54 protein-coding genes (2 of these 54 cut by a window edge) are annotated in these 57,671 nt (G+C 41.1%); 25 read left to right on the top strand and 29 right to left on the bottom strand.

What is annotated here, in order from left to right:
- The 3 genes from QZ574_RS13335 to QZ574_RS13325 all read left to right on the top strand — a co-directional run.
- A protein-coding gene (locus tag QZ574_RS13335) for an MATE family efflux transporter (RefSeq protein ID WP_297090297.1) crosses the window boundary here: on the top strand, positions 1–773 show its 3' portion. It extends 598 nt beyond the left edge of the window; the window shows 773 of its 1,371 coding nt (coding positions 599–1,371); its start codon lies beyond the left edge, outside the window; its stop codon occupies positions 771–773.
- Positions 760–1,179, top strand: coding sequence for a hypothetical protein (locus QZ574_RS13330; protein ID WP_297090295.1), 420 nt, complete (start codon positions 760–762; stop codon positions 1,177–1,179). Before QZ574_RS13335 ends, QZ574_RS13330 begins: the two co-directional genes overlap by 14 nt.
- Before the next feature lie 101 nt (positions 1,180–1,280).
- Positions 1,281–1,727: an OsmC family protein gene (locus QZ574_RS13325; protein WP_297090293.1), complete on the top strand. Its 447-nt coding sequence runs from the start codon at positions 1,281–1,283 to the stop codon at positions 1,725–1,727.
- Positions 1,728–1,776: 49 nt separating this feature from the next.
- Here the strand turns inward: QZ574_RS13325 and uvrA are convergent, their stop codons facing one another.
- Positions 1,777–4,575, bottom strand: coding sequence for an excinuclease ABC subunit UvrA (uvrA, locus tag QZ574_RS13320; RefSeq protein WP_297090291.1), 2,799 nt, complete (start codon positions 4,573–4,575; stop codon positions 1,777–1,779).
- A 160-nt stretch (positions 4,576–4,735) separates the two neighbouring features.
- Between uvrA and QZ574_RS13315 the strand changes: the two genes are divergently transcribed.
- Both QZ574_RS13315 and QZ574_RS13310 read left to right on the top strand, forming a co-directional pair.
- Positions 4,736–5,329, top strand: a complete 594-nt coding sequence (locus QZ574_RS13315; protein WP_297090289.1) for a sigma-70 family RNA polymerase sigma factor — start codon at positions 4,736–4,738, stop codon at positions 5,327–5,329.
- A 55-nt stretch (positions 5,330–5,384) separates the two neighbouring features.
- Complete coding sequence (locus tag QZ574_RS13310; protein WP_297090286.1) at positions 5,385–5,573, top strand: hypothetical protein; 189 nt, start codon at positions 5,385–5,387, stop codon at positions 5,571–5,573.
- A gap of 33 nt (positions 5,574–5,606) precedes the next feature.
- On the opposite strand, the gene nhaA is transcribed toward QZ574_RS13310, so the two are convergent.
- Complete coding sequence (gene nhaA / locus QZ574_RS13305; protein ID WP_297090284.1) at positions 5,607–6,920, bottom strand: Na+/H+ antiporter NhaA; 1,314 nt, start codon at positions 6,918–6,920, stop codon at positions 5,607–5,609.
- 157 nt (positions 6,921–7,077) lie between these two features.
- Here nhaA and QZ574_RS13300 point away from each other — a divergent pair, with 157 nt between their 5' ends.
- The 5 genes from QZ574_RS13300 to QZ574_RS13280 all read left to right on the top strand — a co-directional run bounded on the left by QZ574_RS13300 (position 7,078) and on the right by QZ574_RS13280 (position 9,172).
- A complete protein-coding gene (locus tag QZ574_RS13300) occupies positions 7,078–7,923 on the top strand; it encodes an SPFH domain-containing protein (protein WP_297090282.1) in 846 nt (281 codons plus the stop codon).
- Positions 7,924–7,928: 5 nt separating this feature from the next.
- Positions 7,929–8,459 carry a hypothetical protein gene (locus tag QZ574_RS13295; RefSeq protein ID WP_297090279.1) on the top strand — a complete coding sequence of 177 codons (531 nt, stop codon included), beginning with the start codon at positions 7,929–7,931 and terminating at the stop codon, positions 8,457–8,459.
- A gap of 1 nt (position 8,460) precedes the next feature.
- Positions 8,461–8,628, top strand: a complete 168-nt coding sequence (locus QZ574_RS13290) for an Arc family DNA-binding protein (RefSeq protein ID WP_297090276.1) — start codon at positions 8,461–8,463, stop codon at positions 8,626–8,628.
- A complete protein-coding gene (locus QZ574_RS13285; protein ID WP_297090275.1) occupies positions 8,621–8,767 on the top strand; it encodes a hypothetical protein in 147 nt (48 codons plus the stop codon). Before QZ574_RS13290 ends, QZ574_RS13285 begins: the two co-directional genes overlap by 8 nt.
- A gap of 192 nt (positions 8,768–8,959) precedes the next feature.
- Positions 8,960–9,172 carry a zinc ribbon domain-containing protein gene (locus tag QZ574_RS13280; RefSeq protein WP_297090273.1) on the top strand — a complete coding sequence of 71 codons (213 nt, stop codon included), beginning with the start codon at positions 8,960–8,962 and terminating at the stop codon, positions 9,170–9,172.
- A gap of 63 nt (positions 9,173–9,235) precedes the next feature.
- On the opposite strand, the gene QZ574_RS13275 is transcribed toward QZ574_RS13280, so the two are convergent.
- From QZ574_RS13275 to ilvA, 3 genes are all read right to left on the bottom strand, one after another.
- Positions 9,236–10,447, bottom strand: a complete 1,212-nt coding sequence (locus QZ574_RS13275; RefSeq protein ID WP_297090270.1) for a dicarboxylate/amino acid:cation symporter — start codon at positions 10,445–10,447, stop codon at positions 9,236–9,238.
- A gap of 203 nt (positions 10,448–10,650) precedes the next feature.
- On the bottom strand, positions 10,651–12,228 hold the full coding sequence (locus QZ574_RS13270; protein ID WP_297090268.1) for an arylsulfatase: 1,578 nt from the start codon (positions 12,226–12,228) through the stop codon (positions 10,651–10,653).
- 185 nt (positions 12,229–12,413) lie between these two features.
- Positions 12,414–13,676 carry a threonine ammonia-lyase gene (gene ilvA, locus QZ574_RS13265; protein WP_297090266.1) on the bottom strand — a complete coding sequence of 421 codons (1,263 nt, stop codon included), beginning with the start codon at positions 13,674–13,676 and terminating at the stop codon, positions 12,414–12,416.
- Positions 13,677–13,800: 124 nt separating this feature from the next.
- Here ilvA and QZ574_RS13260 point away from each other — a divergent pair, with 124 nt between their 5' ends.
- On the top strand, positions 13,801–14,733 hold the full coding sequence (locus QZ574_RS13260) for a CPBP family intramembrane glutamic endopeptidase (RefSeq protein WP_297090264.1): 933 nt from the start codon (positions 13,801–13,803) through the stop codon (positions 14,731–14,733).
- Between the two features lies 1 nt (position 14,734).
- Here the strand turns inward: QZ574_RS13260 and QZ574_RS13255 are convergent, their stop codons facing one another.
- Positions 14,735–15,745, bottom strand: coding sequence for an AraC family transcriptional regulator (locus tag QZ574_RS13255; protein WP_297090262.1), 1,011 nt, complete (start codon positions 15,743–15,745; stop codon positions 14,735–14,737).
- A 109-nt stretch (positions 15,746–15,854) separates the two neighbouring features.
- Between QZ574_RS13255 and QZ574_RS13250 the strand changes: the two genes are divergently transcribed.
- The 3 genes from QZ574_RS13250 to QZ574_RS13240 all read left to right on the top strand — a co-directional run bounded on the left by QZ574_RS13250 (position 15,855) and on the right by QZ574_RS13240 (position 19,958).
- Positions 15,855–16,703 carry a sugar phosphate isomerase/epimerase family protein gene (locus QZ574_RS13250; RefSeq protein ID WP_297090260.1) on the top strand — a complete coding sequence of 283 codons (849 nt, stop codon included), beginning with the start codon at positions 15,855–15,857 and terminating at the stop codon, positions 16,701–16,703.
- A gap of 251 nt (positions 16,704–16,954) precedes the next feature.
- The gene (locus tag QZ574_RS13245) at positions 16,955–18,613 is read left to right on the top strand and encodes a DUF6807 family protein (RefSeq protein ID WP_297090258.1); all 1,659 of its coding nucleotides are present in this window, start codon (positions 16,955–16,957) and stop codon (positions 18,611–18,613) included.
- 4 nt (positions 18,614–18,617) lie between these two features.
- Positions 18,618–19,958, top strand: coding sequence for a Gfo/Idh/MocA family oxidoreductase (locus QZ574_RS13240; RefSeq protein WP_297090256.1), 1,341 nt, complete (start codon positions 18,618–18,620; stop codon positions 19,956–19,958).
- Positions 19,959–20,078: 120 nt separating this feature from the next.
- Here QZ574_RS13240 and leuB read toward each other — a convergent pair whose 3' ends face one another.
- The 12 genes from leuB to guaB all read right to left on the bottom strand — a co-directional run bounded on the left by leuB (position 20,079) and on the right by guaB (position 35,616).
- The gene (gene leuB, locus QZ574_RS13235; RefSeq protein ID WP_297090254.1) at positions 20,079–21,143 is read right to left on the bottom strand and encodes a 3-isopropylmalate dehydrogenase; all 1,065 of its coding nucleotides are present in this window, start codon (positions 21,141–21,143) and stop codon (positions 20,079–20,081) included.
- A 77-nt stretch (positions 21,144–21,220) separates the two neighbouring features.
- Positions 21,221–22,801 (bottom strand): alpha-isopropylmalate synthase regulatory domain-containing protein, encoded by a 1,581-nt coding sequence (locus QZ574_RS13230; RefSeq protein WP_297090252.1) that lies wholly within the window; start codon positions 22,799–22,801, stop codon positions 21,221–21,223.
- 117 nt (positions 22,802–22,918) lie between these two features.
- Positions 22,919–23,506: a 3-isopropylmalate dehydratase small subunit gene (leuD, locus tag QZ574_RS13225; RefSeq protein ID WP_297090250.1), complete on the bottom strand. Its 588-nt coding sequence runs from the start codon at positions 23,504–23,506 to the stop codon at positions 22,919–22,921.
- Between the two features lie 63 nt (positions 23,507–23,569).
- A complete protein-coding gene (locus QZ574_RS13220; protein ID WP_297090248.1) occupies positions 23,570–23,941 on the bottom strand; it encodes a four helix bundle protein in 372 nt (123 codons plus the stop codon).
- 51 nt (positions 23,942–23,992) lie between these two features.
- The gene (gene leuC, locus QZ574_RS13215) at positions 23,993–25,396 is read right to left on the bottom strand and encodes a 3-isopropylmalate dehydratase large subunit (RefSeq protein ID WP_297090246.1); all 1,404 of its coding nucleotides are present in this window, start codon (positions 25,394–25,396) and stop codon (positions 23,993–23,995) included.
- A gap of 111 nt (positions 25,397–25,507) precedes the next feature.
- Positions 25,508–27,013, bottom strand: coding sequence for a 2-isopropylmalate synthase (locus QZ574_RS13210; protein ID WP_297090244.1), 1,506 nt, complete (start codon positions 27,011–27,013; stop codon positions 25,508–25,510).
- A gap of 377 nt (positions 27,014–27,390) precedes the next feature.
- Positions 27,391–28,974 carry an OstA-like protein gene (locus QZ574_RS13205; RefSeq protein ID WP_297090243.1) on the bottom strand — a complete coding sequence of 528 codons (1,584 nt, stop codon included), beginning with the start codon at positions 28,972–28,974 and terminating at the stop codon, positions 27,391–27,393.
- The gene (locus tag QZ574_RS13200; RefSeq protein ID WP_297090241.1) at positions 28,974–29,936 is read right to left on the bottom strand and encodes a MoxR family ATPase; all 963 of its coding nucleotides are present in this window, start codon (positions 29,934–29,936) and stop codon (positions 28,974–28,976) included. The genes QZ574_RS13205 and QZ574_RS13200 overlap by 1 nt, the downstream gene beginning before the upstream one ends.
- 18 nt (positions 29,937–29,954) lie before the next feature.
- On the bottom strand, positions 29,955–31,298 hold the full coding sequence (locus QZ574_RS13195) for a peptidylprolyl isomerase (RefSeq protein WP_297090238.1): 1,344 nt from the start codon (positions 31,296–31,298) through the stop codon (positions 29,955–29,957).
- A 10-nt stretch (positions 31,299–31,308) separates the two neighbouring features.
- Entirely contained in the window at positions 31,309–32,169 is an 861-nt protein-coding gene (locus tag QZ574_RS13190; protein ID WP_297090236.1) for a hypothetical protein, read from the bottom strand.
- Positions 32,162–34,057 (bottom strand): peptidylprolyl isomerase, encoded by a 1,896-nt coding sequence (locus tag QZ574_RS13185; RefSeq protein ID WP_297090234.1) that lies wholly within the window; start codon positions 34,055–34,057, stop codon positions 32,162–32,164. The genes QZ574_RS13190 and QZ574_RS13185 overlap by 8 nt, the downstream gene beginning before the upstream one ends.
- A gap of 83 nt (positions 34,058–34,140) precedes the next feature.
- Positions 34,141–35,616, bottom strand: coding sequence for an IMP dehydrogenase (gene guaB, locus QZ574_RS13180; RefSeq protein WP_297090231.1), 1,476 nt, complete (start codon positions 35,614–35,616; stop codon positions 34,141–34,143).
- A 136-nt stretch (positions 35,617–35,752) separates the two neighbouring features.
- Here guaB and QZ574_RS13175 point away from each other — a divergent pair, with 136 nt between their 5' ends.
- From QZ574_RS13175 to QZ574_RS13155, 5 genes are all read left to right on the top strand, one after another.
- Entirely contained in the window at positions 35,753–37,654 is a 1,902-nt protein-coding gene (locus tag QZ574_RS13175) for an ATP-dependent DNA helicase RecQ (protein ID WP_297090229.1), read from the top strand.
- 197 nt (positions 37,655–37,851) lie between these two features.
- The gene (locus QZ574_RS13170) at positions 37,852–38,457 is read left to right on the top strand and encodes a DUF5063 domain-containing protein (RefSeq protein ID WP_297090227.1); all 606 of its coding nucleotides are present in this window, start codon (positions 37,852–37,854) and stop codon (positions 38,455–38,457) included.
- Positions 38,458–39,030 (top strand): 3'-5' exonuclease, encoded by a 573-nt coding sequence (locus tag QZ574_RS13165; RefSeq protein ID WP_297090226.1) that lies wholly within the window; start codon positions 38,458–38,460, stop codon positions 39,028–39,030.
- 2 nt (positions 39,031–39,032) lie between these two features.
- Complete coding sequence (locus tag QZ574_RS13160; protein ID WP_297090224.1) at positions 39,033–40,223, top strand: class I SAM-dependent rRNA methyltransferase; 1,191 nt, start codon at positions 39,033–39,035, stop codon at positions 40,221–40,223.
- Positions 40,224–40,302: 79 nt separating this feature from the next.
- Entirely contained in the window at positions 40,303–41,010 is a 708-nt protein-coding gene (locus tag QZ574_RS13155; protein ID WP_297090222.1) for a phosphoadenylyl-sulfate reductase, read from the top strand.
- Positions 41,011–41,088: 78 nt separating this feature from the next.
- On the opposite strand, the gene QZ574_RS13150 is transcribed toward QZ574_RS13155, so the two are convergent.
- The 3 genes from QZ574_RS13150 to QZ574_RS13140 form a co-directional block, all read right to left on the bottom strand.
- Entirely contained in the window at positions 41,089–42,933 is a 1,845-nt protein-coding gene (locus QZ574_RS13150) for a T9SS type A sorting domain-containing protein (protein WP_297090220.1), read from the bottom strand.
- Positions 42,934–43,122: 189 nt separating this feature from the next.
- Positions 43,123–43,686, bottom strand: coding sequence for an FMN-binding protein (locus tag QZ574_RS13145; RefSeq protein WP_297090218.1), 564 nt, complete (start codon positions 43,684–43,686; stop codon positions 43,123–43,125).
- 10 nt (positions 43,687–43,696) lie between these two features.
- On the bottom strand, positions 43,697–44,902 hold the full coding sequence (locus QZ574_RS13140) for a hypothetical protein (protein WP_297090216.1): 1,206 nt from the start codon (positions 44,900–44,902) through the stop codon (positions 43,697–43,699).
- Between the two features lie 237 nt (positions 44,903–45,139).
- On the opposite strand from QZ574_RS13140, the gene QZ574_RS13135 reads away from it, so the two are divergent.
- The 5 genes from QZ574_RS13135 to QZ574_RS13115 all read left to right on the top strand — a co-directional run bounded on the left by QZ574_RS13135 (position 45,140) and on the right by QZ574_RS13115 (position 48,988).
- The gene (locus tag QZ574_RS13135) at positions 45,140–45,808 is read left to right on the top strand and encodes a porin family protein (protein ID WP_297090213.1); all 669 of its coding nucleotides are present in this window, start codon (positions 45,140–45,142) and stop codon (positions 45,806–45,808) included.
- A 61-nt stretch (positions 45,809–45,869) separates the two neighbouring features.
- Positions 45,870–46,217, top strand: coding sequence for a hypothetical protein (locus QZ574_RS13130; protein ID WP_297090211.1), 348 nt, complete (start codon positions 45,870–45,872; stop codon positions 46,215–46,217).
- A gap of 38 nt (positions 46,218–46,255) precedes the next feature.
- Complete coding sequence (locus tag QZ574_RS13125) at positions 46,256–46,840, top strand: hypothetical protein (protein WP_297090209.1); 585 nt, start codon at positions 46,256–46,258, stop codon at positions 46,838–46,840.
- A 117-nt stretch (positions 46,841–46,957) separates the two neighbouring features.
- Positions 46,958–47,905 carry a DUF5694 domain-containing protein gene (locus QZ574_RS13120; RefSeq protein ID WP_297090207.1) on the top strand — a complete coding sequence of 316 codons (948 nt, stop codon included), beginning with the start codon at positions 46,958–46,960 and terminating at the stop codon, positions 47,903–47,905.
- Positions 47,906–48,139: 234 nt separating this feature from the next.
- Positions 48,140–48,988, top strand: coding sequence for an aldo/keto reductase (locus QZ574_RS13115; protein ID WP_297090205.1), 849 nt, complete (start codon positions 48,140–48,142; stop codon positions 48,986–48,988).
- Positions 48,989–49,025: 37 nt separating this feature from the next.
- Here the strand turns inward: QZ574_RS13115 and QZ574_RS13110 are convergent, their stop codons facing one another.
- The 6 genes from QZ574_RS13110 to QZ574_RS13085 all read right to left on the bottom strand — a co-directional run bounded on the left by QZ574_RS13110 (position 49,026) and on the right by QZ574_RS13085 (position 55,436).
- Complete coding sequence (locus QZ574_RS13110) at positions 49,026–50,366, bottom strand: DUF3570 domain-containing protein (protein ID WP_297090203.1); 1,341 nt, start codon at positions 50,364–50,366, stop codon at positions 49,026–49,028.
- A 14-nt stretch (positions 50,367–50,380) separates the two neighbouring features.
- On the bottom strand, positions 50,381–50,596 hold the full coding sequence (locus QZ574_RS13105) for a DUF4266 domain-containing protein (RefSeq protein WP_297090202.1): 216 nt from the start codon (positions 50,594–50,596) through the stop codon (positions 50,381–50,383).
- A 2-nt stretch (positions 50,597–50,598) separates the two neighbouring features.
- A complete protein-coding gene (locus QZ574_RS13100; protein ID WP_297090200.1) occupies positions 50,599–51,585 on the bottom strand; it encodes an FAD:protein FMN transferase in 987 nt (328 codons plus the stop codon).
- Positions 51,582–52,040, bottom strand: a complete 459-nt coding sequence (locus tag QZ574_RS13095; RefSeq protein WP_297090198.1) for a thioredoxin family protein — start codon at positions 52,038–52,040, stop codon at positions 51,582–51,584. Before QZ574_RS13095 ends, QZ574_RS13100 begins: the two co-directional genes overlap by 4 nt.
- A 207-nt stretch (positions 52,041–52,247) precedes the next feature.
- Positions 52,248–53,153 (bottom strand): mechanosensitive ion channel family protein, encoded by a 906-nt coding sequence (locus QZ574_RS13090; protein ID WP_297090195.1) that lies wholly within the window; start codon positions 53,151–53,153, stop codon positions 52,248–52,250.
- Positions 53,154–53,216: 63 nt separating this feature from the next.
- Positions 53,217–55,436 (bottom strand): amino acid permease, encoded by a 2,220-nt coding sequence (locus tag QZ574_RS13085; protein ID WP_297090193.1) that lies wholly within the window; start codon positions 55,434–55,436, stop codon positions 53,217–53,219.
- Positions 55,437–55,769: 333 nt separating this feature from the next.
- Between QZ574_RS13085 and QZ574_RS13080 the strand changes: the two genes are divergently transcribed.
- Complete coding sequence (locus QZ574_RS13080; RefSeq protein ID WP_297090191.1) at positions 55,770–56,708, top strand: type IX secretion system membrane protein PorP/SprF; 939 nt, start codon at positions 55,770–55,772, stop codon at positions 56,706–56,708.
- A 127-nt stretch (positions 56,709–56,835) separates the two neighbouring features.
- Here the strand turns inward: QZ574_RS13080 and QZ574_RS13075 are convergent, their stop codons facing one another.
- Both QZ574_RS13075 and QZ574_RS13070 read right to left on the bottom strand, forming a co-directional pair.
- Positions 56,836–57,534, bottom strand: a complete 699-nt coding sequence (locus tag QZ574_RS13075; RefSeq protein WP_297090189.1) for a hypothetical protein — start codon at positions 57,532–57,534, stop codon at positions 56,836–56,838.
- A 2-nt stretch (positions 57,535–57,536) separates the two neighbouring features.
- Positions 57,537–57,671 carry the 3' end of a hypothetical protein gene (locus tag QZ574_RS13070; protein ID WP_297090187.1) on the bottom strand. It continues 210 nt past the right edge of the window, so 135 of the gene's 345 nt are visible here — the last part of the coding sequence; the start codon falls outside the window, past its right edge — the gene reads right to left on this strand; it ends in the stop codon at positions 57,537–57,539.

Genomic DNA, 57,671 nt, shown 5'->3' with positions numbered 1-57,671 from the left:
TAATCTCCATGTTTGTGTTAATGCTGTGGGTGTTGTATCATTTTACAAAAAGCAAGCGTGCGGTTGTTAGGCTGCAATTAAAATACCTCAACATTAAGTGGGATATTGTACTTGAAATTCTGGCAATTGGCATGGCACCGTTTTCCATGCAAATTGCCGGTAGTTTTGTACAAGGCCTTCTCAATAAAAAACTAATTGATTTTGGTGGCGACCTGGCCGTTGGAGCGATGGGGATTATAAACTCTGTTCTAACCCTGGTTATAATGGCAATTGTGGCCTTAAACATGGCTTCGCAACCCATTATTGGTTTTAATTATGGAGCCAAATCGGTTAAACGTATAAAAGATACTTTGCGAATATCGCTTATTGCAGCAACGCTTATTGCCATTGTTTCTTATGCTCTTCTTGAAGCCTTTCCTGGTGCAATTATTAAGGTTTTTAATAACGATAGCCAGGTACTTTATGAAATAGCAGTAAGAGGTCTCAGGCTGGTTGTTTTGGCATTGCCCCTTGTTGGATTTCAGGTGGTGGCATCTAATTTTTTCCAGGCCATTGGGAAGGCGGGGTTATCGATGTTCGCTACAATTTTCAGACAAGTTATCGGATTAATTCCACTGTTGTACATTCTGCCGCAGTTTTGGGCGATTGATGGAATTTGGCTCAGCTATCCCCTGGCTGATACCATGTCGGCTATCGTTGTTGGGTTTTTATTGGTTCGCGAATGGAAAAAACTGCCGCTTTTAGTTCAAAATAATGTTGTTGAAGAAAATTAATATTATTCTGTTTCCGGTATTGGTAATTTTTACAGCCTACCTGCTGTTTATTAATACCGATTTATTGGCCAGGAGTATCATTCCTGACCGGGAGCTGCCTTTTGGTAATTTCATTATTTGGTTGTTACTTACTTTGTATGCATTGTTAATGCTCCAGCTATTTCCTCAAAAAGAAACTAATGCTGTCAAAACAGTTATGGTTAAAATTTTGCAGCTAAATATTTTATTGGCACTGTTTTGGGGCCTGATTGCATTTTTGCTTTCCGGAAATTGGACTTTTTCGTTCAAAAATGCTCCTCTGGAATTTAAAAGCTGGCTAATTCTTACTGCTCTAGTCTTGTTAACTCCGTTAGTGGTGTATGCGGTTTTATTCCTACGGAATTTGTGGAAACGACTAAAACCCTAATTTTAATTTATAATGAAATTATGTTCTTTATTTGACTAAAGTCATAAAAGATTGTGATAATTAAAATTACATTTGTTCATTATGAATCAATAGTATATGTTATGGCAACTTCAACTATAAAAGTAAGCGGAGAAATGGGCCGTACTTTTAGCACTCAAATTAACTGTTCGCACCCATTTGTAATCGACCAGCCTAAAATGGCCGGAGGAAATGACGAAGGTCCCAACCCGTTAGAAATTTTTCTGAGTTCTTTACCCGCCTGCATTTGTGCAATTGGGCGAATTATTGCGCAGCAAAGGCGCATACCTCTTAAGGGAATTCGAGTAATGGCAGAAGGTGATATTGACAAAGACTTTTTGCTTGGAAAAACGACTGAAGGCAGAGCTGGGTTTACCGAAATAAGAAGCTATGTGCATATTGATGCTGATCTTTCGACAAAAGAAAAGGAAGAGCTGCTAAAGGAAATTGCATTGCGCTGCCCAATAGCAGATAATATTGCAAAAACCAGTGTAATTAAACCGGTTGTAGTAGAAGATGCAACTGTTTAAATAGTGAGATTTTAATGGTTCAGAGCCGCCTGATGAGGCGGCTCTTTTTTTATAGTTTTTCTTTAAGTGCCAAGCCGGTATACGATTGTTCCTTTTTTATAATCTCCTCAGGTGTTCCTTCAAAAACCAGTGTTCCCCCTTTATCACCACCTTCTGGACCAAGGTCAATAATCCAGTCGGCCGATTTAATAATATCCATGTTGTGCTCGATTACTAAAATGGAATGGCCACGAGAGATAAGCGCGTTAAATGAATCCAGTAGTTTTCGGATATCATGAAAGTGCAATCCCGTGGTTGGCTCGTCAAAAATGAATAGGGTAGGCGAGTCCTTCTCTTTTGCCAAAAACGAAGCAAGTTTAACACGCTGGCTTTCACCACCCGACAAAGTACTCGACGATTGTCCAAGTTTAATATAGCCTAAGCCTACATCTTGAAGTGGCTTCAGTCGTTTTGTAATCTTTTTTTCGGTCGAACTTTTTCCTTGTGCGAACAATTCAATAGCTTCGTTAACCGTAAGGTTTAAAATGTCATCAACATTCATCTCCCGGTAGCGCACATCCAATATGTCTTCCTTAAATCTTTTCCCGCCACAACTTTCGCATAAGAGGTAAACATCGGCCAAAAACTGCATTTCAACTTTAATTGTTCCTTCGCCCTGGCATTCATCGCAGCGGCCACCATCAACATTAAACGAAAAATGAGAAGGCTTAAGTCCCTGTATTTTTGCGGCCTGCTGTTCCGAAAATAACTTCCGAATCTCATCGTAAGCTTTCAGGTAGGTAACCGGGTTCGATCGTGATGACTTTCCTATAGGATTCTGGTCGATAAATTCTACCGCATTTATCATTTTGTAGTCGCCTAAAATGGCATCGTGGTGCCCTGTTTTTTCGCCGTAGCCACCAAGAATTTTTGTTAAACCCGGACTAAGAATTTTTGAAATAAGCGATGATTTTCCCGATCCGCTAACACCGGTGATAACAGTGAGGGTGTTCAGCGGGAATTTTACCGTTACATTTTTAAGGTTGTTTTCGCGTGCGCCAACCACTTCAATTGCATTGGTCCACTTACGCCGTTGATGGGGTAGCGGTATTTCTTCGGTTCCAACCAAATATTTGGTGGTTAAACTGGTCGGGCTTTCTTCCAGTTCTTTATGTGTTCCCTGAAAAACAACCTCGCCTCCGTGTTGACCGGCAAGCGGGCCAATATCGATTACAAGGTCGGCAGCACGGATAATGTCTTCATCGTGCTCAACAACCAATACCGTATTGCCAACTTTTTGTAAGCGGCGCAATACTTTTATTAGTTTTTCAGTATCTCTGGAGTGAAGCCCAATGCTGGGTTCATCTAAAATATAAAGCGAGCCCACCAGGCTGCTACCTAAGGATGTTGCCAGGTTTATGCGTTGCGATTCGCCACCCGACAAGGTTGACGAAAGTCGGTTTAAAGTAAGGTAACCCAAGCCCACATCGCATAAAAACTCGAGACGATTAGTGATTTCGATGAGTATGCGTTTAGCAACTTTTTGTTCGTGTGGGCTAAGCTCAAGTGAAGCGAAAAAACCGCGAAGCTCTGAAACCGGCATTAAAACCAATTCTTGCAACGATTTTCCGGCGACCTTTACATAAGCGGCTTCTTTTTTTAAGCGGCTTCCTTTGCACTCCGGACAAATGGTTTTTCCGCGGTAGCGCGATAACATTACCCGGTATTGAATTTTATAGCTGCCCTCTTCGAGGTGCTTAAAAAATTGATTGAGTCCTTCAAAATAGCCGTTGCCTGTCCAAATCAAAAACTTTTGTTCGTCGCTGAGTTCGTAAAAGGGCTTGTGTATCGGAAAATTGAATTTATCTGCGGTGTAAATAAGTTGGTTTTTCCATTTACTCATTTTTTCACCTTTCCAGCAGGCAATGGCATCCTGGTAAATCGATAATGATTTGTTCGGAATTACCAGGTCTTCATCAATCCCAATTACTTTGCCGTAACCCTCGCAGGTAGGACACGCGCCAACCGGGTTGTTAAAGCTGAACATGTGAACTGTTGGTTCTTCAAACTCAATTCCATCGGCTTCAAATCGGTTCGAGAAAATTTTTGTTTCAACACCTTCTTTCAGGTAAATTTTTACGGTGCATTCGCCATGGCCTTCAAAAAATGCTGTTTGAACCGAATCGGCCAACCTGCTTTGTGTGTCTTCATCGTGCTTCACCGCAATGCGGTCGATAACCAGGTTACAGGTATCCGAACATAACTTATCAGAATTGTTCTGAACAAGCTCATCAATACGCAGAATTTCGTTGTCGGTTTCAATGCGCGAAAATCCCTGTTGCATCAGCAATTCGATTTCCTGAAGCATGGTTCTTCCATTTTTTGCCGCTAGCGGAGCTGCAATAATTAAACGAGTACCTTCCTTAAAACCGTTTACAAAATCTACCACGTCGGTAACACTGTTGCGCGAAACCACTTGCCCCGATACCGGAGAGATAGTTTGTCCAACCCTTGCATAAAGTAATTTCAGGTAATCGTACACTTCGGTTGAAGTACCTACTGTTGATCGCGGATTACGTGTATTCACTTTTTGTTCGATGGCAATGGCAGGCGGTATGCCGTTAATAAAATCAACCTCGGGTTTATTTATTCGGCCTAAAAACTGACGTGCGTATGACGAAAGGCTTTCAACGTAACGCCGTTGCCCTTCTGCAAACAAAGTGTCGAAGGCCAGCGATGATTTCCCCGACCCCGAAACGCCTGTTACAACAATGAATTTGTTTCGTGGAATTTTTAGGCTTATATTTTTGAGATTATGAACTCTTGCGTTCTGAATCTCAATGTATTTAGCATTTTTGCTATTGGACATAATTTTTTAAGAAATGCGATAAAATGTTAAAAAAACTTGCTTTTGTCGGTAAAATGTTTCATTTTTGAACGGTACAAAATTAGAATAATAGTTTTACTTCACTAAAAATTAAACGCCTATAGATAAACTTTACTTTTTGTTTACACATAAATAGAAGGTAATGTTCAGACTAAGTAAACTGAACGATAATGAACTCGTTCAACGTTTTATACAAGGCGATCAAGAATCACTTGAGACATTAATAGTTAGACACAAAAGCAGAGTGTTTTCGTATATTTTGCTTATTGTCAAAAATCAGGAACTGGCGGAAGATATCTTTCAGGATACTTTTATTAAGGTTATCCGTTCCCTAAAAAGAGGAAAGTATATTGAAAACGGTAAGTTTGTATCCTGGGTGCTTCGGATTGCCCACAACCTGATTATCGATCATTTCAGAAAAGAAAAGCTGCAGGGTACCATATCAAACGACAGTACAGATGTAGATATTTTTAACTCGCAAAAGTTTTCAGAACAAACTATTGAGGATCAGATGGTGTATGCGCAAATTTTAAAAGAAGTGAAACACCTGGTAAATGAACTTCCTGAGGATCAGCAACAAGTAATTCATATGCGACACTACATGGGGCTGAGCTTTAAGGAAATTGCTGAGCAAACCGATGTAAGTATAAATACGGCCCTGGGGCGTATGCGGTATGCTTTAATAAATCTTCGAAAATTAATGGAAGAAAAAAAGCTGAACCTCACAGCTATTTAACTATTGTTAACACAATATTGAGGAGAGTAAGGCGTTTTAAAAGAAAATAATTTTAATGCCTATGATGGATTACTCTACCTTGATTTATTTTGTAAACAATATTCAAAGCGAATTTGAAAGTGAAACAAAACCGATGGATTTAGAACCATCAGACCAGTGTGTAAAAAACATACTGGATTTTGCCCGGTCGTATGATGTTTTAGAAAGCGAATTGACGGGACATGTTGAAATGAACTTGAATTAAAATTAAAGTAATGGATTTAAAAAAATCCTTCAGCTAAATTGCTGAAGGATTTTTTTTGCCCGCTGAAATTCGTAGCAATACATAACCAGCTAATCCTGCCACAAACGAGCCAAGTAAAATGCCCATTTTTGCAGAATTAATAAGAATCTCGTCGCTAAAGGCAAGGTTATTGATAAATAAAGCCATTGTAAATCCAAGCCCACCAAGCATGGATACGCCGGCCAGATTCATGTAATTGACATTTTTAGGTAGTTCTGAGAGTTTAAACTTTATAGCAATGAACGATACAAGGAAAATTCCCACAAACTTTCCAATTACAAGACTAAAAGCAATATTACTTGCCAGGGTGGTATTGGTATCTCCCGAAAAACTAAAAACTACACCGGCATTTGCAAAAGCAAATAATGGTAAAATTATAAAAGCTACCCAGCCATGCAGACGATGTTCGAGAAATTGAATGGGAGAGGCCGTTTTTTCGGTAAGTTCTTCCATCTGATCGATGGCATTTAATTGATGGTGATTAAGAATGGTTTTGTTCTCATCCTGATTATCACACTCCTGTTTAAAACCGTCAAGTATTTCTTTTCCTTTCTCATAAAAAATATTGGTGTTAATATGTCGATCAATAGGAATGGTAAGTGCCATTAGTACTCCGGCAATTGTTGAGTGAATTCCGGATTTCAGAAATAGCACCCAAACGATGGCGCCGGCAATAAAATATAAGTATTTTGTATAAAGTTTAAATCGCGTCAGAATGGCAAGCGCGACAACAATAGCTAAGCCAATTGCTATGTTGGCCCAAATTAATTTCGAGCTGTAAAAGAAAGCAATGACCAGTACTGCCCCCAGATCATCAATAATAGCAAAGGCCATTAAAAAAACTTTCAACCCAACCGGAACCCGCTTGCCGAGCAAGGTTAAAATACCGAGAGAAAATGCGATGTCGGTTGCCATTGGGATTCCCCATCCTTCCATTCCTGCATTTCCCTTATTTAAGGCTACAAAAAGGAGGGCGGGAAAAATCATTCCTCCGAGAGCTGCTAAAATAGGTAACGAAGCCTTTTTAATGTCGCTTAATTCTCCTATTAAAATTTCACGTTTTATTTCTAAACCAATTAGAAAAAAGAAAATGGCCATTAAGCCATCGTTTATCCATTTTAATACGGGTTTAGATAGCTCAAATCCAGGTAAACTAATAGTGACGTAATTTTTCCAGAAACCCAGAAAAGATTCACTTAAACTTGAGTTGGCCAGAACTAAAGCTGCAATGGAGGCTGTAAATAATATAATACTGCTTGATGTTTCAAGCTTAATAAATCGATTTATAGGTTCTTTTATGAATTTCATTTTTACTTTGTTTTAGGAAAAAACGTGAGTAAAGATAATTTGTTTAAAGAGATTAGTCAAATTGCAAAAATTATTTCGAGAATAAATATTGCCTGGTAAATATATTTTTCCGATATTTGATATCAAAATAATATCAAAATACTAAAAAATTAATGTCATGGAAAAACAATATTCTGCATTATCTGGTTATCTGTTCTTATTTCTGGAACTTGTTTTGTTGGTTTTAATCGTTTTTGGTTTTATGCGAGGAATGATTGGGCCCGCAATCGTCTTAATCCCTGTTTTTATCTTGGGAGCCATTGGTTTTACGGTAGTCGATCCGAATCAAAGTTGCGTAATGATTTTATTTGGAGCTTACCGCGGAACCATTAAAACCAATGGTTTCTATTGGGTAAACCCCTTTTTTGTTAAGAAAAAGATTTCGCTGCGTGCCCGTAATTTTGATAGCGAAACGATTAAGGTAAACGACAAATTGGGTAACCCGATAATGATTGGTTTAGTGTTGGTGTGGAAGGTGGAGGAAACCTATAAAGCTGCCTTTGGAGTAGATGAATACGAGCATTTTGTGGTGGTGCAAAGCGAGGCCGCTCTGCGAAAATTAGCCGGTATGTATCCGTATGACAATATTGAAGACGAATCGGCCAAAGTTACCTTGCGTGATGGTACCGAGGAAGTAAACGAGCAACTTGAAAAAGAAATTGTTGAACGACTGGAGATTGCGGGAATACACGTTATTGAAGCACGCATAAACCATATTGCTTATGCCCAGGAAATTGCGCAGGCCATGTTGAAACGTCAGCAGGCAACAGCAATCGTTGCTGCACGTTATAAAATTGTTGAAGGCGCTGTTAGTATGGTGGAAATGGCTCTCGAAGAACTCAGTCAGAAGCAAATTGTAGACCTTGATGAGGAGAAAAAAGCTACCATGGTTAGTAATTTAATGGTTGTATTATGTGGCGATAAGGATGCTACGCCGATTGTAAACACAGGAACCTTATATTAAAAACCATGGAAAAGGTTCTTTTTCAAGAAGAACAACGGTTTAACCAATGGTGGATGTGGCTTATAATTGGTTCAACTATTGCCTGTGTTGCCATACCTTTTGGTGTAGGAATTTACAACCAGAAGGTGTTAAATCGGCCATTTGGCGATAATCCAATGAGTACCGAAGGATTGATTGTTACCGGCTTGTCGTTGCTGCTGCTATTAGCTTTTGTTTTTTTTATAGTAATGCGTTTAAAACTTCGCACAAAAATTACAAGCGAAAAGCTTTATGTTTCCTTTCCGCCTTTAGTTCGAAAATGGAAAATAATAAAGCCTGAAGAAATTGCCAGCTATGCTGTGCGGCAGTATAAACCTAATTGGGAATATGGTGGTTACGGTATAAAGCGCAGGCGAAAATACGGAAGTGCATGGATTGTTTCGGGAAGAACCGGTTTGCAACTGCAGCTGATAAATGGAAAGAAATTTTTAATTGGAACACAAAAACAACAAGCTATCGAATACGCCATGCATAAGCTAATGAAAGAGGAGGAGTAAAATGGCGAAGAAAAAATCATTTGTATTAAGAGTAAGTCCTGAAATGATGGAAGCTGTGGAAAAATGGGCTGCCGATGATTTCAGGAGTATAAACGGCCAGTTGGAGTGGATTATACACCAGGCATTAAAAGATGCTAAACGTTTAAAAAAGGGTACAGGTAATGGGTAGGTACGAGCATTTAAAAACAACACCAAAGAAGAAAGTAAGCCCCATTAAAGAAATGCAAAGAATAGCGCTGGTGCTCATGATTTTGCTGGCACTGGTAGGACTGATTGTTCAGTTATTGCATGGTTTAAATAAAATATAAAATTTGCAAAAAAAATGAGTAGATACAGATATTCAGGGAGTAGGAAACCGCCAAAAAGAACGCTAACTTCAACACAGAAACGTTTTATTATGGCGGTGGTAATCGGATTGGTTTTAATTGCAGTTCAACTCGTAATTTATTTGAAAAACTGATACCAATTGGGTGAAAACAATTTTTTTTTAACAGAAAACCATGAAAAAACACTTTAGTTGTCCTAAATGCAGCAGCTGGGAGTACGAGGAAGATGAAATAAGAACCACCGGCTCCGGCTTTTCCCGTTTCTTTGATATACAAAACAGAAGATTTATTGCGATTTCGTGCAAACGCTGTGGCTATACCGAATTTTACAAAGGACGCAGGGGAAGCACAGCTGGTAGTATACTTGATTTTATTACCTCTTCCTGATTTGTAGCACCAGGGTGAATTGCACGTTAAAATAAGTAATGGATTATTTTTTGAGAGAAGGACTTATAAGGCTACTGCCGTTTCTTCATTCTCAGAACGGGCCACGGTAACCGCGCCACAGCTGTCGCTCCAAACGTTTACAGAAGTACGAAGCATGTCAAGCGGACGATCAACAGCCAAAATTAAGCCAATACCTTCAAGCGGAAGGCCAACAGCCGTTAGTACTACCGTTATCATCACCAGTCCGGCCATGGGGATTCCGGCGGCACCAATTGATGCCAGCAGAGCAGTAACAACAACAAAGGCTTGTTGTGCAATTGACAGTTCAACGCCATAAGCCTGTGCAATAAACATGGCTGCAACGCATTCGTATAAAGCTGTACCGTCCATATTTATGGTGGCCCCCAGTGGTAGGGTAAAGCTGGTAATTTTATTTGAAACGCCACTTTTGTGTTCAAGGGCTTCCATGGTTAGCGGCAATGTAGCGCTCGATGATGAGGTGGAGAAAGCTGTTAGCAAGGGAGTAGCCATATTTTGGAAATGGGCAAAAGGTTTTCCTTTTCCGATGAAACGAACAATTAATGGCAGAATGACAAAAGCATGAATGAGTAGTCCGCCGATAACGCAAAGGCTGTAAACAGCCAGGCTTCCGGCAATGTTGGCCAGTTGGTTGGCATTTCGGGCTACTTCGGCGGCAACAATTCCAAAAATTCCGAGTGGTGTAAATTTGATGATAAAAAGGGTAACCTTCATCATTACCTCAAAAATAGCATCAAAAAAAGTCTTTAATGTTCCCTTAAAAGGCTCGTCAACTCTGGTAATAAAATAGCCAAAAACAATGGCAAAAAAGATAACTGATAAAATGGTGCCTTGTGCCATTGCATCAACAATATTGTCGGGTACCAGGCGGTATAATATGTCTTTTACCGAACCTGCTTTTTCGCTTAAATCGTCAACGGGCTGGCTAAAACCCAGGTCGACACCAACGCCCGGTTTTATAAGGTTCACCAAAAATAAACCGGTTAAAATGGCCAGGGTGCTGGTTGCCAGGTAGTAAAGTAGGGTTTTTAGTCCCAGGCGCCCCAGGTTTTTTCCTTCGCCCATACTGGTTACTCCGCTAATAATGGAACTTAGGATCAAAGGAATAATAACCATTTTAAGCGCTCGCAAAAAAATATCTCCCATCCACGAAGTGTAATGGGTTGCAGCAGGTGCCAAATAGCCAAATAGTACGGCAAGAACCAATGCGATTAGAATTTGCCAGTGTAATTTCATTTTCAGAATTTGCATATGCTTTTATACTTCTGTTTTACGGATTTACCAGTTAAACTGCACGTTGCATCATGCATTTAAACCCAATGTTGATGCAAGTTTTAGTCAGGTGCGCTAATTTATCTTTTTTAAATGAAAGCACAAATTAATACCGTTTTCATTTAGATTTTTGACGGCGGCAGGACTGAAACCTATGACCAAAATTATTATTCAGGCTCGGTTTCCTGTTTTTTTTGCCGATAGAGTTGTTCCAGTTCAGTAACTTTATCGGGGAATTCCGCTGCGAGATTATTTATTTCAGTAGGGTCGTTTTGCAGGTTATATAATTCCCATTCGCTATTGTTTAGCTTTACAATTTTCCATTGGCCACTTCTGAACATTCTGAATTTATCGGTCCATCCCGACATAAAAAACTCAGGTTCTTCGCGTTGTTCTCCTTTTAAAACAGGTAAAAATGAGTTACCCTGTAGTGCCTGGGGCTCCATGCCATTTAATTTCGAGGGGAAATGTGTTTTGCTTGCTTCAAGTAAGGTTGGTACAATATCAACAATGTGGCCTTGCTGGTGGGTGAGCTGTCCCGCTTCAACCTGCTTCGGCCAACGCAGTATAAAGTGGGTTTGCGATCCGCCTTCGTGGCCGTACTGCTTAAAATATTTGTATGGGGTGTTACCCACGTTTGCCCAGGCTGCGCAAAGTGTTCTGAAACCTTCTGCTACTCCCGGAGGGTAGTCGAAATTGCGGTTGCTGTCGTAAGGACAGGAGCCATTGTCGGAAAGGTAAATAACGATGGTGTTGTCGGCAATGCCTTTTTCATCGAGGAAATTTAACACCCTCCCAATATTTTGGTCCATGCGGTCAACCATGGCAGCAAAAACCGACATTTCCAAATCCATTTCATCTTGCTCGCTTGCTGATAATGATTCCCATGGCCGATATTGTGGAATCTTGGCTCGTATTTCTTCATTGTCTTTAGGGTGACCTCTGAATTTGTTGATATTGGAACTTGGCGGACTAAGTTTTGTCTGCTCCGGAAAGTATTTTTTTTCTATAAGTCTTTGCAGTCGTTCTTCCCTAATCATATCCCAGCCCTTTTTGTAGGTTCCGCGGTATTTTTCAATGTCATCGGGGCGGGCCTGCAGCGGGTAATGTGCAGCACCGTAACCTAAAAACAAGAAAAACGGCTGTCCTTCGTCAACCGGTTTTTCCAGCCACTTTAGGGCATTATCGGTTAATACATCGGTTTTAAAAAAGGGTTTTTTCTCGTGATATATTTCACTTACGCCTACTTCTTTACCATTTAAAATAAAGGGATTAGACCACTTGCCGCCGGGAGGTTCAAAAAATTCATTCATCGCATGAAACGTAAGCGCCTGATCGGCAATGTTCGCCGCATACACCTGCTCTGGAGCCCATTTCATCCAGTGCTCTTTACCCGAATGAATGATGTAATAGCCCTCGTTTTTTAACAGTTGAGCAATGTTTACCGCCCTGGGGCCCCCCGTGTATAACCCGGTAAACAACGACGACCGCGATGGTTCGCATTTTGCCATATTGTAAAATTGCGCAAAGCGAATGCCTTCATCAGCCAGGCGATCAAGATGAGGTGTTTGGATTTCAGAGCCATACGGGCCAATGTCGGAATAACCAATATCGTCGCCAAGTATTACAATAATATTTGGGCGCTCTGTGCTTGTTACGTCAGTTTCAGTAACTTGTTTGTAAACAATAAAACTACCGAATATAAGTACCGAAATTATAGCCAGATTTATAAATACACGTTTCATCTTTTTAATTTTTTTGATTTCTAAATGTTCATTCGTCAGCTGACGGAGAAGACTTTCAGGAACTCACATAAATTTAAATCATTCTTGTTTTTGAATCTATGATTTAAATAGTTTATGTTCGTTTCATTGTAATGGTTTTTAGTTGTAATTCAATGACGATTGTTTTACCGAAAACACGTATGGTTTTAAATGAGAAACTGGAACAAATCAGGTTTCTCGTTCAGGTATTCGTAGATAAAACCATGCTCTTCCATGCGTTTTACCAAGCCGTTAAAATCTTCTTTGTTCTGAACCTCAATACCTATTACAGCCGGCCCTTTTTCGCGATTGGTTTTTTTTGAATATTCAAAATGAGTGACGTCATCGGTGGGGCCCAAAACTACATCAACAAAGGTACGAAGCGCTCCGGCTCGTTGAGGGAATCGAACAATAAAATAATGTTTCAGTCCCTCGTAAAGCAACGATCGTTCTTTTATTTCTTCGGTGCGGGTGATGTCGTTATTACTTCCGCTAACAACACAAACTACATTTTTGCCTTTTATCTGTTCTCGGAAAAAATCGAGGGCGGCAATCGACAGCGCCCCGGCCGGTTCAATAACAATGGCATCGCGGTTATAAAGCTCGAGTATTTTTGTGCAAATCTTCCCTTCGGGTACCGACTGATAGTTATCCACCACCTGCTTGCAAATTTCGAATGTAATGTTGCCCACCCGTTGCACCGCAGCACCATCAACAAATTTGTCTATTTTCTCCAGGGTAAGCACTTTATTTGCTTCAAGCGATTTTTGCATCGACGGAGCTCCGGCCGGCTCTACGCCAATTATTTTTGTGCCCGGACTAATCTGTTTAAAATAGGCTCCAACGCCTGCTGCCAGGCCTCCTCCGCCAATAGGGATAAACAAATAGTCGATGGTTTCTTTCGAATCCTGAAGTATTTCCAGGCCAACCGTTGCCTGCCCTTCAATGATTTGGGCATCATCAAAGGGATGAATGAAAGCCATGCTTGTTTTTTTCGCATCCTCCAATGCTGCGTAGTAAGCATCGTCATAAGTGTCGCCGGTAAGTACCACCTCCACATGGGTTTTTCCGAACATTTTTACCTGCTTTATTTTTTGTTTGGGCGTGGTTGATGGCATGTAAATTTTGCCTTCAATACCCAACAGTCTGCACGAGTAGGCAACCCCTTGTGCATGGTTCCCGGCACTGGCACAAACCACTCCTTTTTTTTGCTCGGCTTCGGTTAGCTGGGCAATTTTATTGTAGGCACCCCTGATTTTGTACGAGCGTACAATTTGTAGGTCTTCGCGTTTTAAAAATATGTTGGCATTAAATTCTTCTGATAGGTTTAGGTTTTTCTGAAGCGGGGTTTGTAACACAATTTCGCTGAGATTGTGTTTTGCCTTTGTTATGTCTTGAAGCTGAGGGAAATATGTTTTTACTATTGTCATTCTGTTTGAATTTTATACAAATATACGCGGGCTGGAACAATTTACAAACTCATATTATGTTTGCTAAATCTGAAAATAGTTTTAATTTCGAAACCGATTATAACCTTCAGTAATAAATCAGAGAATGAAACATTTATCGCGTGCTTTTGACGGACAAAACCAATGGTGGAAATACCTGGTGGTGATTGCAGTTGCCTTAATCGTTGGTCAGTTGGTTGGGGCTATTCCACTTGTTGTTGCTATGGGAATAGCTATTGCCATGAATGGAGGCGAGATGGCCACCCCCGACAATGCAATGAATTTTGCCGCCTACGGAATTGATCCAAATCTGGGGCTGGCGCTTATGGTAATACCTTTTATGGTTACGCTTGTTTTGGCCATTGTTTTAATAAAAGCCTTACATCAGCGCACGGCGGTTGATGTAGTAAATGGCGGAAGACCTTTCCGTTGGAATAGGTTTTGGCTGGGCATATTGGTATGGGGAGCAATAATGTTGTTGATTTTTGGGGCTCAATTGCTAATAAATCCCGGAGAGCTGGAGTTCCGTTTTAATGCCACCTCGTTTTTTATATTGGTGGTGGTGGCCATCTTGTTTATTCCTGTTCAGTCGAGTACCGAAGAGTTTATTTTCAGAGGTTACCTGGCGCAGGGTGTAGCCGGCTGGACCAAAAAAGGGTGGCTGGTAATTTTAATTCCATCGCTCTTATTTGCATTAATGCACGCGGCTAATCCCGAGGTTAAAGAACATGGTTTTTGGATGATGATGCCACAGTATTTTATTTTTGGGGTGGCTTTTGCCGTAATGGCTGTGCTGGATGATGGCATTGAACTGGCCATTGGCACACATGCTGTTAACAATACCCTTGGTGCTATTTTGGTTACCAGCAAAGAATCGGCCATTCAAACTCCTTCGTTGTTTTTCCAGAAAGAGGTTGATCCGGCCGGTGAGTTTGTTACTTTGTTTATTTCTTCGCTTATAATGTTGCTGGTATATAAACTTATACTGAAATGGGATTTTACTGTTCTTATAAATAAAGTGGAAAAAGAGGTGGAGTAGTTTACACCGCTTTTTTACGATACTGTCCAGGGGATAATTTGAAATGCTTTTTAAAAGCATAATTAAAGTACTGGTTTGATGAGAAACCACATTTGAAAGCCACATCAATAACTGGCATTTTTTTTTCTTTAAGTAAAATTTTGGCTGCCTTTCGTAAACGCAGGCGGTTTAGATATTCAATGGGCGAACAATTGGTTATTTCTTTGCAATAGTAGGTAAAACGAGTTACTCCCAACTGGCAATCGTTGGCCATTTTAACTACAGTCCATTCTTCCTCAAGGTTCTCTTTTACTGAGTTAAGAAATAATTCAACCGAACGTTTGCTCTCAATCAACGAATGGTCCAGTTCTACCGATTCGGCTTTTAAAATTTCCAGAAGAACAATAAGAAGCTGGTTGATTAAGATTTTAATTTTTGAGTCGAAAGGTTTTGACTGACTATGCTTTATGATATTCCCAATTTCAATAAAACAGTTTCTGAATTCGTTGTTTGCGTTCCAAACCGGCTGTTCGTTTTGGCGCAGGTAAAGTGTTAGTTCGTTTAAATCGTTATTGTTTAGTATAATCCAACTGGGCCATTCCCATTTTTGATGGGGATGCCGAACATTAACATCCAGAATCAGCCAATGCAACTTGCTGAGGTCTGCTACTGGGGCTCCGTGTCGGTGTGTAATCCAGGGGCGGGTAATGGTTATGTTGTTGGTTTGCAACTGGTACTCACTTCCCTTTATTTCAAAGCCAAGTGTTCCCGACTCCAGTAAACAAATTTCAATCCCTTCGTTGGTATGCCAGTCTAGTCCCCAGTTTTGCAACTTTTTAATGTCCCAGTAACCAATGCTTTTTACTCCTTCCAGTTCTCCTTCATGTAAGGCTTTACCCGGGTAGGTTCCGCGCCCAAGAGTAGTTAACTCCAGGTCGGCATTTAACCAGGCATCGCGCAATGGAGAACACGAATCAGCTTCATAAATCATATCGGTGGTGGGGTCGTAGTATTTTGGCACAGCATTTTCCATTTTTCAAAATTAAGAAATATTTCAATGGGGAATTTCGGAATTTTATTTGGATTGTGTTTTTTAGGTTTGTAGGGTAGAGAATTAACTAAATCAATAAAACAGAAATATCATGGCAATAAAAGTGGGATGCTTTGCTTTAATTAATCCGTTTGCAACCCTAGACAAACAATTAGACACCATTAAAGAATGGGGATTCAAGTACGCCGATTTAACCGACAGCTCTGACGGGGCTTGTTTAGGTGCAGAATATGGTTTTACGGCTTTAGCCAGTTTAGATGCCAATCCCTTCGACCTAAAACGAATGTTTGAAGACCGTGGCATTACAATGACCAGCGTTTGTGCTCATGCTAATTTGTTAGACCCTGCAGCGCCATTCCGCTACGGAACAGCACAACTGATGAAAGCCGTTAAAATTGCAGCAGCCATTGGGGTAAAGCACATTGTAACATCAGAGGGCGACCCAACAACCGGGTTTGGATATAATTTAACCGATGCCGAAGCTATTTTTTCAATTGCCGAAAAATTGAATGAACCACTTCGCATGGCAGCCGATTATGGTGTAAAAATTCTGATTGAACCACACGGTAAATATTCTGACTCGGTGGCACACATGGAAAAAATACTCGACCGTTGTAATGCTGAAGCCCTGGGAGTAAATCTAGATACCGGAAATTTGTGGCTCGGTGGTGGCGAACCCTTGGAAATGATTGAAAAGTTTGGTAATAAAATAGAACATGTACACTGGAAGGATTTGCCTGAAGAATTTGTAGAACAACGCGGTCAACTATTTGGCTGCGGAATGAGTCTCACCACTTTAGGACAGGGGGTTATTGGCATTGAAGAAATTTATACTAAGTTAGTTGAAAGTGGATTTGATGGCTATTCAACCCTTGAAATTGCAGGAGAAGAAGCCGTAAAAGGCAGCTACGAATTTTTGAAAAGTCTGGGAGCTGAATAAAGATATTGAAAAGTTTCTTCGCCGCCCAAAACCTCAGTAAGCATATCATTCTGGGCAGAGCGAGTAATCTTTTTAATGCTCAGTGAAGACTAATGAAACAAGCGTGAGAAGTAATTCACTCATAGGCGGTTTATTAAGTCATGCGAGTTCCAGGGGTATCGACCAGCAAATTTTAAACAGATATTATATGTGTTTGAAATACAAAATATTAACTTAATTATATTCAAGTGAGAAAGTAATGCTATCTGCGAATGAGACGAATTTTATTTTTGTTTTGGGTCGTTTTTGTTTTGTTGGGCTTCGAAAGTTCTGCAAAAATTAAAGTTCTGCTTTTAAGCGGAAGGAATAACCATGACTGGAAAACCTCAACACCTTTTTTGAAAAAAATGTACGAGAGTACCGGTTTGTTTGAGGTGAAAATTACTGAAAAACCGGAGCGGTTGTCGGGAGTAGATTTTACTGAAATTGATGTGGTGGTGAGTAACTGGAGTTCTTTTCCCGATAAAGAATACCGCTGGCCTGCTGAAACCGAACAGGCTTTGCTAAGTTTCATAAAAAATGGGGGCGGATTTTTAACGCTTCATGCTGCAACAACAGCCTTTTACAATTGGCCAGCGTTTAAAGAGATTTCAACCGGAGCCTGGATAAAAGAAACGAACCATGGGAAAAAATGCGAAGCCCGGGTTATTATCGAAAAACAAAAACATCCCATAACAAAAGGGATGGGTGATTTCTCAACTTTTGAAGAATTGTGGATGCAAGCTGAAGTAAATCCTTATTTTATGGTATTGGCCACGGCCAAAAATGAAAATACCAACAAAGCCGGATTGGGCAAACAACCCGTTATTTCTGTTTTTGAATACGGCAAAGGACGAATTTGCCACAACGCCCTGGGGCACGAGGTTCGGCAAATGCGAAACATCGGCTTTCAAACCTTAATGCTACGCGCCACCGAGTGGGCAGCTACTGGTAGGGTGAAACAAGAAATCCCGCAGGACTTAAAATCAAGGACTGAAACAGCGGTAAAGGCAAAGTATAAATGGGCAGAAACCGATTCTAGTTATGCTTTGCTAAACGGGGCGGATGTGCTGTGGCAATACAACTTCAGGGAAAAACATCAAAAACCACATTTTAATCCTGTTTTTTTGGGGCAGAATAACATGACTTGTGTAAGCCCCGACGACCATCACTGGCACGCCGGGCAATGGTTTTCGTGGAAATACATAAACGGTGTAAATTATTGGGAGTATGCGAATAATAAAGAATACCGCTCGGAAGGCATTAATGAAATTAAGGATATTCACTTTACCAGGAAGCCCGATTTTTCGGCTAAAATAGAATTAGAGATTGTTTATCATCCTGAAAATGGCAGGGCAGTTTTAGCCGAAACCCGAACAATTAATGTTGCCGCACCAAACGAAAAAGGTAAACTGAGTATGGATTATACCTTTGAATTTACCGCACTGGCCGAGGAGGTTGAACTGAATCGTACACCAATTGAAGGCGAACCCAATGGGAAAAACTGGGGCGGTTATGGTGGTTTGTCCATACGGTTTAACCAGAGTTTTTTCGATGCGTTTTTTATACCCAGTGGCACAGAGGCGGCATTACACGGTCAAAAACGAGATTGGTTTTATATGGGGGTCACTGGTCTTGACGGGAAAAAGGTAGGGGCGCAAATTATTATCCACCCAAATTCTAGGAGAGATGAGGCCGCCTGGTATTTAACCAACAGCGCAGAACTGCCCTTTTTCTATTTCAGCCCAGCATACCTGTTTGAGAAACCGTATAGTTTTTCAGAAGGTGAAAAATTGGTGTTAAATTACCGCATCAATCATATTGCCGGAGCGGTTAGCCTTGAACGATTAGAAGAGGAATATCAGCACTATAAAGAACATCTAAATCAATAAAATCATGACAACTAAAAATCGAACCAGAAGGAATTTTTTAAAAAATGCTTCGATTGGTGGAGCTGGGATAATTCTTGCGCCAACCATTTTAAAATCGTGTGCACCCGGTGCTGCACCAAGCGATAAAATACGAATTGCCCATATCGGCGTTGGCGCACAGTCGCAGCACGAAATAAAATTCTATTTTGTTGACCGCGAAACATTGTTTTCGGTAGCTACCTGCGATCCGTTTAAAACCCGACGCGACAACACCGCCGCTTTTATTAATGCAAAATACAAAGAGCGGGGGTATAATGTTCCCGAAGTTGAATCCATAAAACATTACGAAGAGGTGTTGAGCAGGGATGATGTGGATGCAGTACATATTACCACACCCGACCATTGGCACGTACCCATGAGCATTTATGCGGCACGCGCAGGAAAACACGTAATGGTTGCCAAGCCTTTGGGATTAAGCATCGATAATTTTAAGATACTTGAAAAAGAAGTTGCTGCCAATAATGTAAAATTTCATTATGCGACCCAACAACGGGCACAAGGGCAAATGATTGCCGGAATTGACATGATAAAATCAGGAGCTATTGGTGAAATTGAACAGGTGGATGTTTGGTGTGCCGGTTCAGGTAATCATGGAAATGCAATGTGTGTAGAGGCTGCAGTGCCCGAAGGTTTTGATTACGATTTGTGGACAGGTCCTGCGCCAATGAATCCTTATTGTGCCGAGCGTGTTACCAACAAAGGATCGTGGTATAATTATGATTTTAGTATTGGTTGGCTTGGCGGCTGGGGCGCCCACCCGCTGGACATTATGGTTTGGGGAATTAAAGAGCAGCTTAAAGGAAATTATACTTGCGAAGGAGAAGGTAAATATTGGGATGCCGGAGGTGTTTACAACAATATTAAAAGCTGGGATTTAAAGTTGAAATATGATTCCGGATTAAAGGTTAATTTTCTGAGTTCGGATAGATTAGCAGAGAAAGATTTCTTGCATTACCGTAAGAAAAAGCATGGTAATGGAACAACTTTTTGGGGAACAAAGGGATGGATTTCGTTGAGCCGTGGTGCAGCTGAAGCCAGCGACCCCGAATTGAATGCCAAGCTGGAAGTTGCACAAAGTACTCCAAAAGAGTTTGGGCAAATGTTTGTGGATGTAATTAAAGGTACTATTGCCGAAACCAATCCGTTGGATGAAGCAATTATGTCGGATACTATCAGCCACATGGGCGATATGGCCATTCGGACAGGTACAAAAATTACCTGGGACTCCAAACAAAATAGGGTAATTGATAACGAAGGGGCAAACCAGTATTTTACACGCGACATGAGAAACCCTTATGTGGTTTAAGAAGCGGTAAGGTTGAGCTGTTTGTTTTCAATAAAAGTAAGGAATAAAAAAAAGCTTCAAGGTGTTGAAAATCTTGAAGCTTTTTTAATATTTTGGATGTGGTTGGAAACCACGGTTCTTCTAATTTTTAGTAATCCAGTCGGCAATCCAGTCACCTACAGCCGCTGTACCTTGCGCAGGCCCTTCGGCAATATCTTCAGTAACAAATCCTTCTGCCATCGAGGCAGCTACAGCATCACGAATTAGCTTACCTTCTTCTTTCAGGTCGAAGGCATATTCAAACATCATGGCTGCCGAAAGAATGGTTGCAATGGGGTTGGCAATGTCTTTTCCGGCGGCTTGCGGGTACGAACCATGGATGGGTTCGAATACCGAAGTATGAATACCAACCGAAGCCGATGGCAGCAACCCAAGCGAACCGGTAATTACGCTGGCTTCATCAGTAAGGATGTCGCCAAACATATTTTCGGTAACCATTACGTCAAAGTTTTTGGGCCACTGAATAATTTGCATGGCTGCATTATCAACAAACATGTATTCGGTGGTAATCTCCGGATAGTTTGGCGCCATTTCCTGAGCCACTTCGCGCCATAAACGCGAACTCTCCAATACATTTGCTTTATCAACCACAGTAAGTTTTTTATTGCGTTTTGCTGCAAATTCGTAACCGAGTTTTAAAATACGTTCAACCTCTTCGCGGGTGTAAATGCAGGTATCGAAAGCGGTGTTGCCGTTGTCTTTGCGGCCTTTATCGCCAAAATACATACCACCGGTTAACTCACGTATACAAACAAAGTCAGCACCTTCAACCAACTCGCGGCGAAGTGGTGATTTGTGCAACAACGATTCAAAAGTTTCTACCGGGCGAATGTTGGCGTACAAACCAAGTTTTTTACGCATGGCCAGAAGGCCTTGTTCCGGGCGCACCTTAGCTTTTGGGTTATTGTCGAATTTTGGGTCGCCAATGGCACCAAAAAGCACGGCATCCGATTGCATGCACAACTCGTGCGTTTCTTCGGGATAAGGATCGCCTACCTGGTCGATGGCAGTGGCACCGGTTAAAGCTTCAGTATATTTTAAATCGTGATTAAATTTGCTTGCAACAGCTTTCACTGCTTTCATTGCCTGATCGATAATTTCAGGACCTATCCCGTCGCCGGGAAGTAATGCGATGTTCAGTTTCATTTCAAATTTTTATTTGTCGGCCTATTTATAATGGTTTTGCGCCTGTTTACAAAACTCAAAATATTCCTGTCAATTATTTATTCTTCGTTTTTAAATTCTTCTAGTTTTGTAGCGTCAAATTCGTTTTCAATAACGTTTAACATTCTGATGGTTGCTAAAATAGCCGCTGCGTTCTGGTCGGGGTGCAGACCTTTGGTTTTAAACTCGTGATCGTTACGCCAGGTAATTACCGTTTCAACCAGGGCACTTGTTTTTCCTCCCGGAGGAATGGTAACCACATAGTCAACGAGCATCGGAAATTGTTTGTCGAGCCGTTCGTAAATTTTTCGCAAGGCTTTTACAAACGCATCATACTGGCCATCGCCATCGCTGTATTCTTCGTAAATTTTGTCGGCAATTTCGAGCGAAACATTGGCAACGGGGCGTAATCCCATGGTGTAGCTAACCGAGTAATTAACCACTTTTACCTTTTGTTCAAAGAAATCGTTTTCCAGTACATCGGCCACAATGTAGGGCAGCTCGTCGCTGGTAATGGTTTCTTTCTGGTCGGCAAGCTCTATAATTTTATCGGTAACCTTTTTCAGCGAAGCCTTGTCCAGTTCGATACCCAGTGCTTTTAAATTTTTGTTGATATTGGCTTTACCTGAAGTTTTTCCCAGTGCATATTGTCTTGTGCGGCCAAAACGCTCAGGTAGTAACTCGTTAAAATACAGGTTGTTTTTGGTATCGCCATCAGCATGAATTCCACTGCATTGCGTAAATACAAATTCGCCGATAAGTGGTTTGTTAGTGGGTATTCGGATGCCTGAAAACGATTCAACAAGTTTTGAAACCTTGTTAAGTTCACCTTCTTTAACATTGGTTTTCATCTTCAGGTGATCTTTTACCGTTGCAATTACACTCGATAATGGAGCATTACCGGCTCTTTCGCCAAGGCCGTTAACCGTGGTGTGAACACAGCGCATACCGGCTTTAATGGCGTGAAATACGTTGGCAATGGCAAGGTCGTAATCGTTGTGTGCATGAAAATCAAACTCCACATCAGGGAAACTTTCTATCATTTCGCGACAGAAGTCATAGGTTTCATCCGGATCAAGTATACCCAGCGTATCGGGAAGCATAAAACGCTCAATTTTCTCATCCTTCAGCTGGGCAATCATAAAATGAACATAGTCTTTCGAGTTACGCATTCCATTCGACCAATCTTCCAGGTAGATGTTTACGCTAATGCCCATCTCATCGGCAAAGTTAATTACCTCCTTAATATCGGCAACGTGTTCTTCGGGTGTTTTTCGCAGTTGCTCGGTTACGTGTTTATACGACCCTTTGCACAGCAAATTCAACACTTTTCCACCGGCTTTGGCAATCCATTCCAGCGAAATTTTTCCGTCAACAAAGCCAAGTACTTCAACCTTATCGAGATGCCCCTTTTGAGCTGCCCAACGCATCACTTTTTGGGTGCCTTTAAATTCGCCTTCCGACACCCGTGCCGAAGCAATTTCAATGCGGTCGACCTTTACATCTTCAAGCAGAACCTTTGCCACACTGAGTTTTTCCCCTTCGCTAAACGAAACTCCGGAAGTTTGCTCGCCATCGCGAAGGGTGGTGTCCATAATGGTAAGTTGCTTACCTGAAATTTCTATTGTTTTGCCTGTCATATTTTTTTATGAGCTTAAGTGGCGGCTTCACTTCCTGTGATGCCTCACTGTTGTCTATGTCTGTCTGTTTATATATTGCAGCGAGAAACTCATTCGGAGAGAGCGGCTCGCCAGCTATTATGCCTCTTCAAAAGTTGCAATCTGCTCTTTCATATCAACCAGGTAATCGATATCATCCAAGCCGTTTTGTAAACAGTGTTTTTTGTATGGATTAATCTCAAAATCAACCGATTCGCCTGTTGCCGTTATGGTGAATTTTTGGTTTGGCAAATCAACTTCAAAAGTTGAGTCTGCATCTTTTTCAATCTGAGCAAATATTTTCTCAAGGAACTCGGGAGAAACAACAACGGGTAGCAGTCCGTTGTTCAAGGCATTGCCCTTAAAAATGTCGGCAAAGAAGCTTGATACTACCACTCGGAACCCGTAATCGTAAATTGCCCATGCGGCATGTTCACGGCTCGAGCCACTGCCAAAGTTTTTTCCGCCAACCAGAATTTTTCCGGTGTATTTTTTATTATTCAAAGGGAAATCAGCTTTCGGACTTCCATCGTTCTCGTATCGCCAGTCGCGAAAAAGATTATCGCCAAAACCTTTACGTTCCACTGCTTTCAGGAAACGTGCAGGAATAATCTGGTCGGTATCAACGTTTTCGATTGGCAGAGGTACTGCCGGTGTATTTATTACTGAAAATTTATCGTATGCCATTTTTAGAATATTTGAATGTTAGAATCTCGAATCTTAGAATGTTAAAATTTTGAATATTAGAGTTTATCTGTTTTGAAGCGTTTGACGAGATTTGATGAGTATTGAAGCTATTTCATGAGCCTCCTGGATCATTTTTTCGGTCCGCTCTTTTATCGCTAATTTTTCATCAACTGCAAATTCTAACCAGAATTCGCTTTCATCGGCTTCTTCAATTGATATACTCAGTTTGGAAATAATCATAGGAACGGTATGCGCAACACAGGATGCCCAGTAATTTGCAGCAACAGAAGTAGAACAGCGAATCAATTGCCCCCGAATATGGTTTCCAAGCGTATTTTTAGGCAAATCCAGAGAAAACTTAACACAATCGTGAGCAAATCTCTTTGTCCGAAGTTTTAGGTTCTCCTTAAATTCTGCCAGATTACTTGTTGACATTTCAGTTACAATTTGCGATTTTTTATTCTAAATTCTCCATTCCAATATTCCCTATTCCATCAGCTCTCTCGGGTCGGCAATTACACCAGACACTGCGGCTGCTGCTGCGGTTAACGGGCTGGCAAGCAAGGTGCGTGCTCCCGGTCCCTGGCGGCCTTCGAAGTTTCGGTTTGATGTTGAAACAGCGTATTTTCCCGCAGGAATTTTATCGTCGTTCATTGCCAAACAGGCTGAGCAACCCGGTTGACGCAACTCAAAACCGGCTTCTTCCAGAATCGGAACCAGGCCTTCGGCCTCAATTTGGTTTTGTACTTGTTTTGATCCGGGTACCAGCCATGCTGTAACGTTATCGGCTTTTTTCTTGCCTTTTACAAAGCTGGCAAATTCACGGAAGTCTTCAATTCTTCCGTTGGTACAGCTACCCAGAAATACATAATCCACAGGTTTCCCTTTCATGGCTTCACCTTCGTTATAACCCATGTATTGCAACGACTTCTGATAAGTTGTTTTATCTGTTCCCGACAAACCTTCTGAAGTTGGAATAGTCTGTGAAACACCAATTCCCATTCCCGGGTTTGTACCGTAGGTAATCATCGGCTCAATATCGGCCGCCTCAAAGGTGTATTCTGTATCGAATGCAGCTCCTTCATCGGTTTTTAATTCGGTCCATTTTTTCATTGCTTTATCCCAATCGGCTCCCTGAGGTGCAAACTGGCGGCCTTTCACATAGCTAAATGTAGTTTCGTCGGGCGCAATCATTCCGCCACGGGCACCACTTTCAATACTCAGGTTACAAAGGGTCATGCGGCCTTCCATTGACAGGCTGGTGATAGCCGATCCGGCATACTCGATAAAGTGGCCGGTACCGCCGCTTGTTGATATTTTAGAAATGATAAATAGCGCGATATCTTTTGCTGTAACACCTTTATCTAGTTGTCCGTTAATGGTTATGCGCATTTTTTTGGGTTTAGGCTGCATAATACACTGGCTGGCCAAAACCATTTCTACCTCGCTGGTGCCAATACCAAAAGCAATGGCGCCAAATGCACCGTGGGTGGAAGTATGGCTATCGCCACAAACTATGGTCATACCCGGTTGTGTCAGTCCCATTTCTGGGCCAATAATATGTACAACGCCGTGTCCTTCGGTTCCTAAACCGTGGTAGGTAATGCCATTTTCGGCACAGTTCTTTTTTAACATCTCCACCTGGTTGCGCGATAGTTCGTCTTTTATCGACAGGTGCTGGTTTATGGTTGGTACGTTATGGTCGGGAGTTGCTGTTGTTTGATCCGGGCGATACACTTTTAATCCGCGGTTTTTAAGTCCTAAAAAGGCAACCGGGCTGGTTACTTCGTGTATAAAATGTCGGTCGATGTACAATACATTGGGGCCACCTTCAACCTGTTTTACCACATGTGCATCCCAAATTTTATCAAATAATGTTTTTGCTGTCATAATTTTTCTTTTCTTCTTGTCATTTCGAAGGCTGAAGCCAGAGAAAACTGTTCTGATGGGAGTCAGATTTCTCCTCCTGCGTCGTCGAAATAACAGCCTTAAATTCTATACTTATTCTGCTACAGGCAATTTGTTTATTGCATCAAGAAAAGCTTCAACTGATGCGGTGATAATATCGGTGTGTGCACCAAAGCCGTGGTACATTTTGTCCTGATAATCTACCTGCATGTGTACTTTCCCAATATCGTCGCTGCCACGAGTAATCGCCTGTACTAGGAATTCTTCAATTATAACCTGGCGGTGAATAATTTGTTTAACGGCAGAGATGGCTGCATCAACAGGGCCGTTTCCGGCAGAGGTGGCATCAAATTTTTCGCCTGCAATGTCCAAACGAACTGTTGCCATGGGTTTCAGACTTTTTCCTGAAACCACTTGCAGGTAGTCCAGTTTTATCCGACGTTCTTTACGGGTTGCATCGCCAACGAGCAAGGCAATATCGTCATCACGAATGTCTTTTTTCTTATCGGCCAGATTCAAAAATTCTTCGTAAACTTCATCCAGCTTTTCTTTATCCAGCTCAAAGCCCAACAATTCTAAGCGGTGTTTTAATGCAGCACGGCCACTACGGGCAGTTAACAGAATTGCCGATTCGTTGATTCCCACATCAGTTGGGTCCATAATCTCGTAATTCTCGCGGTTTTTCAATACGCCATCCTGATGAATACCTGAGGAGTGTGCAAATGCATTACGCCCAACCACTGCTTTGTTGGGTTGCACCGGCATGTTCATTAAAGTAGAAACCAGTCGGCTGGTTCCATAAATTTTCTGAGTGTTTACTCCGGTTTCAATACCCAGTGCTTTATAATGCGTTTTTAAGGTCATTACCACTTCTTCCAACGAAGTGTTACCGGCACGTTCACCAATACCGTTAATGGTAACTTCAGCCTGGCGTGCGCCATTAAGAATGCCCGAAATGGTGTTGGCAGTGGCCATACCAAGGTCGTTGTGGCAGTGAGTTGAAATGATGGCCTTATGAATGTTTGGCACGTTGTCCATCAGGTATTTGATTTTTGCTCCAAATTCGTGAGGAAGCGTGTAACCTGTAGTGTCAGGAATATTTACAACTGTAGCACCGGCTTTAATAACCGCCTCAATAACACGGGCCAGGTATTCGTTACCGGTACGTCCGGCATCTTCGGCATAAAACTCTACGTCTTCAACGTATTTCTTAGCGTACTTAACAGCCTCAACCCCACGTTCTAAAATGGCATCAGGATTTGAGTTGAGTTTGTGGTAAATATGAAAATCAGATGTTCCGATACCTGTATGGATGCGCCCTTTTTTAGCGTATTTGAGTGATTCGGCTGCAACGTCAATGTCTTTTTGTACTGCGCGGGTTAAGGCTGTAATTGTTGGCCATGTAACCGCTTTCGAAATCTCTACTACCGATTCAAAATCGCCTGGGCTCGAAATAGGGAATCCTGCCTCAATAACATCTACTCCCAATTCCTGCAATGCTTTGGCAACTTCAATCTTTTCTACCGTGTTCAACTGGCAACCCGGCACCTGTTCGCCGTCTCTTAAAGTTGTGTCGAAAATGTAAAGTCTGTCGCTCATGATTTGTTATCTATTTATGTTATTTTTCTTTTAAGCTAAGTGTCTGTCATTCATGAAAAAAGCCATCCTCAATGTGAGAATGGCTTCTTTATTCCAATATCGTTAATCAACACACCATTCTCAATTCTGTCTTGTTAGAAGAAGAATACCAATAATGAGGCTAAGAAGAGAAATGTTGATATTTTTTGTCATTTGCTTATGATTTGCTGCAAATATGAAAATATTATTTTAAAATGAAAATGAAAAGCCTGTTTTTTCTTAAAAAAAGAAGAATAATACCGAAATGTCTGTTTTGTGTTAACATTGAAGTAACTTTTGTTGAATGCAAAAGTTTCATCAATATAAAATGTTCAGCGACTGATGTCAAGCCTTAATACCTATTGCTCAGTAACAATATCTTGCTCTGGAGAAACATCTTTCTTTTTCGGTCTCCAGAAAATATCGTTTTTAGATAAAGGTCGAAGGTTTATTTTCCACTCGAAACCGGGCAGTGTTTTTTCGCTTTCGTCGAGTTTCAGGATGGGTTTTAGTTGTCCTTCGGGTTGTTTTTGAAAGGCAATGGAGTGAATTTTGCCTTCTTTAAAACGGATAGCAATATTACTGCTTTCGGCTCTGTTTAAACCAATAACTGCTTCCTTATCGCGGGCGTAATATAAGGTTTGGCCGTTGCCGTCAACATCAATGTTATTCAGCTTTCCGTTAATTATATAGCCAATCATGTCTTTTCCCTTAATTTGGTCGAAACGCCCCGAATCTTGCTTCGAGATAATAAAACTGTTTTTCATCAGGTGCATTTCATTGGGCGCGTTGGTGTGCTGTATCATCTCAATGTAATTGGCGCTGAGTTGGTGTTGGTCGCTCCAGATTACCGGGTTGTTGTGTAATTCCACCAGCGAGTCTTTGGTGTAATACATCAGCGAGTCGCAAATGCCCTGCACGTCGGTACGGAAAAAACGTACACCGTAATAGGCCATCACCAGGTTTTCGCCTTCAATGGTGTCCGGAATACTTTTTAGCGTGTCGGCATGCAAAAAAAGGCTGTCGGTTTCGTTGTACGATATAAACACCGCCGAGTCGCTTGCGGTTGCTGTTTCATTCAAATCGTTATAAATAACACTGTTACCTTTTATTATGGTACGGTTATCAAAGTCTTCAATGTGTACGTTTCCGATGGCATAACCATCGCCGTTTTCCTGGTTGTAGCTGATTTGCCTGGCTTGTATCGATTGGGTTTCGTTGAAAACCATGGGGCGTAAAGTCAGATCGGCCTCTCCGCTTTGGGTGTTGTACCAGCCATCTTCGGCATAAAGCGTATTAACCGAGTCGCGAATGGTGGTTGGACCTTTAAAAAAGATTACTTCGGTTTGGGTGTTGTAACGAAGGTCTTCGCTGTTGATGGTGTATTTATGGCTAAATCCCACCACGCTATCGGTAAAGTGGGCGGTGTTGTCATCAAGGTAGTATTTCCCTACTTTGCTTGTAAGTGTGTTCGTGCTGTCTACAATTTTTCCGAAACAATCATAGTAACCAACATTTAAATTCATGTCGTAATCCAATGTGTCGGTGTATAGTGTCATCTCCGTATTCACCAGCTTTACATTGTTGATGGCCTGGGCAAAACTTCTGTCGCCATCGTAATAAACTTTACGGGCATAAAGGTGCAGCGTATCAGCCTGGTTAATATGAACGTTGCCAAATGCGTCTACCCGGTTGGTGCCCTCGTATGTGTATGCGCTGTCGCAGTACATTAAAATGTCCTGATGGCGAATAATTACATTGTTAATCAGGCGTTGGGCGTTGGCAATTTCCTGGCTTTGTTCCAGTGATTCTGCCTGTAAAATTTCCACCCGTTTTTTCTGTTGTGCAGAGGTAGTGCCGGCTACAAAGGTAAGTACCAGCAAGAGCGCAAAAAGCATAAAATTGCGCGAAACAACGTTTTTATAAATTTTGATAAGCAGCATTAAAGCAGTTTGTCGATGATTTGGTCGATTGAAATGTTTTCAGCTTCGGCTTTGTAGTTTTTTATAATGCGGTGTCGTAAAATTGAGGGTGCAATGGCTTTTACATCTTCAATATCGGGCGAGTACTTTCCGTTAAGGGCAGCATGGGTTTTGGCGCCCAATACCAGGTATTGCGAAGCACGAGGTCCGGCTCCCCATTTTAGGTACTGTTTTGAAATTTCGGCGGCATTTTCGCTCTCGGGGCGTGTTTTGGCAGCCAGAGTAACGGCATAACGCAGCACATTGTCGTTTACCGGAATTTTACGAATAAGGTCTTGAAAGTAAAGAATTTCTTTACCTGAAATAACCGGTTTTAACTCGGTGTTTTGTATGGTGGTTGTATTTTTTACAATGGTAATTTCGTCTTCCAGTTTTGGGTAGTCAAGCCATACCGAAAACATAAAACGGTCGAGCTGTGCTTCAGGCAGGGGATAGGTTCCTTCCTGCTCAATGGGGTTTTGAGTGGCCAGTACAAAAAACGGACGATCGAGTTCGAAATGCTGACCGGCAGCAGTTACTGCACGTTCCTGCATGGCTTCGAGCAATGCCGATTGGGTTTTTGGAGGGGTACGGTTAATTTCGTCGGCCAGAATAATATTGGCAAATAAAGGGCCCTGTATAAATTTAAAGTTTCGTTCGTTATCCAGAATTTCGGTGCCTATAATATCCGACGGCATAAGGTCGGGCGTAAATTGTATGCGGTTGTAGTTTAACCCCAAAATTTTAGCAATGGTGGTAACCAGTAGTGTTTTTGCCAGTCCCGGAACACCAATTAGCAGAACGTGTCCTTTGCTGAACAGCGAAATAAGTACTTGTTTTACAATGTCATCCTGCCCGTATATTACGGTTGTTATTTCCTGCTTCAGGTCCTGGTATTTCGCCTGCAGAGTATCCAAAGCTTCAACGTCGTTTTTAAAATTCATTATCAGAAGATTCGTGGGTTATTTAATCCAGTTTTCGAAATTAAAGTTACAGTTGGCATAGGTTCTGTCAATACGAATGTAGGTTTGCGACTGTCGCTCGGAAATCCATTCCTGCAGAACTTGTTCTTTCTTTTTCGCCAAATACATTTCGGCCAGTGTTTGGTAATCGTTTTGCAGGTCAGCTTTGTGTGAGTCGATTTTATTTACCAGCTTAATAATTTTATAAACCTGCTGTTGGTTTTCCATGTCAATGGTTTCAAACGGATCTGATATTTCGTTTAAATTCATTTTTGTAATCACTTTACTCACGTCGGCATCTACTTCTTCAATGGCAAATTTCGACGACATGGTATTTGTGTTAATAGCTACACCTCCGTTATTTCGGGTGTTTTTATCGTACGAGAACATTTGTGCTGCCTGTTCGAAAGCTATTTCATCTTTGCGGATTAAGTTGGCAAGGCTATCCAAACGGTTGTAGGCTTCTTCTTTTGCTTCTACCGATATTTTTGGTTTCATCAAAATATGGCGTGTGTTTACTTTGCCTGCTTTTTTGTCAACCAGTTGAATAATGTGGTAACCAAATGCACTTTTTACCACATTTGATACTTTATCGCCTTTTAGGTTAAAGGCGGCTGATGCATAAGCGGCATCAAGTTGTGCGCGACCCGAGTAGCCTATAACTCCTCCATCTTTGGCTGATGGCCCCTCAGAGTAAATAACGGCCATTGCTGCAAAGCTCGACCCGTTTTCAATTCGTTTTTTTATTTCGCGCAATTTGGCTTTTACGCGGTTTTCTTCTTCAATATCTACTTTTGGCTGAACAGTAATCTGTGCATACTCGTACTGGGTAGGTATGGTCGGAATTTCCTCTTTAGTAAGGTTGCGGTAATTGTAACGCACCTCGGAGGGGGTAACGGTAACATTTTCAACAATTTTTGACCTCATTTGCTGGCTTAGTAACTGTTCGCGGATGGCATCTTGCATATCAGCTTTAATACTGGCAATGGGTTTGTTAAAGTAGGCTTCAACAGCAGCTTCAGTACCAAAGTGCTGGAGGTACATTTGCAACTGTCCGTCCATTTGCTGGTTTACCTGGCTTGGTGTAACTGTAATTAGGGTATCCAGTTCTGCTTCGGCTACCAGCAGTTTATTAATTAAGAAATCTTCCAGAATTTCACATTTCATATCGCCCTCGGAAGTAATTCCCTGTGCCTGCTGATTAATGTGCATATTTTCGATGTCGGATTTCAGAATAATATTTCCACCCACCACGGCTACAATCTGGTCTACAACTTTATCCTGGGCATTTGTTGCTGTTAGCATGGCAAGCAACAGCATTGTTGTTAAAAAAAATCTAGTCATCTTATTTTCTCTAATTTGTTTTCGTGTCATAAATTTTGAATTTCTTTTGTCTTACACCTTCTGTGTAAATGTTTTCTTCCATTTCTTTTAAAAACCGGATTTTTCGCTGATTCAAAATCAGGTTCTTAATGTTGTTCTCCACAAATTCAAGCGGAGCCAGGTCGTTGCTTAATTTGTAATCATGAATGCTGACAAGATAATAATAATTTGAATCATTCATTTCGTAGAAGGATTTACCGGATAAAAATGCTTCGTCGTCAGTAATATTTTCAGGAAAGTTTTTTTTTAGCACCTGAAAGTTAATCCACTCATCAACAGAAATGTTTGCTTTTTTTGCATATTGTCCACAATACTCGCGCAGTTCGTCAATGCCTTCGGGGGAAGTGTCGGCCACCAATTCCTTAACCAGTTCCGGATTGGCCAAATCGGTCGGTATCATTACAAAAGTGGCTTTTGCAATACTTGAACTGAGGTTGAAATTGGCCTGGTTACGGGCATAGTATTCCTCAATTTGCTGGCCTGAAACAGTGGTGTCCATGCGTTGTTTTATCAGCTCGTTTTTGTATTTGTAAATAATAAGCGAATTTCGGTATTCCTGCAATTCTGCGCTTAAATCTTTTTGTTCGGCACTCAAATTTTCATCGGCTTTCTGAATCAGGAGCTCCTGTTTTATCCACTTGTCAATGTAATCGTTACTCAGTGTAATACTGTCGTCGCGGCTTATATCTTTTGGCAATATTTCAAGCAGTTTCGACCGGTATAGCGTTTTTTCACCTACCCGTGCAACTGCTTCATCTTCGGGTGCCGTCGAACAACCTGTAAACGCCACCAGTGCAATTAAATAGCCATATATTATTCTCCGCTTATACACCAGAAATGGTTTTTAGCAGTTTTTTATTAACCTTAATTTTATGCTTTTTCCGAAGCTCTTTCAACCACTCTTTTTCGAGGTAATCCTGATAATCTGAAATAAACAGTCCGCGTGCTTCGTCCAGTGTTTTTGGTTGTGGTTCTATTTTATCGCCTCGGATAAAGGTAGTTGAGCTATCAAAATCTTCAGGCTCTTTGCCATTCCATACGTAATAATCAACCACCTGATTTTCTGCTTCTTCCCAGGCGCCGGTTTCAATGGTAATAAGTTCATCTTCATCGGTGTTAAGATGTGCAACAACTTCGTCGGCTGTCATTCCGGCACCAAAAAGATTCTCAGCTTCTTCACGTACTTCAGGGTTTTTACAGTTGATAATATGCCCTTTAAAACGGTGCCCCCACAAATGTTTGTCTTTATCTTTTTCGTAAAACAATTCAAGGCCTGTGCTATCTTTTGCTGCGTAGTCCCAAATTTTTTCCTGCGAAATGTTAAACAACAAAATCCCATCGTGGTATTCGTTCATCAGGTACCGGAATTCCGGGTACTTTTCTTCCAGCCTGGCATCTTCCAGTTGAATTATTTCGTCCATTACCCAGCGCTCGTAAACCGAAAGAAAGGAGCCATACCTGATTTTTTTGGCCACAATAAAATTTTGAAATTCTTTGGTGCCAAAATTTTGATTATCGATGGTAAAAAAAGTAAGTTGGGGAACGATGCTATCGCCTATGTTTACTCCTTTTAGTTGCTCTTTTGCGGCTTCATTTTCCGTAAAGTCATACATTTCTTTTAGTTGCTGAACAAAGGCCTTTTTTCCTGACGAGGAACGTGTAGCATCTTTTTTTATCTGGCTTTCGATAGCGGCACGTGCTTCCTCGATAGGAGGTACTGGTCGAGCATTGAGTCGTTTTATGATGTGGAAGCCAAAAGGCGTTCGTACCGGGGCCGAAATATCACCGTTGTTTTCGAGTGCAAATGCCGGATCAGAGAATTCCTTTACAATTCTGCCTGCCGAGAACCAGGGCATTTCGCCACCACGAACTGCTGAACGGCGGTCTTGTGATTCTTGTTTTGCCAGTTCTGCAAAGTCGGCACCATTAAGCAACAGTTGATAAATCGAATCAATGGCTGCTTTGGCTTGAGCAATTTCCTCTTTGGTAGCATTTTTAGGTGTATTTTTCATAATATGTGCCACCTGTATTTCGCCTTTATTGGTGCGGATGTCGTTTACTTTCAGTAAATGATAGCCAAAATCAGTTTTTACCGGCTCACTTACTTCTCCAACCTTAGTAGTAAAAGCTGCGTCCTCAAAAGGCGTAACCATGGTAAATGCCGAAAAATAGCCCAAATCTCCTTTATTGGTTTTTGCCGAGGGGTCTTCCGAATATTCAACAGCTGCGTCTTCAAATGATTTTCCGGCCAGAATTTCATTGCGTATTTTGTTAATTTTACCGAGCACTTCTTGTTTGGTTCCTGCCGGAGCATTGTTATCTAACTTCAATAGGATATGGCTGGCATGTACTTCGTGCGTCATTCGACGATAAAGCTCTTTTACCTGCTGTTCGTTAAAATTAATATCGGTTAAATAAGGTGCGGCAATTTCTTTCCGATAACCGGCCAGCTCTGTTATAAAGGTCTGGCTGGTATCCATTTTCAGCGTTTCGGCTTCAACAACTTTAAGTTTAAAATTAATAAACAATTCCATGTACTCTTCGGGCGATTTCTTATCACTTTCTGCATACAGGTTACTGTTGTTTTTTTTGTAAATGTGCTCGAACTCATCTTTACTAATTTCTTGATGGCCAACTGTTAAAAGTATTTCCGATTGCTGGGCCAATGCCTGAAAAGATAAGACAACAATAACAATCAACGAAAAGAAAATCCTGTTCATTTTACACTTACGTTTAAAAATTTTGAACGTTAATAATGTCCCGTTTCCGTGTATTTATTTTGTTTTGGCAAAGCAGCCTGCATTTATTGGCGGCTGCTGTAGTTTGGTGCTTCACGGGTAATGCTTACATCGTGTGGGTGACTTTCCTGCACCCCGGCATTGGAAATACGGGTAAACCTTGCTTCCTGCAAAATTTTGATATTTTGTGCTCCGCAGTATCCCATTCCTGCGCGCAAGCCTCCAATAAGCTGGTACAATACTTCGTACAACGATCCTTTATATGGTACACGTGCAGCAATTCCTTCCGGAACCAGTTTTTTAATGTCTTCTTCCATATCCTGGAAATAGCGGTCTTTCGAACCTTTTTGCATGGCCTCAACCGACCCCATTCCGCGGTAAGCCTTAAATTTACGGCCCTGGTATAGAATGGTTTCGCCTGGCGATTCTTCAACACCGGCAAACAAACCTCCTGCCATCATTGAGTCGGCTCCGGCAGCAAGTCCTTTAACAATATCGCCCGAATAGCGAATACCACCATCGCCAATAACCGGTACACCAGCGCCTTTAATGGCTTTTGATACATTGTAAATGGCTGAAAGTTGTGGAACTCCAACGCCTGCAATCACCCTGGTTGTACAAATTGATCCTGGGCCAATTCCAACTTTTACGGCATCGGCACCTGCGGCAACCAATAATTTTGCAGCTTCGGCAGTGGCAATGTTACCAGCCACCACGTCTTTTTCTGGGTATTTTGCTTTTACCCGCTTTAGCATGTCAACCACTCCTTTGGTATGCCCGTGGGCGGTATCAATAACCAAGGCATCAACCTGTGCCCTAACCAGTTCGTCAACCCGATCCATTGTGTCGCCGGCAATGCCAATACCTGCTGCTACACGTAAACGGCCTTTTTCATCTTTACAGGCCAGTGGCTTATCTTTTGCTTTTGTAATGTCTTTGTAGGTTACCAGCCCGATAAGTTTATTGTGTTTATCAACAACCGGCAGTTTTTCTATTTTATATTCCTGAAGAATTTCTGCGGCTTTTTCAAGGTCGGTAGATTCAGTCGTCGAAACCAGGTTCTCGCTGGTCATTACTTCTGAAATTGGGCGTTCCATGTTGCGTTCGAAACGCAAATCGCGGTTGGTAACAATGCCAACCAGGTGCCCGTGTCCGTCAACTACAGGAATACCTCCAATTTTATATTTGGCCATAAACTGAAGGGCATCAATAACTTTTTTCTCAGGGGTAATGGTAATCGGGTCGTAGATCATACCATTTTCGGCACGTTTTACGGTTGTTACCTGGTGGGCTTGTTCTTCAATACCCATGTTTTTATGAATAACACCAATACCTCCCTCGCGTGCAATGGCGATGGCCATTTTATGTTCGGTAACAGTATCCATCGCTGCCGATAAAATCGGGGTATTAATTACAATGTTTCTGGTAAATCTTGAAGAAAGATCGACTTCTCGGGGTAACAGTTCTGAATATGAGGGAATTAAAAGAACATCATCGAAGGTTAAACCTTCAAATTGAATTTTGTCTTCTAGAAACGACATGCCTAACTATTTTTATGTTTTTATTAAAGCGCAAAACTACAAAAAAATAGTGGACCAGAGCCGAATTATTTAAGGCATACCCAGTTTTGAAGGATAAAAATTGTTAAAGCTTAAAATGATTTCTTAATTTGTATTAATGGAAGACTTCAGGCAGATACTTACCCGCTATTGGGGCTACCCCGAATTCCGGCCGCTGCAGCTTGAAATTATTGAAGCTGTTGCCTCCGGAAAGGATACGCTTGGACTGATGCCAACGGGAGGAGGAAAATCCATAACTTTTCAGATTTATTCTTTGGCGCACGAAGGTATTTGTGTGGTGGTTACTCCTTTAATTGCCTTAATGAAGGACCAGGTAGAAAACCTGAACAGGAAAGGAATAAAAGCATTGGCAGTGCATAGCGGCATGTCGGCACGCGAAATAAAACTTACCCTTGATAATGCCGTTTGGGGGAATTATAAGTTTTTATACGTTTCTCCGGAACGACTGAATTCGCAACGTTTTCTGGAGCGCTTGGAGCAAATGAACGTCAACCTGTTAACGGTTGATGAGGCACATTGTATTTCGCAGTGGGGATACGATTTTCGGCCCAGCTATTTAAATATTGTTGAGGTACGCAAACTTTTGCCAACTGTAAAAGTATTGGCTTTAACAGCAACGGCAACGCCAAAAGTGGCCGACGACATACAGGATAAACTGGGCTTCAAAGAGAAGAATTTGTTAAAAATCTCGTTTCAGCGCGAAAATTTGAGTTACCTGGTGCGCCACGTCGAAAACAAAACCGGTTACCTGCTTGATACCCTGCAAAAAGTGAAAGGCTCGGGTGTTGTATATGTTCGCAACCGAAAAGCAACCCGCGAAGTAGCCATCGAATTGCGGAAGAATGGTGTCTCGGCCAACTATTATCATGCCGGTTTAAGCAATGCCATACGTAGCGCACGGCAAGACGATTGGCTGAACGGAAGAACAAGGGTAATTGTGGCTACCAATGCGTTTGGAATGGGGATTGACAAACCGAACGTTCGTTTTGTTATTCATATTGATTCGCCCGATTCGCTTGAAGCCTATTACCAGGAGGCAGGCAGGGCAGGGCGCGATGGAAAGAAATCAGCTGCGGTACTTTTATACAATAATGCCGATACCACCAAACTCAAAAAACATATTACTGTATCGTTCCCCGATATTGATAATATAAAACGTATATACGATTCGCTTTGTAACTATTTTCAGGTGGCGGTTGGCCACGGAAAAGGAATGGTGCACGAGTTTAGCCTTCAGGGGTTTGCACAGGCTTATAAGTTTCAGCAGGCCATGGTTTACAATAGTTTAAAAATATTACAGCGGCAGGCCTATCTCGAATTTACCGAGCAGGTGGATAGCCCTTCGCGGGTGTATTTCCCAATATCGCGCGACGAGCTGTACAAATTTCAGGTGGCCAATGCCAAACTCGACGATTTTATAAAATTATTATTGCGCTCGTATACCGGATTGTTTAGCGGTTACGTGGCGATTGATGAAGAACTGCTATCGAAACGTACAGGGCTTGATGGCGACCAGGTTTATAACTACCTGAAACACCTACGCCAGTCGAAAGTAATTGATTATGTGCCAAGGAGCCAGACCCCTTTTATTTATTTTACCAAAGAGCGTGTGCCTGTTGATCGCTTAAAGATTTCGAAAGAGAATTACGACCTGCGTAAAAAAGATTACATAGAAAAGATTGAGGCGGTTATTCATTATGCTACCGATTCGGCAACATGCCGAAGCCAGATATTATTGAATTACTTTGGCGAAACGGACGCTCCGGCTTGTGGAACCTGCGATATTTGCAAAGCAAAAAATACGCTTGCTTTAAGCGATTACGAATTTGAAACCATAAGCAAACGGGTAAAAAAGCTGATTGAAAAGCCATGTTCGTATGAGAGTTTGTTATTTAAATTAAAAGGCGACCAGCAAAAAATGCGCGAAGTAATTAAATGGCTTCTTGATAACAAAAAAATAATCTATCGGGTAGATAACCTGCTGGAATGGAATGATTAAAGAGCTTTAAAACTTCAGAAAACGGTGTTGATAATTTTTTGTTGTGCTTAAAAAAACTACCGCAAGGCCATAGTTTTAATTACTCCTCCTTATCGAATCCAATTTTTCCTGTCAACCAACTTTTTCCATTACCCTGCTCTCTTAAAAAACTTTACTACTTTTGCAGCAGTTTTTTAACGGGCAATTTATAATTAAGAATGGATCAGGTCGTATATTCAAAAAATGTGGTCGAATTTGTAACAGTAGCCAACGAGTACTGTTCTACCATCGAGAATGTAGCGCATCTTAGTGCCGAAGAGAATTTGGGCAAACTTCAGAAAATGCTTCCCTTGCTTTATTTAAAAGCATCGGTTTTACCCAAAATTGAAACGGTAATGGAAGACGAACTGGAGAAATTTGTTAGCGAACTTGATTATAATATGTTGCACCAAAAATGGATGCAGGTACTTGGTGAACATGATGGATTTTACGAAGTTTTTGATCCGAATATTCAATTTGGCGAAGAAACCGTACGGGCAAGTATCTCAGAAAATCTGCTGGATATTTACCAGGATTTAAAGGACTGTATTACCAATTACAGCATTGGCAACGAAGAGGTAATGAATGATACACTTGCAGAATGTAAGCTGCATTTTGAGGAATTCTGGGGGCAACAGCTGGTTAACGTTTTACGCGCCGTGCATATGTTGGTTTATAGCGACGCCGATTTTTCGGTACAAAATAATAACGAGGACGTAGTTCCGGGAACCGGTAATCCGCAGTGGCTGGATAAATTCTGGGGAACTGACGAAGAGGAGGAATAAATGTTTAGAGAAAGAATATCAAACGAAGAATTAACCGACCTGCCTTTAAAACGTTTTGAAGGGCAAATTGTATTGGTAGATTCGTTGCGGAAAGTAAAATACGCGATTGAGGAGCTAAGTAGAGAAAGTACCATTGGTTTTGATACGGAGACCAAACCTTCATTTAAAAAAGGGGTGGTAAACAAAGTGGCATTACTGCAATTGTCGACAAAGAACAAGGCCTTTTTATTTCGGATTAACCGCATTGGATTGCCACGCGAAATTGTGGAGCTATTGGCCGATGATAAGGTGATTAAACCGGGTGTGGCTATTCGCGACGATATTAAAGGATTGCAGGAATTTGTTGCTTTTAAACCCGGTGGCTTTGTAGAACTGCAGGACGAAGCTAAAGAAATGGGAATTCAGAATTTTAGCCTGAAAAAATTAACAGCCATTGCCTGTGGGTTTCGTATATCGAAAGGACAGCAGCTTACCAACTGGGAGGCTGATGAATTAACAGAAGCACAACAATATTATGCGGCTACCGATGCGTGGGCTGCATTGGAAATTTTCAAGAACTTTTCAAAAAATTAAGCATGACAAAAGAGTTTGTCAAAGTGGTTTTGAAATCGGGTAAAGACCAGTCATTACTGCGTTTTCATCCCTGGGTGTTTTCCGGAGCAATAAAAAAAATGTATGGCACCCCTGCCGAAGGTGATTTGGTAAAAGTGTATTCAAATAAAGACCAGTTTTTGGGAATCGGACACTACCAGGTAGGATCGATAGCAGTGCGAATTGTATCCTTTGATGAGGTTGTGCCTGATTACGATTTCTGGAAAAGCAAAATAGAACGAGCCTGGAACCTACGAATGAACTTAGGTTTTGAAAACAATACCGAAACCAATGTTTTTCGCCTCGTACATGCCGAAGGCGATGGCATGCCCGGCCTGATTATCGATTTTTATAACGGAACGGCGGTCATGCAAATGCATTCCATTGGTATGTATCTTATTCGCGAAGAGCTGGTAAAAGCTTTGCAGGAAGTGCTGGGCGATAAGCTTAAGGCCGTTTACAATAAAAGCGAAAAGACATTACCGTTTAAAGCCGAAGTAAAATCAGAAGACGGTTATCTTTTTGGGTCGGATTCAGAAAATGAAGTGCTGGAGTATGGTTTACGTTTTAAAGTAGACTGGGAGCGCGGACAAAAAACCGGATTTTTTGTTGACCAGCGTGAAAATCGGAAACTGGTGCAAGACTACTCGAAAAACCGCGATGTGCTGAACATGTTTTGTTACACCGGAGGATTTTCGTTTTACGCCATGCAGGGTGGTGCCAAATCGGTACATTCGGTTGATGCATCGGCTAAGGCTATCGACCTGACAGATGAAAATGTTGAGCTTAATTTTCCGAACGACAAACGCCATAAATCAACGGTAATTGATGGTTTCGAATACCTGAAAGATATTCAGGACAAATACGACCTGATAATTCTGGATCCGCCGGCATTTGCCAAGCACCGGAATACCCTGCCACAGGCATTAAAAGGATACAAGCGAATAAATACCCGTGCTTTCGAACAGATTCGTAAAGGTGGCATTTTGTTTACCTTTTCGTGTTCGCAGGTGGTGTCAAAAGAAAAATTCAGAGAAGCGGTATTTTCTGCAGCTGCAATTTCAGGACGAAATGTGCGGATATTACACCAAATGAGCCAACCGGTTGATCATCCGGTAAATATTTACCACCCCGAAAGCGAATATTTGAAGGGGTTGGTTTTGTATGTGGAGTAAAAAGAGCAAAGGATAAAGGACTAAAGAGGTGTGTGCGTGAATGAGGCAGAACTTAATGGTAAAAAATAATTATAGGAATATGCAAGAACTAACAAACAAGTACAATACTCTACTGAAAGAAAAATCGATTGTTGAAAAATTACAATTCCTGGTGGAAGAGCATCCCGGGAAAGTGGTTTTTACTACCAGTTTTGGTTACGAAGACCAGGTGATAACTGATATTATTTTTAAAAACGACCTGCCTGTAAAAGTTGTTACTTTAGATACCGGCCGACTTTTTCCTGAAACCTATAAAGTATACCGCAGCACGCTCGAAAAATATAAAAAGCCCATAAAAGCTTATTTCCCGCCAACCAACGAAGTAGAAAACCTGTTGGATGAAAAGGGGCCGTTTAGTTTTTACGAATCGCTTGAAAACCGAAAAGAGTGTTGTTACATCCGCAAGGTAATTCCATTAAAACGTGCTTTAAAAGGAAACGAAATCTGGATTACCGGATTACGTGCTTCGCAGTCGGAAAACCGCAGCGAAATGAAATTTTTTGAATTTGATGAAGGTAACAAGATCGTGAAATTCAATCCGCTGATGGAATGGAGCCTGGAAGAAACTATCGACTGGGTAAAAAAATACAATGTGCCGTACAATGTGTTACACGATAAAGGTTTTGTTAGTATTGGCTGCCAGCCTTGCACACGCGCCATTCAACCGGGCGAAGATTTTCGCGCAGGACGCTGGTGGTGGGAGCAGGGCTCAGGCAAAGAGTGTGGCCTGCATTCGCTAAAAAAATAGCATTTTCGGCAGCGAGCAAAAAGCCGGCATTGAATTTTCAGTGCCGGCTTTTTGTTGTATTCTTTTCGATAAAATGTTCTACGATTTTATAATTAGCTGATTTACGTGTTGTTGATTACCTGACTCCAAATGGAGGAAGTAATATCCACCCGGTAAATCTAAGTTGAGCTCAACATCAGCATTGATGGTTCCTCCTTTTAGGTATTTTCCATTCTGCGAATATACGGTGTACCTATAGGTTTTGTTAATGCCTTTTAGTTGAATAGTACCGGCACTTGGGTTAGGGTAAATGATAACAGGGGTGGATTTGTCCTGGTTCAGGCCTGTAAACAACATCTCGAGAGAATCGCGTGCAATTACTATCGATTTATGCTCAAGTTGTTCATACATCATTTTAAACTGTCCAATGTTTTCATCATTTTCGGAGTGGCTGAATAAATCCTGCACCCAACTTTCGGGTACTGTTTCGTAATGCATCTTTACCCCTATTTTTGTTAGGCCATTTAATAGCGAAAGCGGTAAAGCATAAATAAGTTGTTCAGAACCTAATCCATTGCTGTAATCCGGGTCAAAAACAGCATTTCCAACTATTCTAACGGTATCATAATTGCTATGTGTAACACTAAACCCTTCGGGCGGAATTCGGTTATCTTTTAATGGTTCATAGGCGCGTTCAAGAATAGTGGTAACTTCTCCTTCGGTGTCACCCATCACAAATTCATAAATCTGAACCTGGTCTTGTTTTGAAATGGTATTGTAATGCTTTTCGTACTTACCGTCGGTAATGTGGTTTAATCCAGTTGCGTTTTCAGCACCTGAATGAAAAAGGGTATCCTGGTTGTTGCTTACGATAAATTCGAGATAAGCTCTTCGGCTTGGAAATCCGGTAGGAAACTTATGGCCTGCCTTATTTCTTAAATGAACAGCAAAGTAAACAGAGTCGGAGGTGCGCTTTTCTTCCTGGAGGCTAATTGTTATGGTATTTTGTGTCAGCAGCTCCTCAGTTCGTTTTATTGAAGCAGTAAGGTTTTCTTCTCCGGCCGCAAGGTTCATCTCTTCGTGATTTTGTTTTAATAAACCAAGCATAAAGCTGTTTCCTCCGGTCAGGCTATGTACTCCAAAGGGCTCGCGTTTAGCTGCAAAATTGGGACGGCTGCTAATTTGTACCCCTTCATCAATACGAGGAATGTGGCACAGCTGGCACGATTTGTTTTGCTGCTTGTAAACCGAGTTTTCCCACTCGTGGTAAAGAGCTTGCTCAACAAATGTATGGCCGGTAAAATTTCCGTCATCGTCAACCGAATTGGTTATTAGTGTATGGCACGAACCACACAATCGTGACTCGTTAATTATGGTGTTATGAACAGGAGTATAGCCAGTATTTGAAAACATTTGTTGCGTAATTGGACTTGTAAATGGGCCGTAGATTTCTTTTGCCTCATTAAGGTTAAACACCCCTGAAAATTCACCCGCCTGAAAACCGTTTATCTGATGACACAGCGTACAGGAGATGCCATCTTGTCCCATTTCGTCGTTTTGTAAATCGGCAAAAGTATAAGCTGCAGCATTATTTAACAAGGCATTTATCATGCCCATTGGTGCATGGCATCGGGTACAAACATTTTCCAGCGCCTCTTTATGCTCCGGATTAACAAGCCCCTCGTGTTTTACTTTTGCTCTCCAAAACGGGTCGTTCGACGAGTTGGCCAGCATGGTGCTTCGCCAGTGGGTAATGGGCGAAACATCGTTTCCTTGTGCATCGCGCGAGGCAACATCGCTTGTTCCGTGGCACAATTCGCAATTACCCGATGCTGAAAACCAATGGTTGGTGCTGCTTGACAAGTTTCTCTGATAAATAAGGTAGCCAGATGGTAATACCAAAAGCACGATAATTGCCGCAATGGTGAGTTTTATAAATTTCATAAATAAAGGCGTTTATTGTTTTTGACACCTAAATTTAATCAAACTTGTGTTCTTTATCGTGTTTTTTTTGCTGATTCGTCTTTGGTAAATATCCTTGTTTTTTTATCAGAATTTTAAAACCAGAAAAGCTCCGGAGGGTGATGGCTATCCCTGCCGGAGCTTTAAACGTTAATATCTGAATTTCACTGATTATTGCATTACTTCCTTAAGTAAGGCTGTTTTATTTTCAACATCAGCAGTAATGGCATAAACCGAAATTGTTGCTCCGGAGATGGCATCAATGTTTTTATCCACTTTTAGCTGTTTTGTTCCGTTGTAGCCAACAAACTGCTTTAGCCAGCCTTTTGCTGTAATTTCGTGCCCATGCGTGGCCTGGTAATTAAAGACTTTTATTTCGAGAACCGTTTTATCTTTATTGAACAGAATAAAATAATCAAAATATTCCGACTCACGATTCTCCATAAATACCGGCTGTGCTTTGCAGCCTCCGCCCCGGCAGCTATTTACCCGTCCTATATAAATGTAAGCGATTTTATTGTTTTCAGTAATCAGAAAGTATTTACCGTTAATACCAGTTGTTAATACCTGATTATTTGGCACAGTAAGTTCTTTTATCGCCTTAAAATCTGTTAAGCCTTGTTTTTGTAACACTTTTTCAAGTGCTTTGGGCGAATAATTAATTTCCGTTTGAGCCATGCCCAAAAAGGCATTTACTACAAAAATTATAAATACAATTACTGATTTACTACTCATTATAAACGGTTTAAAACATTACTCCAACACCCGCATTAAAGGTTTTGGCATATTTGTCGGTGGCAGCATTTTTTACAAATTGAATATCGGTTTTTACCACTGCACCTTTGGTTAATGCCAGTGTAAGTCCGGTTGTTATTGCTGTTTTATCGTAGGCCAGGTTTTTTACAATATTATTTTCTACCGAACTGTGGGTGTTCAGTACTTCGTAACGAATAAAGGGAATAAGTTGCAGCTCGGTTTCAACCGAACGGAAAACATTATAGGCCGCTTCAGCATAATAGCCAAGCATTGCGCTACCCAAATCATTCAAAGTGCCGCTGGTGCCGGCAGTAAATTGGTTGTATTCGTTAGTGTTTGATAAGTTGGCATAATAGAGTTGCCCCCGCAGCTGAAGTCCTTTTATGGCATATCGGGCATCGAGGCCAAGCATGGCAATGCCCACAACCGAAGAATCGGCAACAGCTATTGCTGCGTCATCATCTTTACCAATTCCATCGTATAATGTACTCTGTGTTTTTCCGAGATAGGCCGAGAACCCAAGGTTTAGCCCACGTATGCCATAGTATTCAACTTTTCCTGCAAAATTGGGCGAACTGATGTATGACTCTGCCCCTTTTTGGCGGCCACTGCGCAGCCCTTTTGCGCCATTTAATTTACCCGAACCATCGTAGCCGTTAAAACCATTCATCAGGTAAGCCTGGTATTTCAGCGATACCGGAAGAATTGTACCCGTTATTCCAAAACCAATCTCGCGCCATGTTGTGGGCGCAATGGTGTTGTCAATCAGCGGCCTTTCAACACCGTTAAAGGTTGTGGGTTCATGATATTCGTTAATAATTCCCATTGGAACCAACATTAAACCACCCCTAAAACTAATGGCATTATTCAGTTTGTATTGCAGGAAAGCCTGCTCCACATATACTTCTTTTACATGTTCATACTCAATTTCAGTAATAAATTGAGTCTTTTCGTTGAAATTGTAACCCAGCAGCATTACTATGCGGTGTACGTCTAACTTTCCGTTATTATAACTCTCTCCGGACAGTGATTGATTAAAATGAACTTCGCCATAGCCACCAACAAGTAGTTTTGAGTCTTTCCCCAATAAGTTGTCGGCAGAATTATTGTATTGATTATCCGTTAATTCGGAATCTTGTGCAAAAGTGGTAAAAGCAACACTTAACAACATTAAAATGAGTAAACTTGTTTTCATGATTTTTGGATTAAAAATGTTTCAATTTCTTGTGGCAAAAATAACCAGCCCTCTTCAGGTGTGAAATCCCAAAATGTTGTGATTTTAATAAGCTATTCACCTTACTAATAATGATAAAACAGAACCTGAAAAGCGTTGAGCATGGGTTTTGGGGCTACGGAAAAGCTTGTTTAAGCAAAGAAACAACTAAATAGGTTTCTTGTCGTATAGCATACTATAAACCAAAAATCAAAAATTATGAAATCACTAATCAGCGTACTACTTGTGGTTATTTTTCTCCATATTTCGGCGGGTTTGCTGGCTCAAACCTTTGGACTTAAAGGCGGATATACTTTATCTGATTTGTTGTTAAAAGAAGACGGTGAATCGGTAAGTGATGAATTTGGAATGAAATCCGGTTTCCATTTCGGGCCAACTCTTGAATGGGAAATAAGTGAAGGTGCCGGTTTTGAAACCGCCTTGTTACTAACTACGAAAGGAATAAAAATGGATGAAACAGAAACCTACGAGGGCATTTCGTATAGCTCGAATGCTAAAGTTAATCTCTATTATCTTGATATTCCGTTAATGGGCAAGTTGTATGCCGATGTTGGTAATGCACGGATTTACGGAATGTTAGGACCCTATGTTGGAATTGGTTTGAGTGGTAAAACAAAAGTTGAAGAAAAAGGAGGATCAGAGACTTACGATGAAGAGTGGGACATTGAATGGGGTTCGGGTGACGAAGACGACCTTAAGCGACTTGGTTTTGGTATGGCTGTTGGTGGCGGAGTAGAAATTAATTCACTAATTTTTGAATTTTCCAGCCACTTCGGACTAAATAACATCTCTCCACAATCTGATTATGACATGGTTGCCCGCAACCGCACATTTATGTTTTCAGTAGGGTATAAATTTCATCAATAGTTAGAAAACCGGCGGGCCTGTAAAAAGGTTTTTTCGTTAAGTTTGCCCCAAAATTATCACTATGGATATTAGCGGGCACTGGAAATATAAAGAAGACTTTGCTTATGGAAAATCGGAAGGTGAAGTAGAACTTATTCAAAATGGAGAGGAAGTAAGCGGGCTGTTTGTTTTTACCGAAGAGGTTGAAAATAATTACAAGATTACGGTTACCGAAAAGGTTAAAGGAACTTTTGATGAGGGAAAACTGCTGTTGGAAAGCATGGAGGTAAAAGCCATTCAAAATGGCCGCGAAATCAGCTACCTGCCCAATACTTTCGAGGTACACCGTATTTCTGAAAACCAAATTGTTGGTTCAACTTTCGATAGTGAAGATGTTTGTGGTGTATTTGTTCTGGAACGAAAGTTTTGATTTTTCTTTTTTCTGCCCTACCTTTTAGAAAAAATGGCATGGGACTCGAAGATTTTGAAAACCTGATTCGACAACAAGAAGCGCTGGAAGCTCATTACAAAGAACTCTACAAAGGCTTTAGCGCACAGTTTCCGAGTGCATTAAACCAGGTAGTCTTTTCCTTTCTGCCAAAAATGGCAGCAAACAAATTAAAATTTACCCCCATGCTTACTTCTATTGCAAAAAAGTATATTCGCGAAATCTGGGAAGAATATAATTTCTGTTGTTCATACAATGTTAACGGCGGACCTATGCCCGATTTAAATCCGGTTGACACAATAAGCGATCTTGAAAATAGGCAAGCGAAACGACGAAGTAAATTATTGCCTCAATTTCCGGCAGATTATCATAAGGAGTTAGAAGAACACCTACGCGAAGATTTTAAGCGCGAAAAGAATGATTTATTATTTAAACTGGCTGTACACGAAGAAATGAAAGCTGTTTTTAATGCCTATTATATTGATGATATCATGGAGTTTGAAAGCCATGTCCTGCGTCAGTTCGAGCGAGGTGTGTATTTGATGTGTGCATTAAGGTATGTTGATGAGGTGTATACGCTTAACAACAAGGAGCGTAAAGAGTAGTTTCTCGGCATTGTTTTAAATAAATTTTGCAAATCAAGAAAGTCCTTCAACAATTTTTATTGTTAAACGTTTTTGCTAGTATTAAAATCTGAAACGTTAATCTAATAAACAATATTAATGAAGTATTCAGGACTGTTTCTAATCTTTTTCTTCACTTTTTCATCCATTATTTCTCAACCCAAAAAGCACGAATTGGTTTTGGTGGGAACCATGCATCAGGTTTCGGGAATTGTGAAAAACAGCTATCACCCTTTGTATAAAAAATCTTTAGCGTATCGGCCAGAGGCCATTTTTGTGGAGTATTCGATGCCCGATGATTCGTTAAGCTGGGATTATTTGAAAAATGGCTACAGTAAATCATCTCAAGCATTTTTTAAATACAGCAATAAAATTAAAAGCACTTATAATTTTAAGCCTGAACATTTTGATTCGTTGTTGGCTTTGCCCTTTCATCAGTTAAAAAAGCCAGACTACGACAGCTTGCTCTTATCTTTTGCGTATTTGCGCGATGAAGCTAATTATTATTATTACCAATACCTTGATAGCTATTACCCGGATGGACATAAAAAATCAAAGCGAAACGAAAATTACGAATTAACCCGAAAACTGGCACTTGAACTTCAGCATAAAAAAGTTTATGCAGCCGACGATCAGCAAACAAATGGCGAATTTCATCGACATTGGAACGCCTGCGACGATTCCATACAAGGAACTGCCTATGCCAGACGCGAAAAACGTATAATACGAAAACTGGTTTTACGTGAAATTTTTCCCTCGATTGCTGGCCGGTACGGAATTGTAAATAACAAACCCAAACATCTTCAATTGCTTGATAGTTTGAGTGCTTTACGTTACACCAATCAAACGATATGTGATTGTGCTGCTGCAGTAAATTATTTTGATCAGCGCAATCAACGATATGCCAATAACCTGGGCACTCAAATCATTCAAAACAATTTTAGTAAAAGCATTCTGTTTGTTGGAGCAGCTCATATTGTGGGATTACGAAAAGAACTTGAACAGCAGTTTCCTGAAATACAGATTACGCTTTTTGATGAACTTTAAGGGAGTTCCTTTTTTCTTCTGTCGATATTATGCTAATTTTAAGCAACAAAAAATAAGCTATATGTGAACTTTGGCTATTGGGGTAATAAGCGAAAAATAACAATGTTCTACGGCTCATTTTATTTGCTCATCTAAAAAATTGCGTATGATTATTTCGCGGAGTTCTCAGAAATAACTGCTGAAAAATTCCCTCAAAACAAAGGCGATAAAAACTAAATGAACAACAATAAAACCATGAAACTACTTTTAAACGATGGTAACTACCTACCCGTAGTTGGTTTGGGAACGTACAAATCAACAGAACAGGAAGGTGCAAATGCGGTTGAATATGCTCTGAGAAAAGGCTACCGCTTAATTGATACGGCTGCTGTATATAAAAATGAAGAGGCGGTTGGGAAAGGCATAAAAGCCAGTGGAATTCCGCGCGAAGAAATTGTCCTGACATCTAAACTTTGGCGCGATTGTTTGGGGTATAAATCAGCCAAAAAGGAGTTTCATAAGTCCTTAGAAAGGCTAAATGTTGATTATATTGACCTTTACCTGGTGCATTGGCCCGCTAATGCTAAAAACTACAATAACTGGAAACAAACCAATGCCGACACCTGGCGCGCGCTTGAAGAATTACAGGCCGAAGGTAAGATAAAATCGATAGGCGTGAGCAATTTCTGGCAAGAGCATCTTGAAGCTTTGTTTAAAACAGCCCGGGTAATTCCTGCTGTTAATCAAATTGAGTTTCATCCCGGGTACTGGCAACCCGAACTGGTAAAGTTTTGCCAGGCCTATAAAATTGTGATTGAAGCCTGGTCGCCTTTGGCACGTGGGCGGGTGTTTGATAATGAACTGTTACAGCAAATTGCAAAAAAATATAAGCAATCCATAGCTAAAGTTTGTCTACGCTGGATTGTTCAACACCAGGTAGTTGTTCTTCCTAAATCAAACACAAAAAATAGAATCGACGAAAATATTGACTTTTTCGATTTCGAACTCTCTGAGGAGGAAATGGCACAGATTAACAACTTGCCGGAAATGGGATTTAGTGGTGAATTGCCCAATATCTGGCCCGACAGATTACAACAGGCCTGAAAAACTCGTTTACTGTTAAAAGTTGTTATTCAACTGTTTAAATTGCTGAATCAATAATAAACTTTACTCCAAACGAAAACATTGATGCACTAAACTTTGTGTCGCGATCGTACTTATTGTATTTAAAATCAATGCTTTTTAATCCAAATTTTCCAAGCTTCGTTTTGGTAAAAACATCGGTGTAGCTTATGCCAAAGCCAAAATTGTTGGCCGAAAATTCGGACAGGTCATAATCGGAGGAGTAAAACTCGCTGGATGATAAATGCTGGTTGTAAGGAGCAAAATAGTCGGCAGCTGTTTGCATGTAATATCGGTACGAGGGGTAAAGGGTAAATTTATCGGTAATTTTTACCGGTACTTCAATACTGGCTGTATGCGAAGCAATTCCCCAGTCATCAGTATAAAAGCGGTAATAGGTTCGCAGGCTTACTCTATGGTTAATAAAGTAATTCAGGCGTCCGCCCAGCGCTATTTTAAAACGCGAATCGGGCAAGCGTTCCACATCATCGGCCAAATGGAAATTCTGAAAAAAGTAATCCTCTTTATCGCTAAAATATACCCGGTGGTAGGGTGTTGAAAGCAACCCGTCCTGTAAAATAAAGTCGGCAGACAGGTAGCCAATCAGCTTGCTCGAAAGAATCTGTGAAAAACCAAGACCGATCGAATAGGAATTTCTTCCTTTGTCGGGATGTTCTGTAAACGAAGGATCATAGCCGGGAACCAAAGTTCCAAATGCATTTCCGTAAAAGTCATCTTCGTCATCCAGCAAGTAATCGTCTTCATCTGGTTCGTCGTTGCCTTGCGGGCGCAGTTCAACCGGATAAATCAGGCTCCACGAATCGAAATATATATTGGCATTCAGCGATAATTCCGTATTCTTTTCGTTAAATAACCAGGTATGGCTTCCACCCAATCCCAGCGAGAAATAATCGTATTCAGCTGCCACCGAAACGTTGCTTGTCCAGATGCGGTTGCGGTCGTCGGAACTGTGGCTGTAACTGCCGATAAGATTAACCCAGGTGTCTGATTTTGAGGCGCCGCTGCTGGCAACAAAAGGGTCGGCTGGTTGGGCACCATCAAAGGGATTAATATTGCTTGATGAGGCAGAGGTGTATGCTGAAATATTAGCGTTTATGGTCAGTACGTCATCGTCGTTTAACGGAATGGCAACAATAAGGGTTGGCGAAATATCAGTAAGCTCTTCGGTGCCTATCCCCCCTGTAACCGCGGCATTCTCTCCGTCTTGTTCATAATAATTAAACAGAATATCTATTTCGGTATTTTCAAGTACCCGTTTTTTGTATTCACCGCTTTCATTTTCCTGTGCATGTAGTACAAATACCGCGGCGGTAAGTAGTAATATGAGTATAATTTTCATAGTAAAATAATTGCTTAATTACAGCCACAACCACCTCCGGTTTTTCCTCCATTGGCACCCGAAGCGGCCTCTCTGTATGATTGAAAAGTGGTTTGAAACTTATCGATTTTACGGTCGGCCAGTGCCATATCCGGATCGTTGATATTAACTTTTTCGTACTCCTTAAGTATTGTGCACGAGCTGAGTATGATAAAAGCCAGCCCTGCAAGTAGCATGATTTTTTTCTTCATTGTTATTTTTCTGTTTCTATTTCAATGTTTTTTGATTGATGAATGTTCCCTTGGTCATCAACAATAATGCATTCTGTTTTTGGTAATTGATTTATTCGGTCGAGCCCCACATTAATGCCCATAACAAAAACAGAGGTAGCCAGAGCATCGGCCAGTTCGGCGCTTGGTGCAAAAACAGTAACGCTAATTATTCCCTTTGCCGGATAACCGCTTCTTGGATCGATAATGTGTGCATACCTGGTATTGTTAAGAAATACAAATTTCTCGTAATCGCCCGATGTTACCACGGCACCATTCTTTATGGGTAAAAGCGCAAAGGCCTTGTTTTTGTTCAGCGGGTTGGTAATGGCTACTTTCCAGTGACTGCCATCGGGTTGAGTACCCCAGGTGTTCATATCGCCTGATGCATTGATAATTCCGGCAATTACCCCCCTGTTTATTAACAATTCTTTGGCTTTATCGGCAGCGTAACCTTTGCCAATGGCACCAAAGCCTAATTTCATTCCCTTTTGGGTTAAAAATACGGTTGATTCCTGTTTGTTGAGTTTTATATTGGCATAACCAACTTTCGCTACCGAAGCTGCAATTACCGCTTCTGATGGCATAACGGTCATGGTGCCATCAAATTTCCAAATACGGTCCATCGAGGCATAACTAATATCAAATGCCCCATCAGTAAGTGCTGAAATGCGCAGGCTTCGTTCGATTAACGAAAAAAGCTCGGCAGAAACTTTAACCGGTTTTATTCCTGCCTGTTTGTTAATGGCTGAAGTTTCAGAACCGGCATCCCATGAAGAAATTAGTTTTTCGATACGTTTGATTTCAGCAATCGCTTCGTCAATGTATTGGTTGGCTTCATCTTCGCTAGTTGCAACAACAGTTATCTCGAAACGGCTGCCCATTAATTTTAGCGTACGCTTGTGGGCTTGCTGGCCGCTAAGGCCAAAAACCGAAAAAGCAAGAAGTAAAAGTACGCTTAGCCCTTTCATTTTATAAACGATTCAAGATGTTTGATGTAAGCATCGGCGGTCATCTTTTTATAGCCGGTTTCTCCAAGAACTTTTCCGGTTTCATCTAAAACAACCACAAGCGGGAAAAATCCTTTGGAGTTATACTTTTCGGCCAGTTCTTTATTTTTTTTCAGCTGTTCGTTGTCGGGCTGGTTCTTTTTCTTTCGCGGAAAATCGGCTTTATATAAAACCAAATGAGCATCAGAATAGCTTTTAAACGTATCCGAATTCCAGATTTCCTGCTCCAGTTTCATGCAAGGTGCGCACCAGTCTGACCCCGAGAAAACCAGTACAATTGGTTTATGGTCGGTTTTGGCCTTGTTTTGTGCCGCTTGAAAATTAGTTTGCCAGTTTTGGCCAAAGCTTATGCCCACAATAATAAAGATTAGCATAAAGCTTAGTAAAGCTTTTAGAAGCATCGATTGTTTGCCCATATTTTTGTTTTTAAATCTACATATCTAGAGTAATAGATATGAATAACTCTTTTTTGTCTTCCTTATTTTGTAAATAATGGGATTTTAATGTTTAAAAATCTTAAATGGTTTTTATGCGTAGAAAAACAACTTACTTAAAGAAAAGTTTTGCAAACAACTAATTAAGGATGGGGTATAATTCATAAACAACTTTTCTGGCTGAGGTATTTAAACTGATTCGGAAGCTTCATTGGCGCGGTAAAAGCGGGTTGTTGGATAGGCGAATTGAATATCGTTTTGTTGATTAAAAGCCGTTAGTACCTTTTTCCAGATTACATTTTCAGAGCCTCTTCGCTGACGTGGATTGCAAAGGTAGCGTATGGTTAAGTTTACACCAAAATCCATCACCTTGGTATAAACAATAGGGGTGAGGTGTTTATAATAAATCATGTAATTTTTGCTGGCCTCCTGAATTTCTTTCTGGGCTTTTATATGAATGTCTTCAGAAAACTCAGAAATGATGGTTTCCAATAAAGATTGTGCTTTTTCCCAGTTGCTCTCGAAAGTAATATTCACCTTAATTTCGTTCCAGATATACTCGAACCCCGAGCTGTAGTTCGCTTGTGGTTCAAGAAAAACTTTTCCGTTTGGCATATGAATAATTCTTCCGGTACTTTGGTCGGCTTCCACCCAGTTGCCAATTTCGAGAATAGTAAACTGGAACAGGCGAATATCAATTACATCTCCGGTGTGAGGCCCCACCTGCACCCGGTCGCCAACCGCGAAAGGTTTACGAAACAGAATAAAAAACCAGCCAGCCAGATTTGTCAAAGGTTCTTTCAGTGCAATGGCAATACCTGCCGTAAAAAGGCCCAGGAAAGTTCCGAACTGTTCAAATGCCTGTATCCATACCGCACCAATTAATACAACGCTGGAAAAAGGTACTACAAACGACAGTGTTCGTTTCCATTGGTAGCGGATTTTAACATTGTCGGTTTGACGCCATACCACTCGTAAAATTAGTAAACGGATAACCGAAAGAAATATGATGATGAGGAACGAAAGCACAATCTTATGCTGCGTGTCGGCACTTAATCCGGTTTGGTCGGTAATAAAGTCGTTAATTTCCCTCATATTGCTGGCCTCTCAAGTTGCTACGGGAAGGTACAAAATATTTTTTTAGCACCTGATGTTATTTTACTCAATCGCTTTCTGGTCTTTCGAGTGCACAAAAAGTATGGTCCCCAATTCGTCGTAACCGGCAAAAATGTTTTCTTTTTCATGTTTAATCATTTCTTCTCTTAAGCCCACCAAAACTAATCCGGCATTGCCCGATTTTTGAGCGATAATTGATTTCGTTGAGACCTCATCCGTACGTTGAATTATTTTAATGTTTTTTTCGGATATGGGAAGACGGCCTGAAAGCACCAGTTTCTTCATTACCTGTTTTGATTCTTCCACTTCATTTTCGTGGCAGGCAACAAAAATTTCAATCCTGGTTTTCTTTAAATCCGGATGGCCGAGCAAAATAAAACTCAGTAAAATCATCAGGTTGGCATTTTCGGTATCAAATGAACTGATCCAGATATGGATACCATTTTTTATTTTCATTTCTTTCATCGACGATGCCATTACGCAGATATCGAAATCGCCACTGTTTACCAGCGCAAAGTTTTCAACTATTTTGCTCAGGTTGTCGGGTTTTTCTTTGTTGTATTCAAAAATAACCATATTGTTTTCCATGCCTGCAATGCCCGGAATTTGTATGGCCTGGGCAATGGCCGAGGTGTACGAAGGAGAAATAATAGTATCGATGTAAACATAGTTTTCTTCCGAATCCGATTCCTCAATTAAGCGGTTTAGCATGAGTTTGGCCTGTTCGGCGTTTTTTGCCGAGTAATAGTCTTCAATCATATACAGGTAGGTGCCAAATCCGTATTTGTACGAAATCCAGTTAAGCAATTGAAACGCGCGGTTGTGCTGTGTTGTTTTGTTAGAGATACAAATGGCACTGGGGCGCCACTCTTTATGAAGCACAAGGTTTTTACGCTTTTGCAGGGAAACCTGTAATTTGCGGTTCAGTTGAAATAAGGAATTGGCAAATAACGAGGCAAAATCTTTTCGTTGTTTATGATAATTGTTGATATACAGGTAAATAAGTGTCATGGTTCCGGCAGCGAGCAAAGCATACGGAGTACTAATCTTAAACATTACCCAAATAGAAATAAGAAAGCCAACCAGCGAAAGATACCAGCGCGAACGGAAAGTAGGCCGGTAGGATGGCGAAGCACCAAAATGATTGAGGAAAGAAATAAGACATAAAGCACCGTAGGTAACCATAAAAAACATGGAAATGATTGATGCCACTGCATTTACATCGCCGAGGGCGACAAAAATGAAAGCAATGGCAACAGTTATAATTGATGCATTTTTAGGTTCGTTGTCGCTCGGGTTGGCTGCCGAAATCCATCGGTTTATCCGTTTTGAAGGAAAAGCCCGGTCTAATGCCAGCGCCTGAAGGGTGCGCGGAGCCACCATTACCGACCCTAATGCCGACGAAAGCGTGGAAGCTGCCAGGCCAAGCGGTACAATTACTGAACCGGATACGGCAATTTTCCCCATAATAAGCTGGTGTTGTAAAAGGTCATCGATTGATGCGGAAGCGGTTAGCTTGTACACAATAAAAACATAAATAATCATTCCGGAAACGGTAGCCAGAACAGTACCCAAAGGGATTGATTTGGAAGGATTTTTTAGATCACCGGAAAGTCCCACTCCGGCTGTCATGCCTGTAAAGGCCGGAAAAATAATGGCAAAAACCACAAAGAAACTTTTGAAATTCCGGAACTGTTCTTTGGCAAGTGGCGAACTGGCAGTTTCTGCATATTCAGTAGAGCCTAAAAAGAAAAGAATCAGCGAAATAAAAAGAATAGCTACCACAAAATACAAGGCTTTTACCCCCAGGTTGGCCCCTTTTTTTATGATGAGGAGCGATAAAGCCGCCATTACCGGAAGGCTTATTACCTGTCGGGGCAAAACAAAATCGTACTTGGCCAGCAGGTAATTAAAGAAAAATTCAAACGACTCGGTAAAGGCAATTACATAAAAGGCAACGCTTATAGCCTGCGAAAAGAAAAGCGCAATTCCAATGGTGGCGCCAATGTTTAACCCAAACGAGCGGGAGATGATAAAATACTCGCCTCCTCCTTCAACTCGTTTATTGGTAGCAATTTCTGAAATAGCCAAAGCTGTTGGAATGGTTACCAGGTGCCCCAGCAAAATAATAAGGATAACTCCCCAAAAACCCAGGGTGCCGACGGCATAGCCAAAACGTAAAAATAAAATGGCTCCCAGAATTGTTGAGATGGCGGTTAAAAACACCGGTGCTGTTCCGAATTTATTGCTTTTCGTTGTCATTAAAGTACGTTTATTTTTATTGTAAAATACGTTCTATAAAAATAAGAAAGTAAAATGTCAAGTACACAGGGCTTCATCAAATACTTATCAAATAAAAGCAAAATCAGTAAAATTTGTTCCACGATATTTATTTTAATCCATAGTGATTCAGGCTTGGAATGATGGCCAAAACGGGGCAAATTGTTTTTTGTGTCCCATTTGTGGAAAGCTGTGCGTGTTTACGGGGTTTGCTAAAGTGCATTAAATGAGCGTTGTAAGCGTTTTGGCATATGTGTTGGTAACAGGTAAGTACGCTTTTACAGAAGATAAATACAACACAAGGACGCTTAAAAAATGAAAACACATATTATAATAGGTATAGGATTAATTTTAGTGCTGGTGAGCAGCGTTGTTAAGGCGCAACAAGATCCCATGTACACCCAGTACATGTTTAATACGCAAACCATAAATCCGGCCTATGCCGGAACCTGGGAGTCGGTTGGCTTTATGGTTTTAGGCCGACATCAGTGGACGGGCTGGGACGGAGCACCGGAAACATATACCATGTCGGTGCAGGCACCACTAAAAAACGAAAAGGTAGCACTGGGATTAAACCTGATAAACGATAAAATAGGGTACGTAAAGCGACTTTATATTTTTGGCGATTATTCTTACCTCGTGCCACTTTCAGAAAAGACCAATTTACGTTTGGGGATTAAGGGGGGATTTACAAATTACTCGCACAATTTGCAATCGCATAATATTATTGATGCTAATGATCCGTCGTTTGTTGGAGAGATTAGTTCAAAATTAAAACCAAATTTTGGCGTTGGTGCTTTTTTATACAGTAAAAGGGCTTATGTAGGATTTTCAATTCCCCGAATTGTTAACAGTTCGTTTGAGAACGATTATCAGAATTTTTCGGTTCAGGCTCAAATGCGCCATTATTTTTTAATAGCCGGAGCTGTTTTTGATCTCGGTGAAAACTTAAAGTTTAAGCCAACAGCGCTTACCAAGGCTTCATTTTCATCGGAAACCGGTGCTCCCTTGCAGCTGGATCTTACGGGGAACTTCTTGTTTAAAGAAAAATTCTGGCTGGGGGGAAGCTGGCGCTCAGGTGAATCGTTTGGAGTTATCGCCCAGTTTCATTTTAAAGATAAACTGCGCCTGGGATATGCCATCGATTTTTCTACAAATAATATTCAAAATTACAGTAACGGTACACACGAAGTGATGGTATCGTACGAACTCCGGTTTAAAAAGCAAGAGGTAACTTCTCCACGATATTTTTAATTGAGTTGATTGATTATGCATGGCCGGGGCGTTCTGAGAAGAATGCCCTTTTTAATGTTGTTTTCTTTGCTGAAAATGCGGGCAACTATTCTGCATCATTAAAGTGTGGAGCTGTATACTGATTTGTTTAATAGCTAACCCGACCGAAACCAAGTCGTTTAGGGCCAAAATCGTAGGTTAACGATGCCAGTCCGAGCGGAGTCATCCCAATAACAAAAGGCTTATTTCTATATTCGAAATAAAACATGGCATAGCCGTGTTCGTAAAAAACAATATCGCCCACACGTGGAGTTTCTGTTTTGGGCAGTGCATCGCGCAACTGGTAACGGTTGGCGGCCTCAACTGTAATTGCCGAATGGCGGTTTATCATAAAGCTTGCAAAACTTGGCGAATCGAAACCATCTTCAGGAGAACTCCCTCCAAGTTTCCACTTTACTTCGCCAGCCCGAATCATGGCCCGAATTTCAGAAAGCATTTCTGTTTGACGCGGATAACGTGAGTATAATTCCTTGTCTACCGAATAATTAAATTCGTAACGTTTGTCGCTGTAATTTAAAGCCAACTCCATTACTTTCTTCATTTCGGCAATGCTGTCCGACTTTAAACCAATACTGGTGTTTAATTGCTTGATGTTTGCTTCCAGTTCCGATTTTTCATGTTTTAGTTCTTTAACTTCTTCGCCGGCATTGTTTATAACCATGTATGATATTATTACCAGAATGATGGTGAGCAAAAGTGGAACCGAAGCGTAGGTGAGCATCCTCTTCCGGGCACGCTTTTCTTCCACCTCAATTTTATTAATCAGATTGTTATTATTACTTGCCATGTTTATCCAACTACGTTTTTTTCTATAAATTTCCAAATCAGTTCTTCCAGCCTCTTTTTGTCCTCTCCACTTGAGTTTTTGTGCTGAATAGATAATTCGTTAATCAATCGTATCTGGTTGCGGCGGTCAACAATTTC

The organism is uncultured Draconibacterium sp., assembly GCF_913063105.1.
Lineage (GTDB): Bacteria > Bacteroidota > Bacteroidia > Bacteroidales > Prolixibacteraceae > Draconibacterium.
Note: the sequence above shows the minus strand (reverse complement) of the source record. Positions and strands in the feature narration are given on the sequence as shown.

Bases quoted from the DNA above. Each gene is read 5' to 3' on its own strand.
- QZ574_RS13240 (WP_297090256.1), top strand. From the start codon at position 18,618: ATGACAACTAAAAATCGAACCAGAAGGAATTTTTTAAAAAATGCTTCG.
- QZ574_RS13145 (WP_297090218.1), bottom strand. From the start codon at position 43,686: ATGAGTAGTAAATCAGTAATTGTATTTATAATTTTTGTAGTAAATGCC.
- QZ574_RS13290 (WP_297090276.1), top strand. From the start codon at position 8,461: ATGGCGAAGAAAAAATCATTTGTATTAAGAGTAAGTCCTGAAATGATG.
- QZ574_RS13090 (WP_297090195.1), bottom strand. From the start codon at position 53,153: ATGAGGGAAATTAACGACTTTATTACCGACCAAACCGGATTAAGTGCC.
- QZ574_RS13150 (WP_297090220.1), bottom strand. From the start codon at position 42,933: ATGAAATTTATAAAACTCACCATTGCGGCAATTATCGTGCTTTTGGTA.
- QZ574_RS13220 (WP_297090248.1), bottom strand. From the start codon at position 23,941: ATGTCAACAAGTAATCTGGCAGAATTTAAGGAGAACCTAAAACTTCGG.
- QZ574_RS13280 (WP_297090273.1), top strand. From the start codon at position 8,960: ATGAAAAAACACTTTAGTTGTCCTAAATGCAGCAGCTGGGAGTACGAG.
- QZ574_RS13130 (WP_297090211.1), top strand. From the start codon at position 45,870: ATGGATATTAGCGGGCACTGGAAATATAAAGAAGACTTTGCTTATGGA.
- QZ574_RS13210 (WP_297090244.1), bottom strand. From the start codon at position 27,013: ATGAGCGACAGACTTTACATTTTCGACACAACTTTAAGAGACGGCGAA.
- QZ574_RS13195 (WP_297090238.1), bottom strand. From the start codon at position 31,298: ATGACTAGATTTTTTTTAACAACAATGCTGTTGCTTGCCATGCTAACA.
- QZ574_RS13260 (WP_297090264.1), top strand. From the start codon at position 13,801: ATGAAACATTTATCGCGTGCTTTTGACGGACAAAACCAATGGTGGAAA.
- QZ574_RS13110 (WP_297090203.1), bottom strand. From the start codon at position 50,366: ATGAAAATTATACTCATATTACTACTTACCGCCGCGGTATTTGTACTA.
- uvrA (WP_297090291.1), bottom strand. From the start codon at position 4,575: ATGTCCAATAGCAAAAATGCTAAATACATTGAGATTCAGAACGCAAGA.
- QZ574_RS13075 (WP_297090189.1), bottom strand. From the start codon at position 57,534: ATGGCAAGTAATAATAACAATCTGATTAATAAAATTGAGGTGGAAGAA.
- QZ574_RS13135 (WP_297090213.1), top strand. From the start codon at position 45,140: ATGAAATCACTAATCAGCGTACTACTTGTGGTTATTTTTCTCCATATT.
- QZ574_RS13120 (WP_297090207.1), top strand. From the start codon at position 46,958: ATGAAGTATTCAGGACTGTTTCTAATCTTTTTCTTCACTTTTTCATCC.
- QZ574_RS13275 (WP_297090270.1), bottom strand. From the start codon at position 10,447: ATGAAATTACACTGGCAAATTCTAATCGCATTGGTTCTTGCCGTACTA.
- QZ574_RS13255 (WP_297090262.1), bottom strand. From the start codon at position 15,745: ATGGAAAATGCTGTGCCAAAATACTACGACCCCACCACCGATATGATT.
- guaB (WP_297090231.1), bottom strand. From the start codon at position 35,616: ATGTCGTTTCTAGAAGACAAAATTCAATTTGAAGGTTTAACCTTCGAT.
- QZ574_RS13205 (WP_297090243.1), bottom strand. From the start codon at position 28,974: ATGCTGCTTATCAAAATTTATAAAAACGTTGTTTCGCGCAATTTTATG.
- QZ574_RS13105 (WP_297090202.1), bottom strand. From the start codon at position 50,596: ATGAAGAAAAAAATCATGCTACTTGCAGGGCTGGCTTTTATCATACTC.
- leuB (WP_297090254.1), bottom strand. From the start codon at position 21,143: ATGAAACTGAACATCGCATTACTTCCCGGCGACGGGATAGGTCCTGAA.
- QZ574_RS13160 (WP_297090224.1), top strand. From the start codon at position 39,033: ATGACAAAAGAGTTTGTCAAAGTGGTTTTGAAATCGGGTAAAGACCAG.
- QZ574_RS13165 (WP_297090226.1), top strand. From the start codon at position 38,458: ATGTTTAGAGAAAGAATATCAAACGAAGAATTAACCGACCTGCCTTTA.
- QZ574_RS13095 (WP_297090198.1), bottom strand. From the start codon at position 52,040: ATGGGCAAACAATCGATGCTTCTAAAAGCTTTACTAAGCTTTATGCTA.
- QZ574_RS13155 (WP_297090222.1), top strand. From the start codon at position 40,303: ATGCAAGAACTAACAAACAAGTACAATACTCTACTGAAAGAAAAATCG.
- nhaA (WP_297090284.1), bottom strand. From the start codon at position 6,920: ATGAAATTCATAAAAGAACCTATAAATCGATTTATTAAGCTTGAAACA.
- QZ574_RS13175 (WP_297090229.1), top strand. From the start codon at position 35,753: ATGGAAGACTTCAGGCAGATACTTACCCGCTATTGGGGCTACCCCGAA.
- leuC (WP_297090246.1), bottom strand. From the start codon at position 25,396: ATGACAGCAAAAACATTATTTGATAAAATTTGGGATGCACATGTGGTA.
- QZ574_RS13295 (WP_297090279.1), top strand. From the start codon at position 7,929: ATGGAAAAGGTTCTTTTTCAAGAAGAACAACGGTTTAACCAATGGTGG.
- QZ574_RS13170 (WP_297090227.1), top strand. From the start codon at position 37,852: ATGGATCAGGTCGTATATTCAAAAAATGTGGTCGAATTTGTAACAGTA.
- QZ574_RS13310 (WP_297090286.1), top strand. From the start codon at position 5,385: ATGCCTATGATGGATTACTCTACCTTGATTTATTTTGTAAACAATATT.
- QZ574_RS13230 (WP_297090252.1), bottom strand. From the start codon at position 22,801: ATGACAGGCAAAACAATAGAAATTTCAGGTAAGCAACTTACCATTATG.
- QZ574_RS13300 (WP_297090282.1), top strand. From the start codon at position 7,078: ATGGAAAAACAATATTCTGCATTATCTGGTTATCTGTTCTTATTTCTG.
- QZ574_RS13125 (WP_297090209.1), top strand. From the start codon at position 46,256: ATGGGACTCGAAGATTTTGAAAACCTGATTCGACAACAAGAAGCGCTG.
- ilvA (WP_297090266.1), bottom strand. From the start codon at position 13,676: ATGACAATAGTAAAAACATATTTCCCTCAGCTTCAAGACATAACAAAG.
- QZ574_RS13250 (WP_297090260.1), top strand. From the start codon at position 15,855: ATGGCAATAAAAGTGGGATGCTTTGCTTTAATTAATCCGTTTGCAACC.
- QZ574_RS13270 (WP_297090268.1), bottom strand. From the start codon at position 12,228: ATGAAACGTGTATTTATAAATCTGGCTATAATTTCGGTACTTATATTC.
- QZ574_RS13140 (WP_297090216.1), bottom strand. From the start codon at position 44,902: ATGAAAACAAGTTTACTCATTTTAATGTTGTTAAGTGTTGCTTTTACC.
- QZ574_RS13115 (WP_297090205.1), top strand. From the start codon at position 48,140: ATGAAACTACTTTTAAACGATGGTAACTACCTACCCGTAGTTGGTTTG.
- QZ574_RS13285 (WP_297090275.1), top strand. From the start codon at position 8,621: ATGGGTAGGTACGAGCATTTAAAAACAACACCAAAGAAGAAAGTAAGC.
- QZ574_RS13100 (WP_297090200.1), bottom strand. From the start codon at position 51,585: ATGAAAGGGCTAAGCGTACTTTTACTTCTTGCTTTTTCGGTTTTTGGC.
- QZ574_RS13315 (WP_297090289.1), top strand. From the start codon at position 4,736: ATGTTCAGACTAAGTAAACTGAACGATAATGAACTCGTTCAACGTTTT.
- QZ574_RS13200 (WP_297090241.1), bottom strand. From the start codon at position 29,936: ATGAATTTTAAAAACGACGTTGAAGCTTTGGATACTCTGCAGGCGAAA.
- QZ574_RS13245 (WP_297090258.1), top strand. From the start codon at position 16,955: ATGAGACGAATTTTATTTTTGTTTTGGGTCGTTTTTGTTTTGTTGGGC.
- QZ574_RS13325 (WP_297090293.1), top strand. From the start codon at position 1,281: ATGGCAACTTCAACTATAAAAGTAAGCGGAGAAATGGGCCGTACTTTT.
- QZ574_RS13080 (WP_297090191.1), top strand. From the start codon at position 55,770: ATGAAAACACATATTATAATAGGTATAGGATTAATTTTAGTGCTGGTG.
- QZ574_RS13185 (WP_297090234.1), bottom strand. From the start codon at position 34,057: ATGAACAGGATTTTCTTTTCGTTGATTGTTATTGTTGTCTTATCTTTT.
- QZ574_RS13085 (WP_297090193.1), bottom strand. From the start codon at position 55,436: ATGACAACGAAAAGCAATAAATTCGGAACAGCACCGGTGTTTTTAACC.
- leuD (WP_297090250.1), bottom strand. From the start codon at position 23,506: ATGGCATACGATAAATTTTCAGTAATAAATACACCGGCAGTACCTCTG.